This is a genomic window from Saccharopolyspora halophila (assembly GCF_039531955.1).
GTDB lineage: Bacteria > Actinomycetota > Actinomycetes > Mycobacteriales > Pseudonocardiaceae > Saccharopolyspora > Saccharopolyspora halophila.
In genome coordinates, this window is sequence record NZ_BAAARA010000015.1 from 227,869 (window position 1) to 285,539 (window position 57,671).

The 57,671-nt window shown below is 70.2% G+C and carries 54 protein-coding genes (2 of these 54 only partly in view); 11 read left to right on the plus strand and 43 right to left on the minus strand.

Translation table 11 applies throughout. The annotated features are described in order from the left end of the window. The 21 genes from dprA to ftsY form a co-directional block, all read right to left on the minus strand. Window positions 1–594, minus strand: the 5' portion of a protein-coding gene (gene dprA / locus ABD289_RS19500; protein ID WP_344134681.1) for a DNA-processing protein DprA. It extends 564 nt beyond the left edge of the window; the window shows 594 of its 1,158 coding nt (coding positions 1–594); it begins with the start codon at window positions 592–594; the stop codon falls past the left edge of the window. Beyond that, window positions 591–2,108 carry a YifB family Mg chelatase-like AAA ATPase gene (locus ABD289_RS19505; protein ID WP_344134684.1) on the minus strand — a complete coding sequence of 506 codons (1,518 nt, stop codon included), beginning with the start codon at window positions 2,106–2,108 and terminating at the stop codon, window positions 591–593. Before ABD289_RS19505 ends, dprA begins: the two co-directional genes overlap by 4 nt. A gap of 1 nt (window position 2,109) precedes the next feature. After that, window positions 2,110–2,511 carry a YraN family protein gene (locus ABD289_RS19510; RefSeq protein WP_344134687.1) on the minus strand — a complete coding sequence of 134 codons (402 nt, stop codon included), beginning with the start codon at window positions 2,509–2,511 and terminating at the stop codon, window positions 2,110–2,112. 321 nt (window positions 2,512–2,832) lie between these two features. Further along, complete coding sequence (locus ABD289_RS19515; RefSeq protein WP_344134690.1) at window positions 2,833–3,156, minus strand: DUF2469 domain-containing protein; 324 nt, start codon at window positions 3,154–3,156, stop codon at window positions 2,833–2,835. A 33-nt stretch (window positions 3,157–3,189) separates the two neighbouring features. Further along, window positions 3,190–3,942 (minus strand): ribonuclease HII, encoded by a 753-nt coding sequence (locus ABD289_RS19520; RefSeq protein WP_344134693.1) that lies wholly within the window; start codon window positions 3,940–3,942, stop codon window positions 3,190–3,192. 7 nt (window positions 3,943–3,949) lie between these two features. Further along, a complete protein-coding gene (gene lepB, locus ABD289_RS19525; RefSeq protein WP_344134697.1) occupies window positions 3,950–4,861 on the minus strand; it encodes a signal peptidase I in 912 nt (303 codons plus the stop codon). A 257-nt stretch (window positions 4,862–5,118) separates the two neighbouring features. Then, on the minus strand, window positions 5,119–5,475 hold the full coding sequence (gene rplS / locus ABD289_RS19530; RefSeq protein ID WP_344134700.1) for a 50S ribosomal protein L19: 357 nt from the start codon (window positions 5,473–5,475) through the stop codon (window positions 5,119–5,121). 192 nt (window positions 5,476–5,667) lie between these two features. Beyond that, window positions 5,668–6,474, minus strand: coding sequence for a tRNA (guanosine(37)-N1)-methyltransferase TrmD (trmD, locus tag ABD289_RS19535; RefSeq protein WP_344134703.1), 807 nt, complete (start codon window positions 6,472–6,474; stop codon window positions 5,668–5,670). Between the two features lie 63 nt (window positions 6,475–6,537). Beyond that, the gene (rimM, locus tag ABD289_RS19540) at window positions 6,538–7,080 is read right to left on the minus strand and encodes a ribosome maturation factor RimM (RefSeq protein WP_344134706.1); all 543 of its coding nucleotides are present in this window, start codon (window positions 7,078–7,080) and stop codon (window positions 6,538–6,540) included. Between the two features lie 7 nt (window positions 7,081–7,087). After that, window positions 7,088–7,327: an RNA-binding protein gene (locus ABD289_RS19545; protein ID WP_344134710.1), complete on the minus strand. Its 240-nt coding sequence runs from the start codon at window positions 7,325–7,327 to the stop codon at window positions 7,088–7,090. Further along, a complete protein-coding gene (rpsP, locus tag ABD289_RS19550) occupies window positions 7,324–7,770 on the minus strand; it encodes a 30S ribosomal protein S16 (protein ID WP_344134714.1) in 447 nt (148 codons plus the stop codon). Before rpsP ends, ABD289_RS19545 begins: the two co-directional genes overlap by 4 nt. Window positions 7,771–7,953: 183 nt before the next feature. After that, entirely contained in the window at window positions 7,954–8,709 is a 756-nt protein-coding gene (locus ABD289_RS19555) for a CPBP family intramembrane glutamic endopeptidase (protein ID WP_344134717.1), read from the minus strand. A 112-nt stretch (window positions 8,710–8,821) separates the two neighbouring features. Continuing rightward, complete coding sequence (locus ABD289_RS19560; RefSeq protein WP_344134720.1) at window positions 8,822–9,502, minus strand: CPBP family intramembrane glutamic endopeptidase; 681 nt, start codon at window positions 9,500–9,502, stop codon at window positions 8,822–8,824. 219 nt (window positions 9,503–9,721) lie between these two features. Beyond that, window positions 9,722–10,798, minus strand: coding sequence for a metal-dependent hydrolase family protein (locus ABD289_RS19565; protein ID WP_344134723.1), 1,077 nt, complete (start codon window positions 10,796–10,798; stop codon window positions 9,722–9,724). Continuing rightward, complete coding sequence (gene ffh, locus ABD289_RS19570; RefSeq protein ID WP_344134726.1) at window positions 10,795–12,351, minus strand: signal recognition particle protein; 1,557 nt, start codon at window positions 12,349–12,351, stop codon at window positions 10,795–10,797. Before ffh ends, ABD289_RS19565 begins: the two co-directional genes overlap by 4 nt. A 150-nt stretch (window positions 12,352–12,501) precedes the next feature. After that, a complete protein-coding gene (locus tag ABD289_RS19575) occupies window positions 12,502–14,241 on the minus strand; it encodes a DEAD/DEAH box helicase (RefSeq protein ID WP_344134729.1) in 1,740 nt (579 codons plus the stop codon). Between the two features lie 299 nt (window positions 14,242–14,540). After that, window positions 14,541–15,074 (minus strand): AAA family ATPase, encoded by a 534-nt coding sequence (locus ABD289_RS19580; protein ID WP_344134733.1) that lies wholly within the window; start codon window positions 15,072–15,074, stop codon window positions 14,541–14,543. A 463-nt stretch (window positions 15,075–15,537) separates the two neighbouring features. Beyond that, window positions 15,538–15,876 (minus strand): P-II family nitrogen regulator, encoded by a 339-nt coding sequence (locus ABD289_RS19585; protein ID WP_344134736.1) that lies wholly within the window; start codon window positions 15,874–15,876, stop codon window positions 15,538–15,540. Next, the gene (locus ABD289_RS19590; protein ID WP_344134739.1) at window positions 15,873–17,210 is read right to left on the minus strand and encodes an ammonium transporter; all 1,338 of its coding nucleotides are present in this window, start codon (window positions 17,208–17,210) and stop codon (window positions 15,873–15,875) included. The genes ABD289_RS19585 and ABD289_RS19590 overlap by 4 nt, the downstream gene beginning before the upstream one ends. Before the next feature lie 122 nt (window positions 17,211–17,332). Then, window positions 17,333–18,550, minus strand: a complete 1,218-nt coding sequence (locus tag ABD289_RS19595; RefSeq protein ID WP_344134742.1) for a CynX/NimT family MFS transporter — start codon at window positions 18,548–18,550, stop codon at window positions 17,333–17,335. A 323-nt stretch (window positions 18,551–18,873) separates the two neighbouring features. Further along, window positions 18,874–20,391, minus strand: coding sequence for a signal recognition particle-docking protein FtsY (ftsY, locus tag ABD289_RS19600; protein ID WP_344134745.1), 1,518 nt, complete (start codon window positions 20,389–20,391; stop codon window positions 18,874–18,876). Window positions 20,392–20,512: 121 nt separating this feature from the next. Between ftsY and ABD289_RS19605 the strand changes: the two genes are divergently transcribed. Both ABD289_RS19605 and ABD289_RS19610 read left to right on the plus strand, forming a co-directional pair. After that, complete coding sequence (locus ABD289_RS19605; protein ID WP_344134748.1) at window positions 20,513–21,688, plus strand: anhydro-N-acetylmuramic acid kinase; 1,176 nt, start codon at window positions 20,513–20,515, stop codon at window positions 21,686–21,688. Further along, on the plus strand, window positions 21,685–23,175 hold the full coding sequence (locus ABD289_RS19610) for a sodium:solute symporter (protein ID WP_344134752.1): 1,491 nt from the start codon (window positions 21,685–21,687) through the stop codon (window positions 23,173–23,175). The genes ABD289_RS19605 and ABD289_RS19610 overlap by 4 nt, the downstream gene beginning before the upstream one ends. Window positions 23,176–23,236: 61 nt before the next feature. On the opposite strand, the gene ABD289_RS19615 is transcribed toward ABD289_RS19610, so the two are convergent. Beyond that, window positions 23,237–23,878 carry a hypothetical protein gene (locus tag ABD289_RS19615; RefSeq protein ID WP_344134755.1) on the minus strand — a complete coding sequence of 214 codons (642 nt, stop codon included), beginning with the start codon at window positions 23,876–23,878 and terminating at the stop codon, window positions 23,237–23,239. Window positions 23,879–24,035: 157 nt separating this feature from the next. On the opposite strand from ABD289_RS19615, the gene ABD289_RS19620 reads away from it, so the two are divergent. Further along, window positions 24,036–24,326 carry a zf-HC2 domain-containing protein gene (locus tag ABD289_RS19620; protein WP_344134758.1) on the plus strand — a complete coding sequence of 97 codons (291 nt, stop codon included), beginning with the start codon at window positions 24,036–24,038 and terminating at the stop codon, window positions 24,324–24,326. Between the two features lie 145 nt (window positions 24,327–24,471). Here ABD289_RS19620 and smc read toward each other — a convergent pair whose 3' ends face one another. After that, entirely contained in the window at window positions 24,472–28,113 is a 3,642-nt protein-coding gene (gene smc, locus ABD289_RS19625; RefSeq protein ID WP_344134761.1) for a chromosome segregation protein SMC, read from the minus strand. A 169-nt stretch (window positions 28,114–28,282) separates the two neighbouring features. Continuing rightward, complete coding sequence (locus tag ABD289_RS19630; RefSeq protein WP_344134764.1) at window positions 28,283–28,567, minus strand: acylphosphatase; 285 nt, start codon at window positions 28,565–28,567, stop codon at window positions 28,283–28,285. 158 nt (window positions 28,568–28,725) lie between these two features. On the opposite strand from ABD289_RS19630, the gene ABD289_RS19635 reads away from it, so the two are divergent. Both ABD289_RS19635 and ABD289_RS19640 read left to right on the plus strand, forming a co-directional pair. Then, complete coding sequence (locus ABD289_RS19635; protein ID WP_344134767.1) at window positions 28,726–29,241, plus strand: hypothetical protein; 516 nt, start codon at window positions 28,726–28,728, stop codon at window positions 29,239–29,241. After that, window positions 29,241–29,429 (plus strand): hypothetical protein, encoded by a 189-nt coding sequence (locus ABD289_RS19640; protein WP_344134770.1) that lies wholly within the window; start codon window positions 29,241–29,243, stop codon window positions 29,427–29,429. The genes ABD289_RS19635 and ABD289_RS19640 overlap by 1 nt, the downstream gene beginning before the upstream one ends. 3 nt (window positions 29,430–29,432) lie before the next feature. Here the strand turns inward: ABD289_RS19640 and ABD289_RS19645 are convergent, their stop codons facing one another. The 4 genes from ABD289_RS19645 to ABD289_RS19660 are packed head-to-tail and all read right to left on the minus strand — an operon-like array spanning window position 29,433 to window position 32,574. Beyond that, the gene (locus ABD289_RS19645; protein WP_344134773.1) at window positions 29,433–30,233 is read right to left on the minus strand and encodes an ESX secretion-associated protein EspG; all 801 of its coding nucleotides are present in this window, start codon (window positions 30,231–30,233) and stop codon (window positions 29,433–29,435) included. Between the two features lies 1 nt (window position 30,234). Next, a complete protein-coding gene (locus tag ABD289_RS19650) occupies window positions 30,235–31,617 on the minus strand; it encodes a WXG100 family type VII secretion target (RefSeq protein ID WP_344134776.1) in 1,383 nt (460 codons plus the stop codon). 10 nt (window positions 31,618–31,627) lie between these two features. After that, complete coding sequence (locus ABD289_RS19655; protein ID WP_344134779.1) at window positions 31,628–32,224, minus strand: DUF3558 family protein; 597 nt, start codon at window positions 32,222–32,224, stop codon at window positions 31,628–31,630. Beyond that, the gene (locus ABD289_RS19660; protein WP_344134783.1) at window positions 32,221–32,574 is read right to left on the minus strand and encodes a hypothetical protein; all 354 of its coding nucleotides are present in this window, start codon (window positions 32,572–32,574) and stop codon (window positions 32,221–32,223) included. Before ABD289_RS19660 ends, ABD289_RS19655 begins: the two co-directional genes overlap by 4 nt. Before the next feature lie 301 nt (window positions 32,575–32,875). On the opposite strand from ABD289_RS19660, the gene asnB reads away from it, so the two are divergent. Then, entirely contained in the window at window positions 32,876–34,705 is a 1,830-nt protein-coding gene (gene asnB, locus ABD289_RS19665; protein WP_344134786.1) for an asparagine synthase (glutamine-hydrolyzing), read from the plus strand. 49 nt (window positions 34,706–34,754) lie between these two features. Here asnB and ABD289_RS19670 read toward each other — a convergent pair whose 3' ends face one another. From ABD289_RS19670 to ABD289_RS19685, 4 genes are all read right to left on the minus strand, one after another. After that, on the minus strand, window positions 34,755–36,188 hold the full coding sequence (locus tag ABD289_RS19670; protein ID WP_344134789.1) for a sensor histidine kinase: 1,434 nt from the start codon (window positions 36,186–36,188) through the stop codon (window positions 34,755–34,757). Continuing rightward, on the minus strand, window positions 36,185–36,889 hold the full coding sequence (locus tag ABD289_RS19675; protein ID WP_344134792.1) for a response regulator transcription factor: 705 nt from the start codon (window positions 36,887–36,889) through the stop codon (window positions 36,185–36,187). Before ABD289_RS19675 ends, ABD289_RS19670 begins: the two co-directional genes overlap by 4 nt. A 115-nt stretch (window positions 36,890–37,004) precedes the next feature. Further along, window positions 37,005–39,149: an ArnT family glycosyltransferase gene (locus ABD289_RS19680; protein WP_344134795.1), complete on the minus strand. Its 2,145-nt coding sequence runs from the start codon at window positions 39,147–39,149 to the stop codon at window positions 37,005–37,007. Beyond that, on the minus strand, window positions 39,143–40,387 hold the full coding sequence (locus tag ABD289_RS19685) for a bifunctional glycosyltransferase family 2/GtrA family protein (protein ID WP_344134798.1): 1,245 nt from the start codon (window positions 40,385–40,387) through the stop codon (window positions 39,143–39,145). Before ABD289_RS19685 ends, ABD289_RS19680 begins: the two co-directional genes overlap by 7 nt. Before the next feature lie 187 nt (window positions 40,388–40,574). Here ABD289_RS19685 and ABD289_RS19690 point away from each other — a divergent pair, with 187 nt between their 5' ends. Further along, on the plus strand, window positions 40,575–42,716 hold the full coding sequence (locus tag ABD289_RS19690; RefSeq protein WP_344134801.1) for an ArnT family glycosyltransferase: 2,142 nt from the start codon (window positions 40,575–40,577) through the stop codon (window positions 42,714–42,716). 7 nt (window positions 42,717–42,723) lie between these two features. Here the strand turns inward: ABD289_RS19690 and mutM are convergent, their stop codons facing one another. The 8 genes from mutM to rsmD all read right to left on the minus strand — a co-directional run bounded on the left by mutM (window position 42,724) and on the right by rsmD (window position 48,041). Continuing rightward, entirely contained in the window at window positions 42,724–43,605 is an 882-nt protein-coding gene (mutM, locus tag ABD289_RS19695) for a bifunctional DNA-formamidopyrimidine glycosylase/DNA-(apurinic or apyrimidinic site) lyase (protein WP_344134805.1), read from the minus strand. 42 nt (window positions 43,606–43,647) lie between these two features. Continuing rightward, a complete protein-coding gene (rnc, locus tag ABD289_RS19700; RefSeq protein ID WP_344134808.1) occupies window positions 43,648–44,394 on the minus strand; it encodes a ribonuclease III in 747 nt (248 codons plus the stop codon). Window positions 44,395–44,408: 14 nt separating this feature from the next. Next, on the minus strand, window positions 44,409–44,591 hold the full coding sequence (rpmF, locus tag ABD289_RS19705) for a 50S ribosomal protein L32 (RefSeq protein WP_344134811.1): 183 nt from the start codon (window positions 44,589–44,591) through the stop codon (window positions 44,409–44,411). A gap of 2 nt (window positions 44,592–44,593) precedes the next feature. Then, entirely contained in the window at window positions 44,594–45,166 is a 573-nt protein-coding gene (locus ABD289_RS19710) for a YceD family protein (RefSeq protein WP_344134814.1), read from the minus strand. Between the two features lie 214 nt (window positions 45,167–45,380). Beyond that, a complete protein-coding gene (locus tag ABD289_RS19715) occupies window positions 45,381–46,112 on the minus strand; it encodes a F0F1 ATP synthase subunit B family protein (RefSeq protein ID WP_344135064.1) in 732 nt (243 codons plus the stop codon). A 261-nt stretch (window positions 46,113–46,373) separates the two neighbouring features. After that, the gene (locus tag ABD289_RS19720) at window positions 46,374–46,802 is read right to left on the minus strand and encodes a guanyl-specific ribonuclease (protein WP_344134817.1); all 429 of its coding nucleotides are present in this window, start codon (window positions 46,800–46,802) and stop codon (window positions 46,374–46,376) included. 109 nt (window positions 46,803–46,911) lie between these two features. After that, on the minus strand, window positions 46,912–47,394 hold the full coding sequence (gene coaD, locus ABD289_RS19725) for a pantetheine-phosphate adenylyltransferase (protein WP_344134820.1): 483 nt from the start codon (window positions 47,392–47,394) through the stop codon (window positions 46,912–46,914). A 77-nt stretch (window positions 47,395–47,471) separates the two neighbouring features. After that, window positions 47,472–48,041, minus strand: a complete 570-nt coding sequence (gene rsmD / locus ABD289_RS19730) for a 16S rRNA (guanine(966)-N(2))-methyltransferase RsmD (protein ID WP_344134823.1) — start codon at window positions 48,039–48,041, stop codon at window positions 47,472–47,474. A gap of 168 nt (window positions 48,042–48,209) precedes the next feature. Here rsmD and ABD289_RS19735 point away from each other — a divergent pair, with 168 nt between their 5' ends. Together ABD289_RS19735 and ABD289_RS19740 are read left to right on the plus strand one after the other, a co-directional pair. Then, on the plus strand, window positions 48,210–50,264 hold the full coding sequence (locus ABD289_RS19735) for a HelD family protein (protein ID WP_344134827.1): 2,055 nt from the start codon (window positions 48,210–48,212) through the stop codon (window positions 50,262–50,264). Between the two features lie 107 nt (window positions 50,265–50,371). Beyond that, on the plus strand, window positions 50,372–51,733 hold the full coding sequence (locus tag ABD289_RS19740; RefSeq protein WP_344134830.1) for an MFS transporter: 1,362 nt from the start codon (window positions 50,372–50,374) through the stop codon (window positions 51,731–51,733). A gap of 66 nt (window positions 51,734–51,799) precedes the next feature. Here the strand turns inward: ABD289_RS19740 and ABD289_RS19745 are convergent, their stop codons facing one another. After that, window positions 51,800–52,501, minus strand: a complete 702-nt coding sequence (locus ABD289_RS19745) for a GntR family transcriptional regulator (RefSeq protein ID WP_344134833.1) — start codon at window positions 52,499–52,501, stop codon at window positions 51,800–51,802. A 115-nt stretch (window positions 52,502–52,616) separates the two neighbouring features. On the opposite strand from ABD289_RS19745, the gene ABD289_RS19750 reads away from it, so the two are divergent. Next, entirely contained in the window at window positions 52,617–54,179 is a 1,563-nt protein-coding gene (locus ABD289_RS19750; protein WP_344134836.1) for a thiamine pyrophosphate-binding protein, read from the plus strand. A gap of 74 nt (window positions 54,180–54,253) precedes the next feature. Here the strand turns inward: ABD289_RS19750 and ABD289_RS19755 are convergent, their stop codons facing one another. Further along, the gene (locus ABD289_RS19755; protein ID WP_344134839.1) at window positions 54,254–55,321 is read right to left on the minus strand and encodes an Ldh family oxidoreductase; all 1,068 of its coding nucleotides are present in this window, start codon (window positions 55,319–55,321) and stop codon (window positions 54,254–54,256) included. Between the two features lie 4 nt (window positions 55,322–55,325). Then, window positions 55,326–56,069 carry a ribonuclease activity regulator RraA gene (locus ABD289_RS19760; RefSeq protein ID WP_344134842.1) on the minus strand — a complete coding sequence of 248 codons (744 nt, stop codon included), beginning with the start codon at window positions 56,067–56,069 and terminating at the stop codon, window positions 55,326–55,328. A gap of 204 nt (window positions 56,070–56,273) precedes the next feature. Between ABD289_RS19760 and araD the strand changes: the two genes are divergently transcribed. After that, on the plus strand, window positions 56,274–57,671 hold the 5' portion of the coding sequence (gene araD, locus ABD289_RS19765; protein WP_344134845.1) for an L-arabinonate dehydratase. 333 nt of this gene lie beyond the right edge of the window; the window shows 1,398 of its 1,731 coding nt (coding positions 1–1,398); it begins with the start codon at window positions 56,274–56,276; its stop codon lies off the right edge, out of view.

Genomic DNA, 57,671 nt, shown 5'->3' on the forward strand with positions numbered 1-57,671 from the left:
GTCGCGATCCACTCCGCAGGCCAGGAAGGCCACCGTGCGGCCACCCGCGGCGAGCGCACCTCGGTGGCCCGCGCCGTCGACGCCGTAGGCGGCGCCGGAGACGACGGTGAACCCGGCAGCGGCCAGACCGTGCCCGAACTCCGCGGCCAGGTGCTCGCCGTAGCCCGAGGCCGCGCGAGTGCCCACCACGGAGACCGCCGGCTCGGCGGCCGAGCCCAGGTCGGCCGCGCCGCGCACCCACAGGGCGAGCGGTTCGGCCAGTCCGGGCAGCTCGACCGATCTCGCCCCGGCCAGGTCGGCGAACGCCTCCGCGGGCCATTCCGGTTGTTCCGGGATGACCAGTCGGGCACCGGCGGCGTCGGCGGCCCGCATCGCCGCTTCGCCGCAGGCTCCTTCCAACCGGGATTCCACTTCGGTCCGGACCTCGGGAGGTGCCTTGTCCCGCAGGATGGCCTCGACGGCCTGCACCGGACCGCGTTCGGCGACCAGGTGGGCCAGGGCCGGGGCCGGAGGTTCGGCCACTACCGAGAGGTAGGCCCGCGCCCGCAGAACGTCCCGCCTGGTCCTTTCGCCCAGCCGCGCCCAAGCCGTCATGCCGCCCTCCGATCCCGGAACTCCAGGGCCGCCGCCACGTGGTCGGCTTCGGGACGCTCGCGACCGTCGAGATCGGCCAGCGTCCAGGCCACCCGCAGGCAGCGATCCGCACCGCGGGCCGTGATCGCTCCGCTCTCCAGCCCCTTGTCGAGCAGTGCCGTGCTCCTGGCCGGTAGTGCGAACTCACGGCGCAGCACCGTCCCGGGAACCTCGGTGTTGGTCTGCCACCCGTGCACCGCCCACCGCTCGCTCGCGGCCGCCCGCGCCCGCCGCACCCGCGCGCGCACCACCTCGGTGTTCTCCGGCTCGGTGCCGCGCACCGTCATCGCGGTGATCGGCCGCATCCGCACCCGCAGGTCGACCCGGTCCAGCATCGGCCCGGACAGCTTGCCGAGGTAGCGCCTGCGGACCTGTGGCGGGCACTCGCAGTCGATCTCGCGGACGGGAGCGCACGGACACGGGTTCGTCGCCATGACGAGCTGGAACCGGGCCGGGTAGCGCAGCGTCCCGTCGCGGCGCGCCAGCCGGATCTCGCCCTCCTCCAAGGCGGTGCGGAGCGCCTCGAGCCGCTTGGGGCCCAGCTCGCAGGCTTCGTCCAGGAACAGCACTCCGCGGTGCGAGCGGGTGACCGCGCCGGGACGAGCCAGCCCGGAGCCGCCGCCGATGAGCGCGGCGATGGACAGGGACGGGTGCGGGGCCACGAACGGCGCGGTGCGCACCAGCCGCGCGCTCTCGCCGAGATCGCCGGCCACCGAGCTGATCGCGGTCACCTCCAGCGACTCACCGGGCGGGAGCTCGGGCAGCAATCCGGACAGCCGCTTGGCCAGCATGGTCTTGCCGGTGCCCGGTGGACCGGTCATCAGCAGGTGGTGCCCGCCCGCGGCAGCCACCTCCAGCGCCCAGCGGGCCTCCGGCTGGCCGAGGACGTCGGACAGGTCCGGAGGCGTCTCCTCCGGTGGTGGTTCCGGAACCTCCGGTGGATGGCAGGGCAGGTCGCCGAGCTCGCGCAACCAGGTCGCCACGTCCCGCAGGTGCTCGGCGCCGAGGATCTCGATGCCGTCGACGAGATGCGCCTCGGCGAGCCCGGATGCGGGCACGATCGCCCGCCGCATCCCGGACCGGCGGGCCGCCAGCAGCGCGGGCAGCAGCCCGCGCACCTGCCGGATCCGGCCGTCGAGCGCCAGCTCGCCGAAGAACACCGTGCCTACCAGCCGGTGCCCGGGCACGAGCTCGGCGGCCGAGAGCACCGCGCAGGCCAGCGCGAGGTCGTAGGAGGTCCCCGCCTTGGGCATGGCCGCCGGCGACAGCGCCAGCGTCACGCAGCAGTCCGGCCAGTCCTCCGGACAGTTCTGGATCGCCGAGCGCACCCGGTTCTTGGCCTCCTGCAGCGCGCTGTCCGGCAGCCCGAGCAGCGAAAGCGACGGAAGCCCGCCCTTGCGCACGTCGGCCTCGATCTCCACCAGGGCGCCGTCCACGCCGAACAACGCGACCGCCCAGGTTCGTCGCAGCACCACCTCAGAACACCCCCTCGAGATGCTCGACGCGGGCGTCCTCCCCCGGTGGCCACAGCACCGAGACCACGTCGAAGCGCACCGGGCACCCGGCCAGCTCCCGCTCGGCGAGCCAGGAGCGGGCGAGCAGCCGCACGCGCTTGATCTTCTCGGCGGTCATGGCGTGCAGCGGGCCGCCGTAGTCGGTACCGGAGCGCGCCTTGACCTCGCAGCACACGACGGTCTCGCCATCGGTGGCCACGATGTCCAGCTCGCCGTGCACGCATCGCCAGTTGCGATCCAGCACGATCAGCCCGCGGCTCTCCAGGAGGTCGGCTGCCATCCGTTCGCCGAGCCTGCCCAGCTCGCGGCCGCGGCCGCCCTCGTCGTGTTCGGTCAGCGGTCCGGGGGCTTGCTTCGAACGCACGGGTACCTCCTCGAGCAGCTGCGGAATCGCCCGTGCCGCGATCGCGAGCGCGGCGTCGGGATTTCCTCAAGCTGCCCGAGGCGAAACGAAAATCCAAGCATGTTCCGGAATCTGTGGATAGATAGATCCCTTGTGGACAACTAGCTGAACACCGATGAGTGATCGAATTCGTGAATCAGGGTGACTAGAGAACCGAATCCGCGCACGAAAAAGCTCGGGCGGCCGGATTCGGCCGCCCGAGCTCTTCATTTCGCTGCTGTCGCGCACCGGTGCTGCGGCGACCGGCCCGCCCGCGGCGAGCGGACCGCGCTCAGCCCGGGGTCACGAGTCGAAGGGACCGCCGTCCGGCAGGCGGAGATCGGGTTTGTCCAGCTCCTCGACGTTGACGTCCTTGAACGTGATGACGCGAACGTTCTTGACGAACCGGGCCGGGCGGTACATGTCCCAGACCCAGGCATCCGACATCGACACCTCGAAGTAGACCTCCGAGTCCGAGTTGCGCACCTGGACGTCCACTACGTTGGCCAGGTAAAAGCGCCGTTCGGTCTCCACGACATAGGTGAATTGACCGACGATGTCGCGATACTCCTTGTAGAGCTGCAGCTCCATCTCGGTCTCGTACTTCTCGAGATCCTCGGCGCTCATCGCAGTGCGAGCCCTTCTACGTTGCCATTCGGACTACAACCCCACATTGTCCCCCACTTTCCCGTCAGAAGCATCGAACAATCCGGGCTTACTCGTCACCGCGCGCGGCGACCGCATGCCGTGCCGCTGCGCGGCGGCCGCGACGTTGGCGTAGGACCACCGGTGCTGGGTGGTCGGGCCGTGCTCGGTCAGTCTGGCCGAGTGCAGCGGTGTGCTGTACCCCTTGTGCACGTCGAAGGCGTAATCCGGGAACCGCTCGTGCAGCTCACCGGCCATCATCCGGTCCCGGGTGACCTTGGCCAGCACCGACGCGGCGGCCACGCAGGCCGCCACCCGATCGCCCTTGACCACGGCCACGCTGGGCGTGCCCAGACCCTGCACCCGGAAACCATCGGTGAGCACGTAGCCGGGATGCTCGGACAGCCGTGCGACGGCCCGGCGCATCCCCTCCAGGTTGGCCACGTGAATCCCCAGGGCATCGACGTCCTCGGGCGGGATCACAACCGTCGACCAGCTCAGCGCGCGCTTGGTGATCCGCTCGTAGAGCCGGTCGCGGTCCGCCTCGGACAGCGCCTTGGAGTCGGTCAACCCGTCGAACCGGCGCCCGTCCCCGGACTTGAGCACGCAGGCGCCCACCACGAGCGGGCCGGCGCAGGCACCTCGCCCGGCCTCGTCCACGCCTGCCACCGGGCCGAGGCCGCGGCGGTCCAGCGCGCTCTGGAGCGCCCAGTTGCCACTGCTGCGCCGGATCACCGACCGGGGTGGCCGGAACTCCGTCACCGTCACGTCGAAGTCACTCCGCGGGCTGTCGCTTGCGCACTACACCCGCGAGCTTACGACCCGCCAAGACCACGGGGAACGCCGCCGCGAAGCCAGCACCCAGCGGCAGACCCTGCTGCCAGGACGGCGCACCCAGCGCGGTGACCTGCGGGTTATCCTCGTAGATCGACTGCCAGCGGGTCGGCGGCAGCACGATGACCTGCGCCTTGCCGATGACGTTGTCGACCGGAACCGCACCGTTGAGGCCGCCGCCGCCCTGCATGCGCGAGTCCTTGGAGTCGTTGCGGTTGTCCCCCATCACCCACAGGTGCCCCTCGGGGACGGTAACCGGCTCGAACGAGTCCTGCCCGACACCGCGGCCCGGCTCCCAGTAGATGTAGGGCTCCTCGAGCGGCTTGCCGTCGACCATCACCCGGTTCTGCGCGTCGCAGCACTCGACCGTCTGCCCGCCCACCGCGATCACGCGCTTGACGAAGTCCTTCTCGTCGGGGGCGCCGAAACCGAGCAGCGAGACGGCGTCCTGGAAGAACCCGGCAACCGGGTTGCTCGGCTCCTGGACCTCGAACTCGTTCTGCACCCACGGCTGCGGGCCGCGGAAGACCACGACATCACCGGGCTGCGGATCGGAGAAGCGGTAGCTGACCTTGTCGACCAGCACACGGTCGTTGTTGCAACCGGTGCAACCGTGCAGCGTCTGCTCCATCGACTGCGACGGGATCACGTACACCCTGGCGAGGAACGCCTGGATGAGCACCGTGAGCACCAGGGCGGTCACGATCAGGATGGGCAGTTCCTTCCAGAACGAGCCCTTCTTCTTTCCCTTGGACTTGGGAACCGCCTGCTCCTCCGGGGTTCCCGAGGAGCGTTCCCGGCCCTCGGGGTCTTGGGGGTCTTCGGCTGATCCGCTGCGCATGACGTCGGCCACTGCGCCAGGCTACTTCAACGAGTCACCGCGCAGTCGCGCCGCCCCGGGCGTTTTCGTCACGATCTCGAACCGGAATCACGTCGATGACGTGCTGTTTTCCGGTACACCCGATTCGGCGGCGATCGTTCGCCGCGGCATCCGCCGAGCGTGATCACCCGAACGTGCCTACGTGATCCCGTGCGCACGCGCATCGCACCCGGAAAAGCAAGAAGCCCGAGTGCCGAGCACCCGGGCTTCTCGAATCCACGTCGCGTCGATCAGGAGCGAGCGGTCTCGCGCTTCTCCTTGATCTTCGCGGCCTTGCCGCGCCGGTCGCGCAGGTAGTAAAGCTTCGCCCGCCGAACAGCGCCGCGGGTGACAACCTCGATCTTCGCGATGTTCGGGGTGTGCACGGGGAAGGTCCGCTCCACACCGATACCGAAGGAAACCTTGCGGACGGTGAAGGTCTCCCGGATGCCGTCGCCCTGGCGGCGGATGACAGCGCCCTGGAAAACCTGAGTCCGCTCGCGCGAACCCTCGATAACGCGGACGTGGACCTTCAGCGTGTCACCGGGCCGAAAGGCCGGGATGTCGGAACGCAGCGACTGGGCGTCCAACGCGTCCAGGGTGTTCATCGGTGGTCCGTCCTCATCCGTGTCGAAGGCACCCGTGTTCTCGCATGTCGATCACCCGACCTACCGCCGGGCACCGCTTGACACGGGGTGAACTTGCTTTGCGCACATCAAGCTGGATAGCTCGAGTACATCAACCTCTCCAGTGTGCCAGAGCCGCGTTCCGGTGAATGAACCGGCCCCTGCGCAGCAGGGTCAACGCGGTGGCTCTCCGGCATCCGGGGACTCGTCGGAAGCATCCGACGACATCAGTTTATCGAGCAGCTTCCGGTCGGCTTTATCCAGGTCCTCTTCCGGCAACCTGGCCAGCAGATCGGGGCGCCGGTGGTAGGTGCGCTCCAGCGCCCGGTCGCGGCGCCAGCGGTCGATCGCGGCGTGGTTGCCGGAGCGCAGGACGTCCGGCACCGGCTGGTCCCGCCAGACCTCCGGACGGGTGTAGCACGGCCCCTCGAGCAGGCCGTCGGAGAAGGAGTCCTGCTCCGCCGACATCGGATTGCCCAGCACCCCTGGCAGCAGCCGGACCACCGCCTCGATCATGGTCAGCGCGGCGACCTCTCCCCCGACGAGCACGTAGTCGCCGATGGAGACCTCCTCAACCGGCATCCGGGAGGCGGCGTCGTCGATGACCCGCTGATCGATCCCCTCGTAGCGGCCGCAGGCGAACACCAGCCACGGGTCCTGCGACCAGCGCACGGCGGTCTGCTGGTCGAAGGGCCTGCCCGCGGGCGTGGGCACGACCAGTCGCGGGACACCCTGCGCGGCGGGCTCCTCGGGAGTGCCGCAGACCGCGTCGAGCGCCTCGCCCCACACCTGGGGCTTCATCACCATGCCCGGGCCACCGCCATACGGGCTGTCGTCCACGGCGCGGTGCACGTCGTGGGTCCACTCCCGCAGGTCGTGCACCCCGACCGAGATCCGCTCCCGCTCGATCGCCTTGCCCAGCAACGCTTCCCGCAGCGGGTTGAGGTAGTCGGGGAAGATGGTGATGACGTCGATGCGCATGCGGCCCTCAGGATGAAGAAACGCCCGCGCCGGACGGCTGCGGGCGACGGTGCTCGGCGGTTCCTAGTCCAGCAAGCCCTCAGGCGGGTCGATCGTGAGGGTGCCCGCTTCCAGGTCGACCTCCGGGACGATCTCGGCCACGAAGGGGACGAGCGCCTCGCCCTCGTCGAGCGTGCGCACCGACAGCAGGTCACCACCGGGTCCGTGCAGCACGTCGCACACCTCGCCGACCGCCTCGCCGGTGACCCGCACCACGCGCAGGCCGGTGAGCTCGGTGTCGTGGAACTCGTCCTCGTCCTGCCCGGTCTCGGCCTCGTCGGCCGAGACGGTCAGCAGCGTGTCGCGGAGGTCCTCGGCGGCCTCCCGGCCGTTGACCCCCTCCGCGCGCAGCAGTAGCCGCCCGGCGTGCTGCCGGGCGGCTACCACGGTGAGCTCCTGCGTGCCCTGCACCCCGCTGCGCTGGCCCCGCCGCTTGGTCCCCAGTACCGAACCGGGCGCGAACCGCAGCTCCGGGCTGTCGGTGAGCACCTCGACGACGAGTTCGCCCCGCACGCCGTGCGGGCGCACCACGCGCCCCACAGCGAGGGCTTCGGACTTCGCGCTCATGGCCGCGTCAGCGGTCTGTGTCGACCACGTCGACCCGGATGCCGCGACCACCGATGCCGGTCATCACGGTGCGCAGCGCGGTCGCGGTACGTCCACCGCGACCGATCACCTTGCCCAGGTCGTCCGGGTTCACGTGCACCTCGAGGGTGCGACCGCGCCGGGTGGTGAGCAGCTGAACGCGGACATCGTCGGGGTTGTCGACGATGCCGCGCACCAGGTGCTCGAGCGAGTCCGCGAGGACGGTCACGCCTGTTCCTCGGTCTTCTCCTCGGCCTTGTCCTCAGCCTTCTCCTCGGCCTTCTTGCCACCCTTCTTCTTCGGGGTGGTGGCCTCGACGGTCGGCTCGGACTCGGCGGCCTGCAGGGCCTCCGCGAACAGCTCCTGCTTGGACTTCTTGGGCTCGGCGACCTGCAGCGTGCCCTCGGCGCCCGGCAGGCCCTTGTACTTCTGCCAGTCGCCGGTCACCTCGAGGATCGCCTGCACCGGCTCGGTCGGCTGCGCACCGACACCCAGCCAGTACTGCGCCCGCTCGGAGTCGAGCTTGATACCGCTCGGGTTCTCCTTCGGGTGGTACTGACCGATCGTCTCAATGAACCGGCCGTTGCGGCGGGTGCGGGCGTCGGCGACCACAATGCGGTAGTGCGCTTCGCGGACCTTACCGATCCGCGCGAGCTTGATCTTCACAGCCACGGGTGCTGGTGCTCCTCAGACTCTCGTTCGTGGGATGAGCATGCCCCGACCGCGTGGGGCAACGGCGTGGAATGCTCGTACGTCAATGGGCCACAAGCGGTGAGAGGGACCCCTCGCGGCGAACAGCCACTCATTCTGCCAGATACCACCCGAACAGCGGGTACGGGGTCGCGCTGGCCAGGGTCATGCGGGCATCCAGCCCATTGCGATCAGCAGCACGCCGACCGCGGGCAGGAAGTTGTTGACCTGGTGCGCGATCACGCTCGCGGTCAGGCGGCCGGTGACCATCCTGGCCAGCCCGATCGGGATCGCGATGATCAGCAGCAGCCAGGTGCGCGACGGTTCGAGGTGACCGATGGCGAACAGCGCGGTGCTGAGCACGAACACGTTGAGCTGGCTCCAGCGCATCCGCTCCATCGCGCCCCACAGCAGCCCGCGGTAGAGCAGTTCTTCGCACACCGGAGCGACCAGCCAGATGTGCAGGAACACCAGCACCGCCAGCGCGGGCGGCAGCCGCACACCGTCGAGCACGCTGCTGACCGTGGAGTTCGCTCCCGCGCCCTCCCACCGCATCCACAGCGTGGTCGCCACCATGGTGGTGACCAACCCGATGCCGCCGATGGCCAGGCCGGTGGTCACGTCCGACCGGCGCCACTGCAACCCGAAGTCCAGCCTCGGACCGTTGCCGCGAACCAGGGTGATCCCGACCGCGACCAGCCCCGCCAGCACAGTGGGCAACACCAGCATCAGCACCACCGCGGCGGTGCCCGGCGCGCTGAAGACGGCGGCCAGCACGACCGATGTGAGCACGAACACCGCTTCGGCGAACAGGAACGCGCCCAGCCCCCAGCGATGCGTGCGCACCGGAGCCGGCGCTGCCCAGGACGGACCGGACCTCACCGGCTCTGATTCGGTCTCGGATGCGTGCGGTGTGGACACGGGAGCCTCCGTGGTGCCGCTCGGCGGGCGGGAGCCACCGGCGGTGTCGGCTTGCGGGCACCGGGCGAAGCCGCCAGGTTACTCCTGCCCCGCCCGGGGCTGCGCCGGGTTTTCACTGCGCCACGGCGAACAGCAGCAGGGCGGGCAGGAAGTTGTTGGTCGCGTGGGCCACCATGCTGGCCGCGACGCGGCCGGTGATCATGCGAGCCGCGCCGATGGCCAGTCCGCCCACCAGCAGCACGGGCGTGCGCCAGACCTCCTGGTGGATCAGCGCGAAGATCAGCGTGGTCAGCACCAGGATCACGTAGCGCGGCACGCGGTAGTGCTCCAGCGCGCCCCACAGGGCGCCGCGCATCAGCAGCTCCTCGGTCAGCGGAGCCCCCAGGAAGGCGAACAGCGCGAACAGGAACAACCACACCGTCCGGTCGCCCTGCATCAGCCGCGTCAGGCCGGTCTCCGGTGGAGGCCCGGACAGGCTGATGACCACGAGCGTGACCGCGAGCGAGCCGAAGAGCGCGCAGAGCCCGCACGCGAAGCCGACCCGGAAGTCGCGGCGCTTGGGCAGGATGCCGAAGTCCGAGCGCAGTCCGTTGCCACGCCACCAGGACAACACCGCGGGCACCAGCCCCAGCAGGATGTTCGGCGCGAAGGCCAGCAGCAGCAACGGCCCGGTGTCGGGCGGCTCGGACGGGTCGAAACCACCGCTGTTGTCCGGCAGCAGTGCGCCCAGGAGCATCCCCACCAGGTAGTAGCCGCCGTAGCCGATGAAGAAGGCCGCGAAACCCCAGGCCAACGTGCCTCGCCTGGCAGCCTCCCAGTCGGCCTCCCAGAAAGCTGAATGCAGCTGCGGGGTTCCCGGACCCACGGGTCGGTACGGCCCCCGGTTCGGTTGCTCCCCCACAACACCCTCCCCTCGACACTTTCACCCTAAATGCTCGTCAGGGGTGGTGCCGATCCCGAGTGGAATGTGAGAACGGTTGTCAGAGCCGTTTTCACCGAGACCGAGGCGCGCTCAGCCGCCGAACACCGCGCCACGCAGCACGATCCGCTTCGGCTTGCCCAGCACACCCAGGTCCTCGCGCGGATCGGCCTCGTAGCAGACCAGGTCGGCCGGGGCGCCGTGCTCGAGCCCGGGCCAGCCGAGCCAGCTGCGAGCGCCCCAGGAAGCCGCTCCGAGCGCCTGCTCGGGGGACATGCCGACCCGGTGCAGCGCGCGCACCTCGTCGGCCAGCGCACCGTGCGGGATGCCGCCGCCCGCGTCCGTGCCCGCGTAGACCGGCACACCGGCCTCGATGGCCTTGGCCACCGTGGTGTCGGCGCGCTCGTAGAGCCCGGTCATGTTCGCCGCGTAGTCCGGGTACTTGGTGGCCGCGGCGGCGAACGAGGGGAAGTTCTCGATGTTGACCAGGGTCGGGACCAGCGCGGTCCCGCGAGCGGCCATCAGGTCGATGGTGTCATCGGTCAGGCCGGTGCCGTGCTCGATGCAGTCGATGCCCGCGTTGATCAGTCCGGGCAGCGCATCCGATCCGAACACGTGCGCGGTAACCCGGGCGCCGAGCTCGTGCGCGGTGCCGATGGCCTCGGACAGGACTTCCTCGCTCCACAGCGGGGCGAGGTCGCCCGCCGAGCGGTCGATCCAGTCGCCGACGAGCTTGATCCAGCCGTCGCCGTAGGCCGCCTGCTCGGCGACCGCGGCGGGCAGGTCCGTCTCGTCCTCGAGGTCGTCGGAGAGCTTCGGGATGTAGCGCTTGGGCCGGGCCAGGTGCTTACCCGCGCGGATGATCTGCGGCAGGTCCGCGCGCCGCTGCAGCGGCCGGGTGTCGATCGGCGCGCCGCAGTCGCGGATCAGCAGAGTGCCCGCATCCCGGTCGGTTTCGGCCTGCCGGGCGGCCTCGTCGAGCTCGACCGGGCCGTCCGGCCCGATGCCGACGTGGCAGTGCGCGTCGACGAGCCCGGGCAGCACGTACCCGCCGTCGAAGACGGTCTCCGCGTCGGCGACCGGCTCCAGGCTGATCCGGCCATCGGCGATCCACAGGTCCCGCTGCGCGCCGTCGGGCAGCACCGCGGCGCGCAGGTGCAGCGCCGTCACTTGTCCTTCTTGCCGAAGTTGAGCTTCGACGGGTCGAACCCGGGTGGCAGCTGGTTCATTCCACCCTCCAGCTTGGACAGATCGGGGCCCGCGCCGGGCGCGCCGCCCATGCCGCCGGGAGGCATCATGCCGGGCATACCTCCGGGCATGCCCTTCATACCCTTCGGCGGGGTCGGGCCACCCTTGCCCTTCTTGCCCTTCTTCCCCTTCTTGCCCTTGCGGCTCTTGGTGCCGCCACCACCACCGCCGCCGAACTGACCGGCCATCTTCTGCATCATCTTGCGCGCTTCGAAGAAGCGGTTGACCAGGTCGTTGATATCGCTGATGTTCACGCCGGAACCGCGCGCGATGCGCTGGCGGCGAGAGGCGTTGATGATCTTCGGGTCTTCCCGCTCGGCGGGCGTCATGCCGCGGATGATCGCCTGGATGCGGTCCAGCTGCTTCTCGTCGAAGTTGGCCAGCTGGTCCTTCATCTGACCGGCGCCCGGCAGCATGCCGAGCAGGTTCTGCAGCGGACCCATCCGCCGCACGGCCTGCATCTGCTCGAGGAAGTCCTCCAGCGTCAGCTGGCCGGTCCCCATCTTCTCGGCGGCCTTCTCGGCCTGGTCCTGGTCGAAGGCCTGCTCGGCCTGCTCGATGAGGGTGAGCATGTCACCCATGCCCAGGATCCGGTTGGCCATCCGGTCCGGGTGGAAGACGTCGAAGTCCTCCAGCTTCTCGCCGCTGGAGGCGAACATGATCGGCTGACCCGTGACCTCGCGGACCGAGAGCGCGGCACCACCGCGCGCGTCACCGTCGAGCTTGGTCAGCACCACGCCGGAGAAGCCGACGCCGTCGCGGAAGGCCTCGGCGGTGGTGACCGCGTCCTGACCGACCATGGCGTCGAGCACGAACAGGACCTCGTCCGGGCTGACGGCGTCCCGGATGTCGGCGGCCTGCTTCATCATCTCCTCGTCGACGCCCAGCCGGCCCGCGGTGTCGACGATGACGATGTCGTGCTGGGCGCGCTTGGCCTCGTCGATGCTGTCCCGGGAGACCTGCACCGGGTCGCCGACGCCGTTGCCCTCCTCGGGAGCGAACACCGGCACGCCGGCGCGCTCACCGACGACCTGCAGCTGGTTGACCGCGTTCGGGCGCTGCAGGTCGCAGGCCGCCAGCATCGGGGTGTGGCCCTGGCCGGAGAGCCACTTGGCGAGCTTGCCCGCCAGGGTCGTCTTACCGGAACCCTGCAGACCCGCCAGCATGATCACCGTCGGCGGGTTCTTGGCCAGCTCGAGCCTGCGCGTCTCCCCGCCGAGGATGCCGACCAGTTCCTCGTTGACGATCTTGACGACCTGCTGGGCCGGGTTCAGCGCCTGCGAGACCTCAGCGCCCTTGGCCCGCTCCTTGACACCCTTGATGAAGCTGCGCACCACGGGAAGCGCCACGTCGGCTTCGAGCAGGGCGATCCGGATCTCCCGCGCCGTGGCGTCGATATCGGCTTCGGACAGCCGTCCCTTGCCGCGCAGGTTCGTCAGGACCGAATTGAGCCGGTCGGAGAGAGTGTCGAACACGGGTTCACGGGCTCCAAGTCGATGGGGTACCTAAGCGAGGGTAACCGGCCGGGCCCAAGCCCCGGCGACGGCCGCGAAACGACCTCTCAGCTTACCCTGCTCGCAAGCGAAACCCGAGCCCCCTGAAAGGAGGCCCGGGTTTCGCGTTGATCAAGCTCCGGAGTGGCGGAACTCGCGGCGAGGACCGTCGGTGCGCCCCTGCGGAGCGCGGGTCTGACCGCCCTTGCGGTGCGGGCGCGGCTTGTTGTCTCGCTCGCCCCCGCTCCGGGCGGGACGGCGCGGGCGGCGGCTGATGATCTCGCCGTCGGCCCGGGTGATCTTCAGCCCGCGGCCGGCCACCTGGGTGTTGCGCAGCTTGCCGAGCAGGTCCTCCGGCAGGTCCGCGGGCAGCTCGATCAGGGTGTGCTCGTTGCGGATGTCGATGTGCCCGATGTGCTTGCTCGACACGCCGCCCTCGTTGGCCAGCGCACCGACCAGCGCGCGCGGCGTGACCCGGTTCCGCCTGCCGACCTCCACCCGGTAGGTCTCGGTGTCGGACCCGTTCGGCTGGAACGCCGCGTTGTCCCGGCGCTGCGGCTCCGGCTCGGCCTCCAGCAGCAGCGGACGGTCGCCCTGAGCCATCGAGGCCAGCGCCGCGGCGATCTCGGTGGCGGACACGTCGTTGTTCTGCTCGTACTCGCGCACCAGCTCCTGGAAGACCTCCAGGTTGCCCTTGGCCAGCGTCTCGGTGATGTTCTGCGCGAACTTGGCCAGCCTGCGCTCGTTGACCGCCTCGATGGTCGGCAGTTCCATCTGCTCGATGCTCTGCCTGGTGGCCTTCTCGATGGCCCGCAGCAGATGCCGCTCGCGCGGCGAGACGAACAGGATCGCCTCCCCGCTGCGCCCGGCCCGGCCGGTGCGGCCGACGCGGTGCACGTACGACTCGGTGTCGTGCGGGATGTCGTAGTTGAACACGTGCGAGATGCGCTCGACGTCGAGCCCGCGAGCGGCGACGTCGGTGGCGACCAGGATGTCGATCTTGCCGTCGCGCAGCTGCCCGATGGTGCGCTCGCGCTGGGCCTGCGCGATGTCGCCGTTGATCGCCGCCGCGGCCAGTCCCCTGGCCTTGAGCTTCTCCGCCAGCTCCTCGGTGAGCTGCTTGGTGCGCACGAACACGATCATCGCGTCGAACGGCTCGACCTCGAGGATCCGCGTCAGCGCATCCATCTTGTTGCCGCCGCGCACCGGCACGTAGCGCTGGTGGATGTTGGTGGCCGTGCTGGTCTTGGTCTTGACCGAGATCTCGGCCGGGTTGTTCAGGTAGTTCTGCGTGATCTTGCGGATGCCCTGCGGCATCGTCGCCGAGAACAGCGCGACCTGACGGCTGGAGGGCACCGACTGCAGGATCTTCTCGACGTCCTCGATGAAGCCCATGCGCAGCATCTCGTCGGCCTCGTCGAGCACCAGGTTGGTCAGGCCGCTGAGGTCCAGCGAGCCCTTCTCCAGGTGGTCGATGACCCGGCCCGGGGTACCGACCACGACGTGCGCGCCGCGGCGGAGGCCGGACAGCTGCGGGCCGTAGGAGGTGCCGCCGTAGATCGGCAGCACGTTGAAGCCGGGCAGGTTCGCGGCGTACTTGTGGAACGCCTCGGAGACCTGGATGGCCAGCTCACGGGTCGGTGCGAGGACCAGCGCCTGGGGCTTGGTGACCTTGAGGTCGATGTTCGACAGCACCGGCAGCGCGAACGCCGCCGTCTTGCCGGTGCCGGTCTGCGCCAGCCCCAGGACGTCGCGACCTTCCAGCAGCAGCGGGATGGTCTGCTCCTGGATCGGCGAGGGGGATTCGTAGCCGCTCTCGGTCAGCGCCTGCTGGACGCGCTGGTCGAGGTCGAGTTCGGCAAAGGTAGGCATGCGGTAAGCGGGTCTCCCTAGGTGGGTTCGGCAGTGGGGCTGATGACGCGGAAACGGCCCGGCACTACCGCGCCCCACACTGTGATCCGGGGCGATGCGTGGACTCGGTTGAATACCCGGCCATGGGCTCCGCTTGCGCTTCGAACCGCGCGCTCCACCCGACGCACACCCTGTTGCCAGTGACCCGCAGCTCGATGATTCTCAGCCTGGTGCAGCGGCCCCTTGCCGCAGCACCGGTTGTCCAGCCTAGCGATCGAGATCTCCGCGTGCGTCCCCGCCCCGGCCCAACGGGACGCACATCACGTGCCGACCTCCACTCGCAGGCCGGCGGCGACCTCCTCGCGAGTGAGCTGCCGCACCGCGGACCAGCCAGAAGGAGGGTTGCCCGCGAGCAGCTCGCGGTGCACGCGTCCGGCGCGCCTGGCGTGCCGCTCGAAGGAGCGCGAGCGGATCAAGCGGCCCCGCGAGCGCTGCCCGCGCAACGCCTCGCCCGCGTCGGCGTGCAACCACAGCAGCACGGCCTTCCGCCCGCTCAGCCGGGCCAGCAGCAGCAACAGCGCGCGCGTGCCCGCCCGGGTGGCGGGCTCGTGCGCGACCACTGGTCCGCGCGCCAGCACGCAGGCCAGCGCTATCCGGCCGCGGTGCAAGGCGTGCACCAGCGGACGGTAGTAGCGGTAGGGCACCGCGGGCAGCGCCGCGCGCAGCCGGGACCGGACCTGGTCGGAATCCAGCCGGAGCACGCCGGAATCGGTGCGCAGCTTGCCGAGCGCGGTGCTCTTGCCCGCGCCGGGCAGCCCGGCCAGCACCACCAGCGTTCGCCTGGTGATGCACACCGCGGGCAGCGGGTCCGCGTCCGCGTCCGCCTCTAAGGCATCCGATAAGTCCTCGATGATTCACAGATTACGCGGTCGGTGATCTTGGGTTGACCTTCTGCCGCGCGAAGAAAGCGGGAAGCGGCCCGCCCTGCGGACCGCTTCCCGCTCGTTCCCGGTGCGCTACGGGGTACCGCACCCGGTTCGCCACGTGGGCGGCACTGCCCCCGCCGCCCACGTCCCCCTGCACCACGCGCGATCCCGCGAATCCGCCCGACCCCCAGTACGGGCGGTGCTTCCCGGACCTCCCCATCACCGCGTCGCACCGAAGAGTCTGCCGGTCGCGGGGCCCGCGCGAGACCGTGAACCTGCCTGAGTGCGGATGCGTATTACTACGCATTCCCAGCCGGGAGGAATCGGCGAAAGCACGCAGAAAGGCGCCCCCGGCACTTCGACCGAGGACGCCTTCTCGCTGCTCAGCGGATCAGATCGCTTCCACTCCGGTCTCGCCGGTGCGGACGCGGGTCACGCTCTCCACGGAGGTGACCCAGACCTTGCCGTCGCCGACCTTGCCGGTGCGGACCGCGTTGACGATCCCGTCCACCACCTTGTCGACGTCGGTCTCGTCCACCAGCACCTCGACGCGCAGCTTCTCGATGAAGTCCACCGAGACCTGGGCACCCCGGTAGACCTCGGTGTGCCCCTTCTGCCTGCCGTAGCCCTGCACATCGCTCACGGTCATGCCCAGCACCCCGAGCCTGCCGAGCGCCTCCTTCAAGTCGTCCAACTTGGATGGTTGGACGATCGCGGTCACCAGCTTCATGCGCGGCTGCCCTCCAGCTTTCGGTCGTCGACACCGGCGGCGGCCGAGGCGCGGCGGGCGGACCGGTCGTCACCGAAGTGGTAAGCGGTCTCGGCGTGCTCGGCCTCGTCGATGCCGGCGGTCTCGTCGTCGGCGCTCGCCCGGAAGCCGACGATCGCCTTGACGACGTAGGCCAGCACCAGGCTGAGCACGAAGGAGTAAACCAGCACCGCGATCGCGCCGACGGCCTGTCGCCACAACTGGTCGACGCCGCCGCCGTAGAGCAGGCCGTTGACGCCCTCCGGAGCCACGTCGGAGGCGAAGAAACCGACCAGCAGCGTGCCGAGCAGGCCACCGACCAGGTGCACGCCGACCACGTCGAGCGAGTCGTCGACGGCGAACTTGAACTTCATGCTCACGGCCAGCGCGCAGATCGCGCCGGAGATCGCGCCGATGGCGATGGCCCCCACCGGGGTCACCGACGAGCAGGCCGGCGTGATCGCGACCAGACCGGCCACGATGCCCGAGGCGGCGCCCAGAGTGGTCGCGTGCCCGTCGCGGATGCGCTCAATCAGCAGCCAGCCCAGCATCGCGGCCGACGTCGCCACCAGCGTGTTGACCAGCACGAAGGCCGCAGTACCGTCGGCGGCCAGCGCCGAACCGGCGTTGAACCCGAACCAGCCGAACCACAGCAGGCCCGCGCCCAGCACCACGAACGGCAGGTTGTGCGGCTTGCCCGGGTCCTTCGGCCAGCCCTTGCGCTTGCCCAGCACGAGGGCCAGCGCCAGCGCGGCGGCACCCGCGTTGATGTGCACCGCGGTGCCACCAGCGAAGTCGATGGCGCCCAGGCGGTTGGCGATCCAGCCTCCGACCGCCGTCACGTTGCCCGCGTCGTCGGTTTCGTCGAACGCGAAGACCCAGTGCGCGACCGGGAAGTACACGATGGTCGCCCACAGGGCCGCGAACAGCAGCCACGGGCCGAACTTGGCGCGGTCGGCGATGGCACCGGAGATCAGCGCGACCGTGAGGATCGCGAACATCGCCTGGAAGCCGACGAAGGCCAGGGATGGGATCGTGCCGGACAGCGAGTCCTCGCCGAGCAGGCCTGCGAGGCCGAAGTTCTCAAAGGGGTTGGCCAGCAGGCCCAACCCGCCGACGTCGGTGGCGAAGGCCATCGAGTAGCCGAACAGCACCCACAGCACACCGACGACGCCGATCGAGCCGAGGCTCATCATCAGCATGTTCAGCACGCCGCGCGAGCGGACCATGCCGCCGTAGAAGAACGCCAGCCCTGGCGTCATGAGCAGGACCAGAGCGGCGCATACCAGCACCCATGCGGTGTCGCCTGAATTCACATTGCCTCCCCGTGCGGACCGAGTTGCGCCGTATCCTGGGGAGTACGTGTTTCAAGCGCGCCGTTCTGCCGTTACGCGGGCATGAAGAGTGCTCCGCGGACGGTTACGCGCGGATTGCCATGTCAATTCCGCGTTACGCCACTCACCACCGAGGGCACCTGCACCGGCCTCCCGACGGAGAGCCCGAACAGCAACCATCCCGCTGCGCAGGCGAGAACCAGCCCGGCGGGCGCCGTCCAGCCACCGGTCACGTCGTGCAGCAGCCCGATCAGCAACGGACCCGCCGCGGCGATGAGATAACCCCCACCTTGAGCCATCCCGGACAGCGCCGTCGTGGTGTCGCTGTCCGGCGCGCGCAGCCCGAGCAGGGTCAGCGCCAGCCCGAACGCGGCGCCCTGCGCGAAGCCCAGCACCGCCACCGCGGGCCAGAGCCCGGCGGCCGGGCCGAGCAGGATGCCGCTGAAGCCGAGCATCAGCAGCAGCGACAGCACCACGATCATCGGCCGCTGGTCGCGCATCCTCCGGCACAGCACCGGGATGCTCAGCGATCCGGTGGCCTGGATCGCGGCCTGGACGCCCAGCGCGAGCCCGGCCAGTTCCGGGCTCATGCCGCGGCTCTGCAGCATCGTGGGCAGCCAGCCGAACACGACGTAGGCCAGCGAGGACTGCAGGCCCATGAAGAACGTGAGCTGCCAGGCCAGCGGACTGCGCCAGAGCCTGCCAGGACTGGCGGGCAGCGGCGGGGCGCCGGAGCTGTGGCGCACGGCGACCAGGCTGATCACCAAAGCGATCAGCACCGGCACCGCGAGCAGGCCGAGCGGTGCCTGCCACGAGGAGCCGAGGGCGGCGCCGATCGGCACCACGACGCTGGCAGCGATCGCGCCGCCGAGCGTCAGGCACATGGTGTAGGCGGCGGTGATCGCCGGGACGTTGTGCGGGAAGTCGCGCTTGATCAGTCCGGGGACGGCCACGTTGGCCACCGCGATCCCCGCGCCGACGATCACGGTGCCCGCGAGCAGCGAGGCCATGTCGCCCAGCGCGCGCAGCGAGTTGCCGACGAGCAGCACCACCAGGCAGCCGAGCAGCACGCGCTCATCGCCGAAGCGCTGCCGCAGCCGGGGCGCGACGAAGGCGAACGCTCCCAGGCACACCACCGGCAGCGTGGTCAGCACGCCACCGAAGGTCTCGGACACCCCGAGATCGCGCTGAATCCGCTCCAGCAGCGGCGCCACCGCCGTGAACGGCGGGCGAAGCGCCAGCGCCACCAGCACGACCACGACCAAGGTCATCGCGGCGGCGAGCCTGGTGGTCGGCCGCACACCCTGGACATCGGTGCCCACAGAAAAGTTCCCTTCGGAGTTCGGACGTCCCCGGACCACACCAGTGCGAACACCATCGGTCCAGACCAGGCCGGGGCACCACCACTCAACTACAGGCCGGCCCTCCACAACACCACCCCCACCCGTAACTTTCCCCACAAAACAATCAACCCAGCCCCGGCGATCGGGCGAATCTCCGCATCAGGGACAGAATTCGACCCCGTATGCGCGGGAATCTGGAGATTCTCGGGTTGGGGTGACCGGGTTTCGGCGCGTTGGGCTGAACGCAGAGCAGCCCCCGGGTCCGGGACCTGGGGGCTGCTGCGTGCGGGTGCTCTGGTCGGTTACTTGAGCAGGGCGTCGACGAAGGCGCCGGGCTCGAAGGGAGCCAGATCGTCCGGGCCCTCGCCCAGGCCGACGAGCTTGACCGGGACGCCGAGCTCGCGCTGGACCTGGAAGACGATGCCGCCCTTCGCGGTGCCGTCGAGCTTGGTCAGCACGATGCCGGTGACGTCGACGACCTCGGAGAACACGCGGGCCTGCATGAGTCCGTTCTGCCCGGTGGTGGCGTCGAGGACGAGCAGGACCTCGTCCACCTGCGCCTTCTTCTCCACGACCCGCTTGACCTTGCCGAGCTCGTCCATCAGGCCGGTCTTGGTGTGCAGCCTGCCCGCGGTGTCGACCAGGACGGCGTCCACCGCGGTCTCGCTGCCCCGGCTGACCGCCTCGAAGGCCACGCTCGCCGGATCCGCGCCCTCCTTGCCGCGCACCACCTCGGCGCCGACCCGGCCGCCCCAGGTCGCCAACTGCTCCACCGCGGCGGCGCGGAAGGTGTCGGCCGCGCCGAGCAGCACGTTGCGGCCGTCGGCGACCAGCACGCGCGCGAGCTTGCCGGTCGTGGTCGTCTTGCCGGTGCCGTTGACGCCGACCACGAGCACGACGGCCGGCTTCCCGCCGTCGGCCGGGTCGCCGTGCGGCAGCGCCCGGACCGAACGCTCCATGCCCGTGCCGAGAGCGTCGACGAGCACCTCGCGCAGCAGGGCGCCGGCCTCCTCCGGGCTGCGGATCGCCCGGGAAGCCACCTCGCTGCGCAGGCGCTCGGTGATCTCGGTGGTGGTGGCCGCGCCCAGGTCGGCCATCAGCAGGGTGTCCTCGATCTCCTCCCAGGAGTCCTCGTCGAGGTCACCGGCACCGAGCAGGCCGAGCAGGCTCTGCCCGAACGTCGAGCGGGAGCGGGACAGCCTTCCGCGCAGCCGCTCCAAGCGACCGGCGGTGGGCTCGATCTCCTCGACCTGCTCCGGCGCGGCCGGCTCGGGTTCCGGCGCAGCCGGCTTCTCCGGGACCTCGGGTTTCTCCGGGGCCTCGGGCTCAGCCGGGGCTTCCGGCACGGGAGGAGCCTCGGGCGTGGCCGGCGCCTCGGGAGCCGCGGGCGCTTCCGGCGCGGCCGGAGCCTCCGGCCGCGCCGGAGCCTCCGGTTCGGCGGCGGACTGCTCGGGCACCTCCGGGGATTCCGGAGCCTCCGGGGCTTCGGTGGCCTGGCCGTTGGGCAGCTCCACGTCGACGATGCCGCGCTTCGCGCTGTCGCGGGGCACCGCGGCGTCATCGCCGATCCCGGGCTGGCCCTCCACCTCGGTGCGGTCGTCCACGGGGTGTTCGGGCGGGGTCGCCGTGGTGGCGCCGCCGCCGCTGGCCAGGCTGATGCCGCTGCCCGCCTGGTACCCGCCGCCCTTGGCGGTGGGGGTCTCGTCCTTCTCGCGCAGGCTGATCCGCCGACGGCGGTTCAGCACCACACCGGCGACCACGGCGACCGCCAGCACCACCGCGACGACGACGATGATCGAAATCAGGGTTGAGGTGGTCACCGATCCATCCTCCCACCTGGCCTGATCACCGCAGGAAGCACCTGCCACCGCCGGTCAGCAATTCACCAACAAAGGCGCAAAGTGCTTGCTTTTCCCTGTCGATGTGGAATAGACCACAGGTATGCAGTGGGCGCGCGTGGTGGGGCTGCTCTCCGGCACGTCGATGGACGGCATCGACGTCGCCGTCGCCGAGCTACGTCTGGACGGGGATGCGATCGAGCTGCGGTCGCTCGGTTCCACCTCGCTGGACTATCCCGAGGAGCTGCGCGGGGAGCTGCTGGCCGCGCTGCCACCCGGCGAGTGCGACGCCGCGACGCTGTGCAGGTTGGACACCCTGGTGGGGCAGCGGTTCGCCGAGGCCGCACGGCTGGGCGTCGAACTCGCCGGCGGCGCCGAACTGATCGCCTCGCTCGGGCAGACGATCTTCCACTGGGTCTCCGGCGACCGGGCGCTGGGAACCCTGCAGATCGGCCAACCCGCGTGGATCGCCGAAGCCACCGGGCTGCCGGTGATCTCCGACCTGCGCACTCGGGACGTCGCCGCAGGTGGGCACGGCGCCCCGCTGGCCGGAGTCCTCGACGCGCTGTGGCTGGCCGAGGAGCCGGGGGTGCCGGTGGCCGTGAACATCGGCGGGATCGCCAACCTCACCGTCGTCGGCGGACCGCGCCCGCTGGCCTACGACACCGGGCCGGGCAACGCGCTGCTCGACGCCGCCGCGCGGCGGCGCACCGGCAGGCAGCAGGACACCGGTGGCGCGCTGGCCGCCACGGGAACGGTCGACGAAGAACTGCTCGCCGAACTGCTCGCCGACGACTACTACGCACGGCCCGCCCCGAAGTCCACCGGCAAGGAGCACTTCAACGCCGAGTACCTGGCCCGCGTGCTCGACTCGCCGATCACCGACGCCGATCTGCTGGCCACGCTCACCGAGCTGACCGCGCGCACCATCGCCGACGCCTGCCGCGCGGAGGGCGGGAGCAAGGTCGTGATCTCCGGCGGCGGCGTGCACAACCCGGTGCTGCTGGCCGCCCTGCGCCGCGAGCTGGAAGTACCGGTGCTGATCAGCGACGAGCTCGGGCTGCCCGCCCAGGACAAGGAAGCGATCCTGACCGCGCTGCTGGGGTTTCTCACCTGGCACTCCATTCCCGGGAACACACCGGGCACCACCGGTGCCGCCGGGCCGCGCGCGCTCGGCTCGATCACGCCCGGGGCCGGCCCGTTGCGCATGCCCGAGCCCGCCACCCGCCGACCGACTCGGCTGCGCGTGCTGACCACCACACAGGAAGGGAAACGATGAGAGCGCTCGACCTGGTCGTGATCGGGATGTACCTGGTCGCGATGCCCGTAGTGGGTATCCTGCTCAGCGGCAAGCAGAAGAGTTCGCGGGACTACTTCCTCGGCGGCAGGCGGTTGCCGTGGTGGGCGGTGTGCTTCTCGGTGGTGGCCACCGAGACCTCGACGCTGACGGTCATCAGCGTGCCGACGGTCGCCTACCTGGGCAGCTTCACCTATCTGCAGCTGGCCATCGGCTACCTGATCGGCCGCATCGTGGTCGCCTTCGTGCTGCTGCCCCGCTACTTCGCGGGGAACCTGGTCAGCGCCTACGCGTTCCTCGGCCAGCGGTTCGGCTCGGCTCTGCAGGGCACCGCCTCGGTGACCTTCCTGATCACCCGGTTGCTGGCCGACGGGCTGCGGCTGTTCGCCACCGCGATCCCGGTGAAGGTGATGCTGCTGGCCTTCGGCGTCGACCTGGCCTACTGGCAGATCGTGTTCCTGCTGGCGTTGCTGACGGTGATCTACACCTACGTCGGCGGGATCCGAGCCGTGGTGTGGGTCGACGCGATCCAGCTGATCGTCTACGTCGGCGGTGCGATCCTGGCGGGCATCGTGCTCGCCGGCAGGCTTCCGGCCGACTGGTTCTCCAACGCGCTCGCCGAGGGCAAGTTCCAGGTGCTGGACTTCGGCTCCTCGATCGTCACCGACCAGTACGCGTTCTTCACCGCGGTCATCGGTGGTGCCGTCTTCGCGATGGCCTCGCACGGCGCCGACCAGCTGATGGTGCAGCGGCTGCTGGCCTGCAAGACCCTGCGCGACGGCCAGAAGGCGCTGATCACCAGCGGCCTCGTGGTGGCCCTGCAGTTCGGGCTGTTCCTGTTCATCGGCACCATGCTGTGGTCGTTCTTCGGCGGCGCCGCCCCGGCCGAGATGGGCATGGCGAACTCGGACGAGCTGTTCCCGCGGTTCATCGTCAACGACCTGCCGCCGGGCCTGTCCGGGCTGTTCATCGCGGGCATCCTGGCCGCCGCGATGTCCACCCTGGGTTCCTCGCTGAACTCGCTGTCGACCTCGACGGTCAGCGACCTCTACCAGCGGCTGACCAAGCGCGGCGACGACTCCGCGGTCCTGCGGATGGGCAAGATCTGGACCCTGGTGTGGGCGCTGGTGTTCGTGGTCTTCGCGTCGATGTTCACCAGCACCGAGAACCCGGTCGTCGAGGTCGGCCTGAGCATCGCCAGCTACACCTACGGCGCCCTGCTCGGCGCGTTCCTGCTCGGTCTGCTGATCAAGCGGGCCCGGCAGGTCGACGCGATCATCGCGTTCGCGGCGACGCTCGTGGTCGTCCTGTTCTTCGCCTTCGGCGTCACCTTCCCGGACGGCGAAGGCGGGCGGACCAGTCTCGCGTTCCCCTGGTACGCGCCGCTTGGCGTGATCGTCACCCTGGTGGTCGGCGGGCTGCTCTCGTTGCGCCACAGCACCGAACCGGAGAGCGATCCGGTGTCCTAGCCCGGAGAAGGATCGGGCCCGGCGGAGCGTCCGCCGGGCCCGATCTCTTCGCCTGGTGGAATCACCCCAGCAGGAGCGGCAGCACCAGCGCCAAGAAGACGAACAGCGCCGTGCCCGCGGACACCGCGATCGCCGCCACCTTGCCCGGGGTCTCCTGCGGAGTCGGCCCCATCGCGCCCGGCAGGAACACCAGCGACGGCGCCGCGTAGAAGACGTCCTGGGTCTGGCCCTGGTTGACCGGGATCACCGCGGTGGTGTGCCCGACCTTCCACAGGTAGTTCACGTGGACCTGGATCTGGTGCTGCCCGGGCGGCAGGTCGATCGGGTTCTTGCCCCACTCCAGCTTCGGACCCGGCTGGCCGTTGATCGTGACCTGCGGCTTGAACAGCACCAAGAGGAACGCCAGCCAGTGGTACGAGCAGTCGATGAGCAGGCGGCCCATCCCGGGCGGCGGCGGAGCCATCGGCGGCTGGGGAGGCATCTGCTGCTGCGGCATGCCCTGCGGGTGCACCTGCTGCTGCGGCATCGGCCCGGACGGGGGCCCCTGCGGGGGCATGCCGCCCTGCGGTGGGTATCCCTGCTGAGCGGGCATCGGACCGGATTGCGGATAACCGGCCGGGGGTCCTGCCTGGGGGTGACCGGGCGCCATCGGCTGCTGCGGATATGGCTGCTGCCCTGGCGGCGGGCCGTACGGGTTGGTCATCGAGCTCTCCTATGCCTGCCTGGACTCAGCACATCCTCGCGCATCCGCTCCTCGCTCCCGACACCGGACTTGCGAGTCCCACGATCGAGCGGAGGATCCTTCAGCACGAGGCTCCCACGGCCGATCCTGATCACATCGGGCGTTCGAGGACGGGGTCATGCACGACACGGATCACGCGGAATTCCAGGACCTGCTTCCGGACTTCAAGTCCGGCGCGCTGGCCGACGTCGACTGGCTGATGATGCGGACGCACTTGGCCGAGTGCGCCCAGTGCCGTGCCGAGCTGCGCAGGCCGGAACTGCACAACCGCGCCGCCCCGAGGCTCATCAGCCCCGGACAGCGCGATCACCGGTCTCGCCAAACCGCACCCACCTGGCTGATCGCCCTGGGCACGACGCTGGTAGCCGGCCTGGTCGCCTTCGCCATCGCCTACGCCCTGACCCCGTAGCCCCGACGAACCGGCACCTCGGGCACGACTCACTCGCCGACGTGACAGTTTTGCCTAAAACTGTGCGGACGTTTCGGGCGCGAAGGCCTGACAGTTATAGGCAAAACTGTCACAGCCGCCGGGCTCAGCGGCTCCCGCGGAAGTCCTAGTCGAGCACCGAGGCCACGTCGCCTTCCTCGGGGGCGCCCTCGACCTCCTCGCCGGGCTTGGACTCGGCGCGCAACCGCTGCGAGATGACCTGCGTGATGCCATCGCCGCGCATGGTCACGCCGTAGAGCGCGTCGGCGATCTCCATGGTCGGCTTCTGGTGCGTGATGATGATCAGCTGCGAGGCGCTGCGCAGCTGATCGAGCAGCGTGATCAGCCTGCGCAGGTTGGTGTCGTCCAGCGCGGCCTCGACCTCGTCCATCACGTAGAACGGCGACGGCCGGGCGCGGAAGATCGACACCAGCATGGCCACCGCGGTCAGCGACTTCTCACCACCGGAGAGCAGCGAGAGCCGCTTGACCTTCTTGCCCGGTGGCCTGGCCTCGACCTCGACACCGGTGGTGAGCAGGTCGGACGGATCGGTGAGCGTGAGGCGACCTTCCCCGCCGGGGAAGAGCACCTTGAAGACGGTCTCGAACTCCTTGGCCACGTCCTCGAAGGCCGAGCTGAAGACCTCGAGGATCTTCTCGTCGACCTCCTTGACCACGCTGAGCAGGTCGCGGCGGCTGTCCTTGAGGTCTTCGAGCTGGGTGGACAGGAACTTGTAGCGCTCCTCCAGCGCCGCGTACTCCTCCAGCGCCAGCGGGTTGACCTTGCCCAGCAACGACAGGTCCTTCTCCGCCCGCTTGGCCCGGCGCTCCTGAGCCTCGCGGTCGTAGGGCACCGGCTGCGGAGCGCTGACGTCCTCGCCGCGTTCCTTGGCCGCCTCGTACTCGGCCATCTCGGCGGCTCCCGGTGGCACCGACACGGTCGGCCCGTACTCCTCCACCAGGTCGTCCAGGCCGATCCCGAACTCCTCGATGATCTTGGTCTCGAGCTGTTCGATCCGCAACCGCTGCTCCGCGCGCACCACCTCGTCGCGGTGCACCGCGTCGACGAGCTTCTCCAGCTCACCGGAGAGCTCGCGCACCCGCGCGCGGATGTTGCTCAGCGCCTGCTCGTGCTCGGCCTGCTGGGCCTGCGCGCTGTCGCGCTCCTCGGTGGCCGCCCGCAGCGAGACGGTGACCCGGCCGAGCGCGGACTCGGCGCCGTCGATCACCGCGCGCGTGACGCGAGCCGCGCGCTCACGCGCCTGCCGGGCCGCCTCGACTCGCGCCCTGGTCTCGCGCTCGTGCCGAGCCGCGCGGCGCAACTGGTCGGCGCGCCCCTGCACGGACCTGGCCCGCTCCTCGGAGGTGCGCTGCGCGAGCCGCGCGTCCATCTCCTGCTGGCGAACGGTGGTCAGTTCAGCGGACAACCGGTCGCGCTCTTCGGTGTCCGGCTCGTCGGCCTGCTCCTGCTCGCTGTTGACCACCGCGAGGCGCTCTTCCAGCTCCGCGAGCTTGGCCAGGGACTCCTCGCGGGTCTGCTCGGCCTTGGCCCGCTGCTCGCGAATCCGCTCGGCCTCGGAACGCGCGCTGCGCGCGGCCTTCTGCATGCTGGAGAGGCGCTCGGTGCTGCGCGCGCGGGCGACCTTGGCCTCGTTGATCTGTTCCTCGGCCGCGCGGACCTCGTCGCGACGCGCCTCCTCCTCGGCGCGAGCACCTTCCAGCGCCGCGGAGTGCTGCTCGAGGCGACGCTCGGCAGCGGCCAGCTCGCGTTCCGCCTCGTCGACGGCGGCGCGCACCTCGATGACGCTCTGCTGGTCGTCCGACCCGCCGGCGGCCCAGTGCGCGCCCAGCACGTCACCGGCCGAGGTCACCGCGCGCACGTCCGGGCGGTTCTGCACGAGGTCCCGCGCGTCGTCGAGGGTTTCGACGACGGCGACCTTGTCGAGCGCGGACAGCACCGCGCCGCGCATCTCGTCGGGAGCCGTGACCAGGTCGACGGCCCAGCGGGCGGAGCCGGTCAGGGCGGGCCAGGACGAGCGGTCGACATCGGCGTCGGAGCCGATCACCACGCCGGACCGGCCGGCATCGTCGGCCTTGAGCAGTTCCAGCGCGGTGACGGCATCGGTGACACCGCCGACGACGACCGCGTCGGCGACCGCGCCGAGCGCTGCGGCCAGCGCCGCCTCGGCACCCTGCTCGACGCTGAGCAGCGCGGCGACCGAACCGAGCAACCCGGGAACCCGATCTCCTGCCGACATCAGCGCACCGGCGCCGTCCTTGCGCTGCAAGCCCATCGACAGCGCCTCGACGCGGGCCTTCCAGGAGGCGATCTCGCGTTCCGCGGCGCGCTCCTCCTTGACCAGCTCCTCGACCCGGGCGCGAGCGGCCTTGCGGGCCTCGGCGGCGTTGTCGCGGCGTTCCTGCAAGCCGGCGTCGTCGGAGTCCTGGCCGCCGGACTCCTCTTCGGCATCGGCCAGCTGGCGCTCGGCCTCCTCGGCCGTGGTGGTGGCCTCGACCAGTGCCTCGTCGAGGCGTTCGATCTCGTTGGCGCTGTCGCTGACCGTGCCGCGCAACGACTCCACCTGGCCGGACAACCGGGCGGCGCCCTCCCGGCGGTCGGCGATGGCGCGCACGGCCGCGAGGTGGGCCTGCTCGGCCTGCTTGAGCCGGTTCTCCAGCTCGGAACGTCGCTGCACGACCTCGTTGAGCGCTTCGCGGGCCTGCTCGACCTGCTCGCGCAGCTCGACTTCTTCCTCGGCGGCCTCCTCGGCCTCGGCCTCGAGCTGGTCGGGGTCCTTGCCGGGCCGGTGCTCCTCGGTCTCGGCGGTCAGGTGCCGGTGGCGCTCGTTGGCCAGCCGCAGCGTGCCGTTGAACCGCTCTTCCAACGCGGAGAGGCGGTACCAGGTGTCCTGCGCCTTGTTCAGCCGCGGCGCGTCGGCCGAGACCTTCTCCTCGAGCGCCTTCTCCTCCGACTGGGCGTGTTGCAGCGCCCGCTCGACCTCGGTGCGCTTGGCGCGAGCGGCTTCCTGGTCGGCCTCGTCGCGGGCCAGATCGGCGCGAGCGGTGACCAGTTCGTCGGCGATCAGGCGCAGCCGCGCGTCGCGCAGGTCGGCCTGCACGGTCTGCGCCTTGCGCGCGATCTCGGCCTGCTTGCCCAGCGGTTTGAGTTGCCTGCGGAGCTCGCTGGTGAGGTCGGTGAGCCGGGTGAGGTTGGCCTGCATCGCGTCGAGCTTGCGCAGCGCCTTTTCCTTGCGCTTGCGATGCTTGAGCACACCCGCGGCCTCTTCGATGAGCCTGCGGTTCTCGTCCGGCTTGGCCTGCAGGATCGACGATAGCTGCCCCTGGCCGACGATGACGTGCATCTCGCGGCCGATGCCCGAGTCCGACAACAGTTCCTGCACGTCCATCAGCCGGCAGGTGTTGCCGTTGATCTCGTATTCGCTGGCCCCGTCGCGGAACATCCGGCGGGTGATGGAGACCTCGGTGTACTCGATGGCCAGCGCGCCATCGGCGTTGTCGATGGTCAGGGTGACCTCGGCGCGGCCAAGCGGGGCTCGTCCCGCGGTGCCCGCGAAGATCACGTCCTCCATCTTGCCGCCGCGCAGGTCCTTGGCGCCCTGCTCGCCCATCACCCAGCGGAGCGCGTCGAGCACGTTGGACTTGCCGGATCCGTTCGGGCCGACCACGCAGGTGATACCGGGTTCAAAGCGCAGCGTGGTGGCCGAGGCGAAGGACTTGAACCCCTTCAGCGTCAGGCTCTTGAGATGCACGGCTGCGATCGACCTTCCCGCGGATTGTCCGGATCTTCGACTGCTTCGTCCGCCAAACCCTACCGGTCGGACTCGCCACACCAACGCAGAACCGCAGGTTGCGACAGTTTTGCCTAAAACTGCCCGGACATTTCGGGCGCTGGGGGTCTGACAGTTTTAGGCAAAACTGTCAGCGCTCCACGAAGGTGGTGAGGCCGCCCTTGGGGGTGCTCCAGAGTTCGGCTACGTGGTCGACCTGGCCGGGGGTGTCGCCGGAGCGCAGGACTTCCAGGAAGCGCTCGCAGGAGTCGCGGGGGCCTTCGGCGACGACCTCGACGCGTCGCCCCGGGAGGTTGGTGGCGCTGCCGACCAGGCCCAGCTCGAGAGCCCGGGACCTGGTCCACCAGCGAAAGCCCACGCCTTGCACGTGGCCGTGCACCCATGCGGTCAGTCGTGCCTGCTCCGATTCCGTCACGTGCGAAATGATGCCGCTCCATTCGCGGAATGGCACATCCCCCTGGCGGAGGATGGCGGATCGGTGTCCGCCCGGTATGATCCGCCCAGCTCGGCGCATGCCGGATGATCCGGGGACATCCGACACGGCCGCCCGACCGTCCAACCAGTGGGGCACCGATGGATCCGAACTTCGACGACGACCCGGACGCTCGGCCGAAACGCTTAGTCGTGCTGGCCACGTCCGGAATCGCCGCGGCGACCGTGTTCGCGACGACGGCCGCCGTGGTCGCGGGCGCGTCCAAGCAGGACGTGGCCACACCCGACTTCAGCCTGAAGCCGACCACCACGTCCCAGTCGCAGCAAACCTCGTGGACCACGCCGCCGCCGATGCCACCTCCCCCTCCGATGAGCAGCGCCGAGGGGACGTCCACGGTGGACTCGACGAGTTCTCGGACGCGGCATTCCACCGAGGACTCCGACAGGCCCTCGCGCACCGAGGCTCCCGCTCCCCCGCCGGACCAGCCGCGACCGCCGCGACCGACGGGCAGTCCGGAACCCACGAGCACGGATCCGGAACCGACCGAGTCTCCCGAGCCGACAACGACGACTCCCTCTGAGCCGACCGAATCGCCGACCACTTCGCCGACCAGCAGCGAGTCGTCCTCGAAGAGCAGCACGACCGGGTCGAACTGATGGAGCTGGCCGCGCACGCGTGCCGGTCGCTGTGCTCCTGGCACCGCACGCCCAAGCTGCTCGACGGGCTTCCGCTGCTGGCTTGCCGCGGTTGCGGTTCGCAGTGGGTGCGCAGCGAACCGTGGACGCCGATCGATCACACCGGCAGGATTCCGGAGGACGTCCGCGCGCAGCTGCGCGAGCGCTGACGGTCAGTCGCGCCGGACCTCGGCGAGCAGATCCCCGGCGTACTCCGCGAGGCGGGCGTTGCTCGCCGGGGCGATGGTGCTCCAGCCGCGCCCGTCCCCGGTGTGGCGCACCACGTGGAGGTAGCGGCCCTGCTCGGTGTCGTGGAAGGCGACGACCCGCTCCGCCCGCTCGGGCCTGCCGCGGTCCGGGTTCGCCTCGGCGCCCAGCTGACCGCGCACGGTCATGCCCGCCGACATGGCGGCGACATCGGCGGCGTCGGAGTGCGGGATGCCCGCGGCGCGGAGTTCGTCGGTGAAGGCGAGCCGGTCGGTGGTGCCCGCGATGCTCGCCGCCTGACGCAGCGTGTCGTTGGGCAGGCTGACCGCCCTCCCGGGGCCGGGCGGGGTGTCCCCGGCGACCGAGACCGCTGCGTCCGCGAGCGCCCCGCTTCGGATGGGCGTGATCTCGACGACGTCGCCGTCGACGATCACCAGCACGCCCGCATCCGCGCTGGCGCAGGCGAGGGCCCGAATCGAGCGGTCCGCCCAGATGCGCAGGTCGATGCCGCGCTGCGGTCGGTCCAGCAACGCCAGCACGTCGGCGAACTCGACGTCGAGCCGATCGCGGCCGGTTTCGGCGAGCCCGCGCTGCCGCAGCTCGTCCCACACCCCGGCGACCAGGCGCGCGCGCTCGGCGTAGGTGGCACCGGGACTGGGCACGTCGAGCACGATGTGCCGCCGGTCGGTCAATCGCTCGGACTCGCAGGCCACATCGAATTCCAACGCGGACAGGTAGATCGGGTCCGCTTCGGCTCCGGGGCGCACGTCAGTCCCGGTTCTTGGTCTCGTCACCGGCCTCGCCCGGGGAGTCCTCGCCCGCGGATTCCCCGGCACCGGCCTCCGGCTCGGACTCCGACCGATCGTCCTCGGTCTGGTCGCCCAGCACGGCGGGCGCGACGAGCCGCTCGTCGTCGAACGGCGTTTCCTCGGCCGCGTAGGCGTTCTCGTGCTCGCCGTCACCGGATCCGCCCTCGCGCTTGGTCGCGGGCGACAGCACACCTCCGCCTGCCTTGCCCCCGGATGCCGCGGCAGCGGTGCCACCGGTCTTGGCCGCCTTGGCCTCACCACCGGGTGCCGCACCTCCCGCGCGGCCGTCCATCACGCGCTTGGCCGCGTAGGCACCGCCACCCAGCAGCGCGGCCCCGCCCGCGGCGATGCCGAGCATGGTGCCGGTTCCGATGCCGTCCTCGCCCGCGGCACGACCGTCCGCGCCGAGCTCAGCAGCGTGCTCCTCGGGCGCACCGGGATCCTTCGGTTCCTCCGACCCCCCCGGCTCCTCGGGCTGCTCCGGCGCATCGGGCTCGCCGGGCTCCGCGCGACCGTCACCGTCGACGCGGCCACCGTCGACCCAACCCCCGCCGGGCCGGTCCGCACCGGGCTCGGACACCTGGTCTCCGGGCCGCGCGCCCGGAACCGGGTCGCCCGCACCCGGTCGCGCACCGGGAACCGGTGCGCTGCCGGTGGTTCCGTCGCCAACAGTTCCGCGCCCGGCGGTCGCCCCACCGACGACCGCGGATCCGCTCGAATCCCCCGCGGACGGCATCGCACCGACCCCCGCACCGGGAACCGATCCCGAGGGCTGACTCGCCTGCACCGCCCCGGCGGGCACCACGGGTAGTGGCCGGTGCCCGTCGGCGTGGTCGACGGAGGTGTCGCGGTACTCGGCCAACGCGGCCTGCGCGGCCTTCTTCTGCGCGTCGATGCGCTTGGCCTCGGCGTCGTAGTCGGACTCGTAGCCGAATCCGCCGCCGGCCCATTCGAGGACGTTCTCCGATTCCTGGTGCCGCAACTCGTCGCAGTTGGGCAGCTTGTGCCGCGCCGACTCGTAGCCCTGGCCCTGCCCCTCGACGCTGCTCGCCGACCGCGCGAGCGGGTCGGGCGCCTCGGACATCATCGCCTGCTGCCGCCGGGTCGTCTCGGCGGCCAGGTCGCCCGCGCTGCCTTCCCAGGCGATCTGCAGCTTGCCGAGCTCGCGTCGCAGCGTGTCGTCGAGATCGGTGACCACCTGCACGCAGCTGTCCAGAGCCCGCACCGCGCTCTGCATCGACTCGGTGCCGGCGCCCTGCTTGATCCGGCTGATCCACTCCCGCAGTTGCGAGATGTCCATCCCTTCGAACCGGATGTCGCGGATGGGCTCGATATCGGCCATGTTGTCCCCCTTAGCGCTGCGACTGCAGGGTCGACACGACCGCCTCGGCGGCCAGCTGAGCCTTGCCGCACATCTGGTCGGTGTCGAGCCCTCCGGGCGTGAACAGCATCAGGTTGATCCACAGCGTCTGCCCCTCGGCCGCGTCGACGAAGGCGTCGCAGCCGAGGTTCTCGGCTCCCCACACCTGGCTCTGCACCGCCCCGTGACCGTTGAGCCGATAGGTCCGGCGGCTATCCGGATTCGAGTTGATCTGCTGGAGGAACCGCTCGATGGGCTCGGGCACGACCCGGATTCCGATGCCGTAGTCGGCGTTTCCGTCGTGGCCGAGAAAGCCGCAGCCCGCGTAGTTCGCCCCATCGCTGTCCAGCGGCCGCCCGGAGATCTCCCCGACGGGGATCGATGCCTTGTCGGCGGCGGTCAGCCAGCCGCAGATGTCGGCTCGCCGCTTGCCCGCCACCGGTAGCTCTCCGGGCCGCTGCGGCAGATCCGGCCCGGCCTGCCGCTCCCGCTCGGTCCGTTCCGGGTCGGGGCCGTTGACGGTGCATCCGGAAAGCGCCGCGACCAGCCCGAGCGCGGCGAGGACCGCGCCTGCTGCGGAGACCTTCATGCCTGCCGCCGCAGCTGGAACGACTCCTGGATCTGCTCGTCGGTGTAGCCGTACTCCCTCGCGGCCTCGCCGACCTGCTCACCCAGCTCGATGACGTTGTTGACGTACTGCAGCAACCGCTGGAAGTGCGCGTCCTCGGCACCGACGAGCCGATGGGTCCAGTACGCGGCCGCGGACCTGCTGACCTCATCGGTCGCGGGCGGCGTGACCTGCAGGTTCGGCGCGATGCTCTGCAACCGGTGCAACGCCTCCTCGGCGGCGGCCAGGATGGTCCTGCGCACCTCGAGCACGTTGTCCTCGGTGACCGTGATGGCCTGCCCACCGGCGGGCTGCTCCACAGGTGCTGTCACAGCGAAACCCCCAGGTCACAGTGGCTGCTCACAGACTCGCGACCAGCCTAGCAGCGAGCCGATCTCCGCATCACCGCTTTCCGGGAGCTCGTCTTCGCACCACCGGATCCGGTTTCCGCTTTGACCGGATTCCCCCTCGTTTTAACCGTTTTCGCCGCTCGCGCACGCTTCGTGGGTGGTCGAGTTCACTCGGTTAGTTGGTTTCAACGATGAAACAATCTCGTTAACCTTGCTAACCAGTGGGGTTCTCGCAACCCTCGAAACAACAGCGCAGAAACCGAGGAACTGGAGCGCACCCGGTATGTGCGGAATCTCCGGCTGGATCGACTTCCAGCGAGACCTGACCGAGCACCGGTCAACGATCGACGCCATGTGCGAGACGATGACCTGCCGCGGGCCGGATGCCGGCGGCACCTGGGTCACGCCGCACGCCGCGCTGGCGCACCGTCGTCTGGCCATCATCGACCTGCCCGGCGGAACGCAGCCCATGACCGACGCCGAAGGCCGAGTCGCCATCGTTTACAGCGGTGAGGCCTACAACTTCACCGAGCTGCGCGACGAACTCCGCCGCCGCGGCCACCGGTTCGACACCGACAGCGACACCGAGGTCGTGCTGCACGGCTACCTCGAGTGGGGCGCGCAGGTCGCCGAGCACCTCAACGGCATGTTCGCCTTCGCCGTCTACGACACCCGCAGCGACCAGCTGCTGCTCGTCCGCGACCGGATGGGCATCAAGCCGTTGTACTACTACCCCACCGAGCACGGCGTGCTCTTCGGCTCCGAGCCCAAGGCGATCCTGGCCAACCCGCAGGCCGAGAAGGTCGTGGACGCCGACGGGATGCGCGAGCTGTTCGGCATGGTCAAGACCCCGGGCCAGGCCGTCTGGGCGGGCATGCGCGAGGTCGAACCGGGCACCGTGGTCTCCCTCGACCGCAAGGGCCTGCACGAGCACACCTACTGGAAGCTGCAGGCCGTCGAGCACACCGACGACCAGCAGACCTCGGTCGGGCACGTGCGCGAGCTGCTGGACGACATCGTGTCCCGCCAGCTGATCTCGGACGTGCCGCGCTGCGTGCTGCTCTCCGGCGGACTGGATTCCAGCGCGATCACCGCGCTGGCCGGGCAGCAGCTCAAGGACTCCGGCGAGCAGGTGCGCAGCTTCGCCGTCGACTTCCTCGGCCAGACCGAGAACTTCGTGCCCGACCCGATGCGCGCCACCCCGGACGGGCCCTACGTTCGCGACGTCGCGGATCACGTCGGCACGCAGCACCAGAACATCGTGCTCGACCCGCAGACGCTCGCCGACCCGGACGTGCGCCGGGCCGCGGTGCAGGCGCGGGACTTCCCGATGGGCCTCGGCGACCTGGACCAGTCGCTGTACTTGCTGTTCAAGTCGATCCGGCAGCACTCCACGGTGGCGCTGTCCGGCGAGTCGGCCGACGAGGTCTTCGGCGGTTACAAGTGGTTCCACGACCCCGCCGTGCGCGACGCCGACGCCTTCCCGTGGCTGGCGGCGGTGCAGGACCAGAGCGGCGGCCAGTTCGACGTGCTCGCCCCCGAGGTCTCCAAGGCCCTGGACCTGCCCTCGTTCGTGGACGACTCCTACCGCACCGCGCTCGGCGAAGTGCCGCGACTCGACGGCGAGGACGCCCTGGAGCGCCGGATGCGGGAGATCTGCTACCTGCACCTGACCCGGTTCGTGCGAATCCTGCTGGACCGCAAGGACCGGATGAGCATGGCCGTCGGTCTCGAGGTCCGGGTCCCGTTCTGCGACCACCGCCTGGTGGAGTACGTGTTCAACACCCCGTGGTCGCTGAAGACCTTCGACGGCAGGGAGAAGAGCCTGCTGCGCCACGCCACGGCCGACACGCTGCCGAGGTCGGTGGTCGATCGGGTCAAGAGCCCCTACCCGTCCACTCAGGACCCGAACTACGCGAAGGAACTGCAGCGCCAGGTCCGCGACCTGGTCAAGGCCGACAACCCGGCCCTGGACCTGCTCAACCGGGACTGGCTCGACCAGGCCCTCGCGCAGGAACCCGGCAAGGTGGACCCGGCGGCGCGCCTCACCTTCGAGCGCGCCCTCGACATGGCGATGTGGTTCGACATCCACAACCCGACGATCAAGCTCTGATCGGTGCTGCCGCCGCTCGGGTGGACTCCCCGAGTCCACCCGAGCGCGCTCACAGCAGCGGCAGCAGGAGCCGGAACGTGCTGCCGCCGTGGGAGTTCCGGTGCAGTTCCAAGCGCCCGTTGTGGGCTTGCGCCAGGGCCGCCGTGATGGCGAGGCCCAGGCCGGTGCCTCCTGAGGTGCGCGCGTCATCCACCCGGTAGAACCGGTCGAAGATCCTGCTCGCGTGCTCCTCCGCGATGCCGGGGCCGGTGTCGGTGACCGAAACGGCGGCCACCGGTGCTCCCGGGGCGAGCTCGGCACCGCTAGCCGCGGTCGCGGGCTCGCCGGCGGCCGATCGGTCGACATCGACCGTGATCGACGTGCCCGGCGGGGTGTGCACCAGGGCGTTGTTGACCAGGTTCGTCAGGACCTGGCTCAGCCGAGCGCCGTCGCCGAGGACGCGCAGACCCTCCACACCGCCGAGGGTGATCTCGCGCTCCGGAGCGCGGGCGCGGGCGTCCTGGACCACGTCGCGAGCCACCGGCAACAGATCGAGGTCGACGAGATCGATGCTGCGTTCCCGATCCAACCGCGCCAGCAGCAGCATGTCCTCGACCATGCCGCCCATCCGCACCGCCTCGGATTCGATGCGCTGCATCATCATCCGCACGTCCTTCGGAGCTGGTGATTCGCTGCGCCGGTAGAGCTCGGCGAAACCGCGGATCGAGGTCAACGGCGTGCGCAGCTCGTGCGAGGCATCGGCGACGAAGCGGCGCAGCCGCTGCTCGGACTGCTCCCGCTCGCCCAGCGCGTCGGTGAGCCTGCCCAGCATGGTGTTCAGCGCCTTGCCCAGGCGGCCGGTCTCGGTGCGCGGATCCGAATCCGGTACCCGCCGATCCATCTGCCCCGCGGCGATGGCGTCCGCGGTGTTCTCGATGCGGGCCAGCGGCCGCAAGCTCAGCCGGACCGTGCCCGCGGCCGCGAAGGCCAGCACCAGCAGGACCACACCGCCCACGACGAGCTCGATGATGATCAGCTGCTGAACGGTGGCCCGAGCGTCGTCCAACGACAACGCCAGCACCACGGTCCGCCCGTCGGACATCGACACCCGGCGCACCCGCCAGTCCGTGCCGTCTCTGCGGTCCGGAACGGTCCCGACCCGCGGGCCGCGCTCCGGGTCGTGCACCAGCGGTCCACCCGGCTCGTCCCCGGTGGACCCGATGACGTCGCCGACCTGCTCCCCGGACGGCGTGAAGATCAGCACCCGGAAATCGGTGGGCAGCTGGGTTCGATCGGACGTGGGCGGGTGGTGCCGCGGCTCCGGCGGTGGCCGCCGGCCTTCCTCCCACGGCATCGACATCTCGGCGAGCCGCTGATCGGTGCGCTCGATCAGCGACCGGTTCAGCAGCGCGACGCTGGTGAAACCCATCAGCAGCAGTCCCACCACCAGGGCCGACAGCAGTGTCAGGACGAGCCGCCCCCGCAGCGTGCGCAGGGCCTTCATCGCTTCTCCGGCGGCAGCCGCAGCACGTACCCGACGCCGCGGATGGTGTGGATCAGCGGGACGTCCTCCGCGAAGTCGATCTTGCGGCGCAGGTAGCTGATGTAGGACTCGACGATCCGGCTGTCGCCGCCGAAGTCGTAGTTCCACACCCGATCGAGGATCTGCACCTTGCTGACCACCCTCTCGGCGTTGATCATCAGGTAGCGCAGCAGCTTGAACTCCGTTGGCGACAGGTTCACCAGCCGCCCGGCGCGGCGGAACTCGTAGGTGTCCTCGTCGAGTTCCAGGTCCTGGTAGCGCAGCGTCGAGTCGCTGGTCTGGTCGGGAAGCACCCGCCGCAGGATCGCCCGCAGCCGCAGCACCACCTCGTCCAGGCTGAACGGTTTGGTGACGTAGTCGTCTCCCCCGGCGGTGAGCCCGGCGATGCGGTCCTGCACGGCATCGCGCGCGGTCAGGAACAGCACCGGCACGTCGTCGCCCGCCCGCCGCAGCTGGCCGGCGACGGTGAAGCCGTCCTGATCGGGCAGCATCACGTCGAGCACGACGATGTCGGGTTTGAACGCCCCCGCCTCCCGCAACGCCTCGGCCCCGGTTCCGGCGCTGCGCACCTCGAACCCGCTCAGCCGCAGCGCCGCGCTCAGCAGCTCCAGAATGTTCGGCTCGTCATCGACGACGAGAACTCGACCAGCAGTTTCCGCCACGCCGTCCACTCTCGCTCACCTCCCTGGGAATTCGCTGGACGCGCCCTGAACGCGGCACGTCACGCCGAGAACGGGGTGCGCGACCACCCCGCTGGTCGCGCACCCCCGGCCCGGATCAGGTGCAGCTGTAGAGCTCGAGATCGGAGTCGGACGAGGCACCGTAGGCGGCCGGATCGACCTTGGTGCAGTTGTCCTCGACCCACTGCTCGCGCTCGTTGCTCACCTGTCCACCCCGCATGCCCCCCGGCATGCGGTCTCCGGAGGAGGAGGTCGTCCCCTCCGGCGTCTGGCCCCGACCCTGCTGAGCTTGGTCCTGCTGATCGGGTCCGCCCCGTTGACCGCCGGGACCACCCATGCGGCCGCCGAGCATCACGAACCCGAGCTCGCCGTCGCGCTTCCACTCGGTCAGCTGCTCCGTGGAGGGGGCGTCGTCGGAGCCGGTGAACCCGCCCATGCCGATCACGGTCATGTCCGAGTTGATGATGTAGCTCGCCGAGCCCATCGAGCCGCCCTCGACCGCGAGGGGAACCCTCTTGTCACCGGCGATCGACCGCACGTACTCGAGCATCTGGCGCTGGTCGGAGCTGAGCGTCTCACCACCCATGCCACCGGGCGATCCGCCGGAATCATCCTGGCCACGCTGCGGCACGCCTCCGGGCATCTGCCCACCGCCGGGCAGTTGCCCCTGGGCTGAGTCGCTCCCACCGGGAACGCCGCCGCCGAATCCGCCGCCAGGGCCGCCACCCGGGCCACCGCCCATCCCGGTCGAGGGGCCTGCGGTCGGGTTGGCTCCGCCCATGCCGGCGCCACCGGTGGAAGCCCCGATCGCGGACCAGGTGGTTGGCACCGCGAGCATCGCGACCATCCCGAGCACCAGCCCGGCACGGGCCACCCCGCCCCGGAACCGGCCGAGCACGAGCGCCCCGAGCGCGAGCACACCCAGTCCGACCGCGAGGTATCCGGCCCACGGATGCCAGCTCAGGTCCCTGGCCACCACGACCATCGCCCACGCGACCGTCCCCACGACCCCGATGGGCAGCAGCAGCCACGCCTTGCCCGGCTGCCGGTACCAACTCCACAGGCGGACCAGCCCGGCTCCGGTGATCGCGCCGACCGCGGGAGCCATCATCGTCGTGTAGTAGGGGTGCATGGTGCCCTGGGCGAAGCTGAACATCACCCACAGCACGCCGAGCCACCCACCCCACAGCAGCCAGCCCGCGGTCTCCCGCGGCAGCAGCGGCAGCTCGGAACGCCAGTGCCGCACACCCACGACCAGCATCGTGACCAGCAGCAACGCGCACAGGGGCAGCAACCAGCTGATCTGACCGGCCAGCTGATCGTTGAACATGCGCAGGATCCCGGACGAACCGGAGAACCCACCGCCCCCACCGCCGGGGCCGCCACCGCCGCCGGGTCCACCACCGGCACCGTTTCCTTCGCCACCGAGGATCCGGCCGAAACCGTTGTAGCCGAAGATCAGATCCAGCGCGGACCCGTCGGTGCTGCCACCGATGTAGGGCTTGGGGGAAGGCCACATCTCCGTCGCCGCCACCCACCAGAACGAGCTGGCCAGCAGCACCGCGGCGGCCACGCCGAGATCGGCGAACCGCTTGCCCCACCCGTTGCGCGAGCACACCAGGTAGGCGAGCACGAACGCGGGCAGCACCATCCAGGCCTGCAGCATCTTGGTCAGGAATCCGCAGCCGATCAGGAACGCCGCCAGCGCGATCCACCCGGTCGACCGGCGCGCCTCGACGGCCCGCGTCATCGCGTAGGTGGCCAGCAGCACCAGCAGCACCAGCAGCGTGTCCGGGTTGTTGTACCGGTTGATCATCACGGTGATCGGCGTGACCGCCAGCACCAGCGCGGCGATCAGCGCGGCGTGCTCACCGGCCCACCGGCGCACCGTCCGGTGCAGCACGAACACGCTCAGCACACCGCACACGGCCTGCGGGAACAGCACGGAGAACTTGCCGTACCCGAAGATCTTCGCCGAGACCACCTGCAACCACAGCGCCATCGGCGGCTTGTCCACGGTGACCACACCGGCCGGATCGAAGGACCCGAAGAAGAAGTTCTCGAAGCTCTGCGACATCGACTTCACGGCCGCGGAGTAGTAGCTGTTCCCCCAGGAATCCCCGATCCCCCAGAGGTAGAGGGCGGCGGCGAGCACGCAGATGCCGGCCAGGGCCAACCGCCTCAGCAGTGCAGAACGGGTCCCCTCATCCGGCGGCGCCTCGGCCTTCTCGACGGTCAGCATGAAGGTTCCCTTTCTTCGGCGGCCCGGAACACCCAGGACCGCAGCAGCACGAATCGAAGAGCGGTGCCGATCACCGAGGACACCACCAGAACCAGCACCTCGAGCCAGCGCGACGGGTTCTCCGCCCACTGCTGCAGCCCGAGCAGCGCACCGGAGGTCACGACGTAGTACAGCGCGAAGACGATCAACCCCTGCAGCTGCACCCGGCCCGAAGTGCCGCGTTGCAGGAACGTGTAGCGGCGGTTGGCCTCGGTGTTCCACACCGTCGTGCCGATCAGCGCCACGAGGTTCGCCAGCAGCGGTGGCCACCACGTGCGCAGCAGCGCGTAGAGCACCGAGGTGAGCACGGTGGACACGACGCCGATCGCGCCGAACGAGACCAGCTGCCACAGCAGCCCGTTTTCCCGCTTGGCCAGCACGGCCTGCGGGTGCGCGGGGCGGGGATCCGGCCGCTGCGGCAGTCCCTCCACGCGAGCGGTTCCCCTGATCTTGGCGCGGGCCACCCGCACCAGCCCGGCGATGTCGTCGCTCGCCGTCCGGATCACGTTGACCCGGGTGTCGACGTCCTCGACCCAGTCCACCGGGACCTCGTGCACCCGCAGCCCGTTGTGCTCGGCCAGCAGCAGCAGCTCGGTGTCGAAGAACCACGAGTCGTCCCGCACCTGCTCCAGCAGCGGGCGGATGACATCGGTGCGCGCGGCCTTGAACCCGCACTGCGCGTCGGAGAACCGGGCGCCGTGCGTCCACCGGATCATCGCGTTGTAGCAGCGCGAGATCATCTCGCGCTGGCCGCCGCGCACGGTCCGCGATCCGGATGCCAGCCGGGAGCCGATCGCCAGGTCGGAATGCCCGTTGACCAGCGGCGCGACCAGCGGCAGCAGCGCGTCCAGCCCGGTCGACAGATCCACGTCCATGTAGGCCACGACGTCCGCGTCGCTCTGCCCCCACGCGGTGCGCAGCGCGAGACCCCGACCCTTGCGGTCCAGGTGCAGCACCCGCAGGTTCGGCATCGACTCGGCCAGCTGCTGGGCGACCTGCAGGGTCGCGTCGGTGCTGGCGTTGTCGACCACGGTGATCGTCCAGTTGAACGGCCAATCGGCGCCGAGGTGCTCGCCGAGCACCTCGATGCAGCCGGGAAGGGCGCGCTCCTCGTTGTGGACCGGTACCACGACGTCGATGCTCGCCGTCCGTTGCGGGACCCGACGCTGCGATTCCGCGCCGAGCTGCACGGCACTCATCTCCCACCACCTCTCATTCGGCTTCGGAATCCATGAAGCCGGACCGAGGTGCAAAGGCCGTTGATGCTTCCTGGGAATTGACTGGGAACGGCATTTCCCGGCCGACGTGCAGCTCGAGCACACATTTCTCCCAGCGAACCCCGCCACGGTGAGGGCCGGAATCGACGCGACGAGGAAGGGAACCTTCATGGCAGTCGAACGCCTGCGCCGGATGCTCGGGTGGCGGGAAGATCCGGGATGGGCGGTCTTCGCGCGGTGGGCGGTACTGGCGCTGGCGGCGGTGCTCAACACCTGGGCGCTGTCGATCAACGAGTGGGCCAACACCTACTACTCGGCCGCCGTGCTGGGGATGACGCAGAGCTGGGAGGCCTTCTTCTACGGCGCCCTGGACGCGGGTTCCTTCATCACCGTGGACAAGCCGCCGCTCGCCCTGTGGGTGCAGGCGCTTTCGGCGCGGGCCTTCGGGTTCAACACCTGGAGCCTGCTGTTGCCGCAAGCCATCGCAGGTGTCGCCGCGGTGTGGGTGGTGCAGCACGTGACGCGCCGGAGCTTCGGTCCAGCGGCGGGCGTGCTGGCCGGGCTCGCGCTGGCGGTGACGCCGATCGCGGTGGTCATGGCCAGGCACAACAACCCGGACATGCTGCTGGCGCTGCTGCTCGCTCTGTCACTGTGGGCGGCCTCGAACGCGATCCGCTCGGGACGGCTGATGCCGCTGGTGTGGTCGGCGGTCGCGGTGGGACTGGCCTTCAACACGAAGATGCTGCAGGCGTTGTTCGTGGTGCCGGTGATCTTCCTCGTCTACCTGCTCGCCGCCCGGGCGCGCTGGCCGCGCAAACTGCTCAACCTCGGCGTCGCGGGGGCGGTGCTGTCGGCGGTGAGCCTGTCCTGGTTGGCCATCGTGGACCTGATCCCCGCGTCCGCGCGACCGTACGTGGGCGGCAGCACCGACAACACCGTGCTCGACCTGCTGCTGGGCTACAACGGACTGGGTCGCGTCGAAGGACAGGCTCAGATCATGTCGCCCGGGATGATGGGCGGCGGCGGAGGCATGCCCGGGGGCGGAGGAAGCAGGCCTTCACCCGGTCGCATGCCCGGTGCAGGGAACATGCCTCCCGGCGGTGGTGGCATGCCCGGCGGCGGACCGGGCGGGATGGACGACTCGAGCTGGACGCGCCTGTTCAGCGGTGAAGTCGCCCCGCAGATCTCCTGGCTGTTCCCGCTGGCGTTGTTCGGCGCGGTAGCCGTGCTGGTGCACCTGTGGCGTCGTCCTCGGCAGGACGCCCAGCGCGCCGACTTCCTGCTGTGGTTCGGAACGCTGCTGGTCACCGCTTTGGTGTTCACCTTCGCAGCGGGGATCTGGCACACCTACTACGCGGTCGCGCTCGCGGCTCCGCTCGCCGTGGTGGTCGGTACGGGCGTGGTCGCGATGCTGCGCCTGGGTCACGAGACCGAATGGTGGGGCCTGCTGCTTCCCGCGTCGATCGCCGTCACCGGGTTCTGGTGCGCCCACCTGCTCGGCCAGTCGGAAGCCTTCGGGAGCTGGTTCGGCCCCGCGATCGCGGCGCTTTGCCTGATCACCGCGGTGGCGATGACCGTTCCCCTGCTCCTGCCCGCGCACCGTCGTGCGCAGCGCCATCGGTTCGTGGCCATCGTCGCGGCCGTCGGCGTGCTGACGACCCTGGCCGGCCCGACCGCCTACGCGTTGACGCCGCTGTCCACCGAGGTCTCGGCGACGTTCCCCTCCGCCGGTCCGAGCGGTTCGGGCGATCCCGGTGGAACGGGCGGCGGTCGAGGCGGCGGTCCGGGCGGCGGAGCACCTCCGGACGGTGCGACCGGGCAGCGCGGCGCTGCTCCTTCCCGCGGCGGCGCGCAACAGCCCGCAGCCGACGACCGGCGGTCCGCGTTCGGCGAACGCGGCGGTGAAGGCGCTGGTGATCAGGGCGGTGAACAGGTCGATCAGCAGCTGATGAACTACCTCACCGCGCACCACGGGAACGAGACCTGGCTGGTCGCGGTGGTCGGATCGATGGTGGCCGCACCGGTGATCCTGGAAACCGGTCAGCCGGTGATGGCGGTCGGCGGTTACAACGGCAACGATCCCGCTCCGACCGTCGACCAGCTCGAGCAGCACGTCGCCGACGGCGAGCTCCGCTACGTCTGGACCAGCGGTTCCTCGGGCGTGCGCAGCACCGGGGATGAGGTCGACACCGAGGTCGTGGACGACTCGATGGCCTGGGTCGCCGACAACTGCCAGGCGGTCGACCCCGCCGACTACGGCGGCGACGACTCGGACAGCACCCGCCTCTACGACTGCCGGGGCGCCGCGTGAGGACCGGCTACAGGTGCGCGTTGCGGGGCTTCGGCTGGCAGACCGGGCAGGTGTAGGACGACCGGTTCATGAACAGGTCCCGCTTGATCGGGGCCCCGCAGCGCGAGCAGGGCTCGCCCTCCTGGCCGTAGACGTCGAGGGAACGTTCGAAGTACCCGGACTCGCCGTTGACGTTGACGTAGAGCGCGTCGAAGGAGGTGCCGCCCGCGTCCAGGGCGGCACCCATGACGTCGGTGACCGCCGCCATCAGTTCGCGCACCTTGGGCCGGGTCATCGTCCCGGTGGGCCGCGCCCAGTGCAGCTTGGCCCGCCACAACGCCTCGTCGGCGTAGATGTTGCCGATGCCCGAGACCAGGCTCTGGTCCAGCAGCGCGCGTTTGATCCCGGTGCGCCGGGAGCGCAGCCGCTCGGTGAGCCCGCCGAGGTCGAAGACGGGTTCCAGCGGGTCCGGCGCGATGTGCTCGACCGGTTTGGGCAGCGAGACGCCGTCGACCACGACCAGCTCGTCCAGGTGGACACCACCGAAGGTGCGCTGATCGACGAAGCGCAGCTCAGAGCCGCCGTCGGCGAAACGCATCCGCACGCGCAGATGTTTCTCGTCGGCGGCGGCTTCGGGCTGCACCAGCAGTTGCCCGCTCATGCCCAGGTGCACCACGAGCGCCTCGCCACCGGCTTCCGGCAGCCCGTCGAGCTCCAGCCACAGGTACTTGCCGCGGCGCCGCGCTGCCCGGATCGTCTGACCGGACAATCGGCCCGCGAGATCATCGGCACCGGGAACGTGCCTGCGCACGGCACGCGGGTGCAGGACTTCCACGCTCGACAACCGGCGGCCCACCGCGTGTTCTGCGACACCGCGGCGGACGACCTCGACCTCGGGCAACTCGGGCACGGATCAATCCTGCCCCAAGTCCGACCGGACCGGATGACCGGGTCAGGACGCCGGCGTCTCGCCGGTGGTCTGCTGCTGCTCGTCGAGGTATCGCCAAGCGGCCTCCGCGGCCTTCTGCTCGGCTTCCTTCTTGGTACTGCCGTCGCCGCGACCGTAGATCGTGCCACCCACCGAGACTCCGGCGCGGAATTCCTTGCGGTGGTCGGGCCCCTCTTCCTCGACGCGGTACTCGGGAACGCCGATGCCCGCCGAGGCGGTCAGTTCCTGCAGACTGGTCTTCCAGTCCAGGCCCGCACCACGCCGCGGTGCTTCGGCCAGCAGCGGCTGGAACAGCTTGTGCACCACGCTGCGCGCGACGTCGATGCCCTTTTCCAGGTAGACGGCGCCGAGGACGGCTTCGAGGCCGTCGGCGAGGATGCTCGCCTTGTCCCGACCTCCTGTGAGTTCTTCACCGCGGCCGAGCAGCAGGTACTCACCCAGACCGCCCTCACCGAGCCCGCGCGCCACACCGGCCAGCGCGTGCATGTTGACCACGCTGGCCCGCAACTTCGCGAGCTGCCCCTCGGGGAGATCCGGGTGCTCGTTGTACAGGTGATCGGTGATCACCAGCCCGAGCACGGCGTCGCCGAGGAACTCAAGCCGCTCGTTGGGCGGCAGGCCACCGTTCTCGTAGGCGAACGAACGGTGGGTGAGAGCGAGGGTGAGCAGCTCGGCGTCGAGTTCGACGCCGAGCGCTGCCAACAGCGGTGCCCGGTCGATCTTCCGGGCCCGTGCCTGCTTTCCCCCCACTATGCGACCGCCACTCAGGCGGGCTGAACGACCTGGCGGCCGTCGTACTGGCCGCAGGCGGGGCAGACAACGTGCGGCAGCTTCTGCTCACGGCAGGAGCGGTTCGAGCACTGCACCAGCGTCGGCGCCGAAGCCTTCCAGGCGGAACGGCGAGTGCGGGTGTTGGCCCGGGACATCTTGCGCTTCGGGACGGCCACGACTACTTCTCCTCTTCGCTACCGCCGAACCGCTCTTGCAGCGCGGCCCAGCGAGGATCAATGGTCTCATGCGTGTGCTCAGGGGCGAGTTCGGCCCACTTCACGCCGCACCCGGAGCACAGCCCCTGGCAGTCCGGCGAGCACACCGGCGCCGTGGGAAGCGACAGCAACATCGCGTCCCGCACCACCGGCTCGAGGTCGATCAGGTCGTCGACGACCCGTTCCACCTCGTCGTCATCAGTACTGGCATCGGTCGCGCTGTCCGGGTAGGCGAACAGCTCCCGCACCTCGACCTCGATCTCCTCGGAGATCGGCTCCAGGCAGCGAACGCAGTCACCGGCCAACCGGGCGGACGCGGTGCCGGACACCAGAACGCCCTCCACGACCGACTCGGCCAGCAGGTCGAGCACGACGGGCTCGCCCTCCGGCACCTTGATCATGTCCAGGCCGAACCCGGCGGGCGCCGAGGCGTTGCGCTGGTAGGAGCGGCTGGCTCCGGCTCGCTGACCGATCTCCCGGGTATCGATGACCCAGGGGCCGGCCTGCGCGTGGCGCGTTTCGTGGCTCGCAGACATCACAGGTTTCAGTCGTCATGGATGAATGGTTGGACCCGGGTTTCGGCAAACGGCCTCACCGCGTGAACGGCGGCCGCACCGACCCAGCTGTCCCAGGGTACGTGACGCCTCACCGGCAACGACACCAGGCCCTGCTCATCGCGGCATCGCCGCGCAGTGACCTTCCGCCCGCCCGCGGTTGGACGCGTCCGGGATTCGGTTCCGGCGAGACGGTCTAGTTGGTGCCCGCGTTGCCGGGGTGCCATTCCTCGTAGTCGAAGGGCGCGCCCATCGGGCTGCGGAGCTGCTGGCGCCCCTTGCCCACGGTGCGCAGCGTGCGACCCAGGAGATCCTCGAAATCGGCCAGCCGGGAGTCGACGTAGGCATCGCACTCGCTGCGCAGCCGTTCGGCGTCCTCGTTGGCCTCCTCGACGATGCGCTTGGCCTCGGCGTTGGCCTCCTGGACCACCTCGGTGTCGGTGACCAGGCGCGCCTGCTCGGACTTGCCCTCGTGGATCGACTGCTCGTAGGCGGCGCGGCCCGCCTGAACCATCCGGTCGGCCTCGGACTGCGCGCTGCTGATGTAGTCCTCGTACTCGCGCTTGCCCGCGGTGACCGTCTGCTCGGCCTGGCCACGAGCGTCCGAGATCATCTGATCGGCCTGCTCGCGAGCCTCCGAGAGCATCCGCTCGGCTTCGGCGCGGGCCTCCGAGAGCGTGCGCTCGGCCTCGGTCTGCGCCTCGCCGCGCGACTTCTCGGCCTCGGTCTGCGCCTTGTTGACCACCTGATCGCGGTGGTCCAGCACGTCCTGGGCGTCGTCGAGCTCGTTCGGGATCGACTCCCGGACGTCGTCGAGCAGCTCCAGCACGTCGCCGCGCGGCACCACGCAGCCCGATGTCATGGGAACGCCACGCGCCTCTTCGACGATCGTGACCAGTTCATCGAGGGCCTCGAAAACCCGGTACACCATGGCCTCCCCTGCAGTCGAAAACGGCCGCGCCGCCTAAAGCATCTCAGAACCCCCGAGCCATCCGATCACGGGCTGTTCGAGTACCAGTCTGCCTGCAGCGAGGCCAGGACCGGGGGAAATCGGCGCTCCGCGTGTCAAGCCGCCGATCGGTTCCCACCACCCGGCGAGCAGGGGAACCTTCCCGCCATCTCGCGCGAGGAGGGAACCTTCCCGTCATCGAAGTGACAGGAAGGTTCCCCTGCTCGGGACCGCGACGGGTCAGGAGTTGACGTCGGTGAGCGAGAAGCTCTCGTAGTGGTCGTCGGTGTAGAAGTACTCGCCGCCGTCGCCCACGACGAAGCGACGGGCACCGCGATCGTCGCTGCCCGGGGTCTCGACGGTGTACTCCTCGTAGTACCCGGTCTCGCAGTCGGGCAGGATCCCTTCGCGGTTCTCGAAGGTCTGACCGTCCTCGGGGTAGGGGTACGGGCCGCCCTGCTGGATGAGGTCGACGGTGTCGGCGGCCTCCGGCGGCAGCGCGGACAGGGCGACCTGCTCGAAGCCGGAGGTGTCGCCGCACGGCGCCTGGGCGATGGCGGCCGGGGCCGGGGCGGCGGAGAAGGCGGTGGACTGGAAGCCGACCAGGCCCGCCGCGGCGAGCAGGGAGGCCAGCAGAATCTGCACTGACTTGGTGGTGATCCGCTTCATGGCCGAAACGCTAGCGAGCTTCACCGAGCGTGCGGAGGAACTGGCGGGAACCCGAAGGAATCCGCTGTCGAGCTGCGGAAACTTCGGTTGCCCCGAGGTATGAGCCGGGTTAACTCCGCTCGGCGATGCGCGCGCGCACGCGCTCCTCGATCGTGGGCGGCAGCAGGCTGGAGACATCGCCGCCGTAGGTGGCTACCTCCTTGACCAGCGAACTCGCCAGGAAGCTGTAGAGCGGGTTGGTCGACATGAACATCGTCTCGACCCCGGAGAGCTGCTGGTTCATCTGCGCCATCTGCAGCTCGTAGTCGAAGTCGCTCACCGCGCGCAGGCCCTTGACGATCGCGCCGATCTCGTTGGCCTTGCAGTAGTCGACCAGCAGGCCGTGCCAGGAATCGATGCGGACGTTGGGCCACTGGGCGGTGACCTCGCGCAGCATGTCGATGCGCTCGTCGACGTCGAACAGGCTCTTCTTGCTCTTGTTGATCAGAACCGCGACGACGACCTCGTCGAACAGCTTCGACGCTCGCTCGATGATGTCCAGATGACCGTTCGTCACCGGATCATAAGAACCTGGACACACCGCACGCCTCATGAGGCGGGACGTTAGCAGGCGGGTTAACGGCGGCTCAGTGCGACGTGTCCCGAGTCACCAGGCGTCACTCAGGCCTCTTAGTCCTCTTCGGTCTCCTCGTGCGCGGCCCAGTGCACCGCGGTGCCGCCGTAGCGCTTGACGCGGAACTCGTGCAGCGGCGGCGGCCAGTCCGGCTCCCCGCCCCGGACCGCGCGTTCGACGATCAGCACGCTGCCGGGCGCGGTCCAGCCGCCCGCGACCAGGCCGTCGAGCACGCGCTGCAGCGCCTCCTGGGAGAGGTCGTAGGGCGGGTCGGCGAGCACCACGTCGAACGGCTCCGGGGCGGGCGCGGACACGGCGGTCTCCGCCTTGGCCTGCTCCACCCGCAGCTGGCGAAAGCCCAGCGAAGCGGCGTTGCGGCGCAGCACCCCGACCGCGCGCTTGTCGGACTCCACGAACGTCACGTGCCCGGCCCCGCGCGACAGCGCCTCCAGCCCGAGCGCGCCGGAACCGCCGTAGAGATCCAGCACGCGCGCGCCGTCGAGGTCGGTCAGCGACTCGAGCGCGTTGAACACCGCCTCGCGCACCTTCTCCGAAGTGGGCCGCGTTCCCCTCGGTGGTACGTCGATGCGCCGGCCACCCACAGTTCCCGCCACGATCCGTGTCACGCCGACCATCGTCGCGCACCCGTGCCCACTGGCGCCTCGGCGGTCCGCCGGTTCGGATTCTAAGACCCGCGCAGAACCCCTCCCACCTGGACCGGATCCCGAGGTAATCGCCGCCACGCGGGTATTCTTCTTGGCCTGCCCACCGCGAAGACCGGGAGTACGTCACAGGTGTCAGAAGCGTCCGAAACGCAGGCCGAGATCGCGATCGAGCAGCGGCACGTCGATCTCGTCTACGCCCGTCTCGACGAGTTGCGCGCCGAAGCCGCGGCGATGCGCGACAAGAGCTACGAGTACGGCCGCGAAGCCACTCCGGAGGCGCTCAACGAGCGGGACGTGATGCTCAATCACGCCAACCGGACGCTGCAGTCGCTCAACGCCGAGTCCGAGGGCCTGGTGTTCGGCAGGCTGGACCTGGCGAGCGGCGACACCGTGCACATCGGCAGGCTCGGCATCCGCGACCAGCGCTTCGACAACCTCCTCGTCGACTGGCGCGCCCCGCTGGCGGCGCCGTTCTACCAGGCCACGCCCGAGCAGCCGCAGGGCGTGGTGCGGCGCCGGGTGATCCGCTCCTCGCGGGAGCGGGTGGTCGACGTCTCCGACGACCTGCTCGACCCCGACCGCGCGCCCTCGGACATGCGGGTGATCGGGGACGGCGCGCTGATGGCGGCGCTGAGCCGCTCGCGCGGCGAGACGATGCGCAACATCGTGGCCACGATCCAGAAGGAGCAGGACGAGGCGATCCGGGCTCCCGAGGGCGGCGTCACCGAGATCACGGGCGGCCCGGGAACCGGCAAGACAGCGGTCGCCCTGCACCGCGCCGCTTACCTGCTCTACCGCGACCAGCGCCGGCTCGGCGGCCCCGGCGTGCTGGTCATCGGCCCGTCGCCGGTGTTCATGTCCTACATCTCCCGGGTGCTGCCCTCGATGGGCGAGCACAACGTGGAGCTGCGCGCCCTCGGTGAGGTGCTGGACGGGATCTCGACCGGCGCGATCGACGATCCGCGCACCGCCGAGATCAAGGGCTCCTCCCGCATGGTCAAGGTGCTGCGCCGCGCGCTGCGCCTGCCGCCCCCGGAAGAGCCCGGAGAGCTGCGCATCTTCTACCGCGGCACGGTCCTCAAGCTCGAGTCCGACGAGCTCGCGCGCATCCGGCGCAAGTTGAACAACAAGGGCGTGCCGCCGAACAAGAACCGGATGAAGGCCGCCGACGCGCTGCTGGAAGCGCTCTGGCAGCAGGCATCCGAGCTGGCCGGCGAGAACTTCCATCCCGACCGCGAGAAGCTGATCACCGAGATCGGCGAGCGCATCGAGTTCCACCGCTTCCTGGTGGCCTGGTGGCCCGCGCTGTACCCGCTGCAGGTGCTGCGCTGGCTGTCCGACCCGGCTCGGCTGGCGAAGGCCGCTCGGCGGCTGCTCTCCGCCGAGGAGGTCGACCTGCTCGCCAAGGCCTGGACGGACCCCACCGAGTGGACGGTCGCCGACATCGCGCTCATCGACGAGCTGCGCGTGCTGACCGGACCGCCGCCCAAGCGGCGCGAGCAGCCCGAACCCGACCCCGCCGCCGAACAGCCGCGACGCCCGTTCAACTACGACGAGTACGCCCACGTCGTCGTCGACGAGGCGCAGGACCTCTCCCCGATGCAGTGGCGGATGGTCGGCAGGCGCGGCAAGCACGCCAGCTGGACTCTCGTCGGGGACCCGGTGCAGTCGTCCTGGCCGGACCCGGCCGAGGCCGACACCGCGCGCGACGAGGCGCTCAGCGGTCAGCACGCGCACCGCCGGTTCACGCTGCGCACCAACTACCGCAACTCGGCGGAGATCTTCGAGGTCGCCGCGGGCGCGGTGCGCGATCTGGTGGCCGCCGAGGAGCTGCCGACCGCGGTGCGCTCCACCGGATTCGAGCCGGTGCGGCGCCAGGTTCCCGAACCCGACCTGGTGACCGCGACCGGCGAGGCCGCCCGCGAGCTGCTCGAGGCCGCCGAGGGCACGGTCGGCGTGATCACCACGATGGCCCGCCGCGACGAGGTGCGGTCCTGGCTGTCGGCGATCGAGGATCCGCGGCTGCGCGTGGTCGGCAGCCTCGACGCGAAGGGCATGGAGTACGACGCGGTCGCGGTCGTCGACCCGGAGGGGCTGGCCGCCGAGTCCAGCACCGGGTCCCGGGCGCTCTACGTCGCGCTCAGCCGCGCGACCCACCTCCTGACCGTGCTCAAGCCGAGCTGACCTGGGGCGCGGCGCCCGAGCTGGAGGTCGCCGCGCCTATTGACCGCGGTGATCGCCGTCACTTACGTTGGTGTCTGATATATCATGCGTCACGACGGGGTGGTGGCATGCAAGACCCTTCGCCCGCTGCACCGACCGGCACCGCCGCGGATACCGGCACGCAGCGGAAGTCCAAGCGCAGTCAGGTCCGCTGGCTGATGGTCATCCTGGTCGCGGTGGCCACCGCGATCGCCTACATCGACCGCGCGAACCTCAGCGTCGCAAGCGATTTCATGCAGGACGACCTCCAGTTCTCGAACGAGCTCAAGGGCGTCATGCTCTCGTCGTTCTTCTGGACCTACGCGATCTTCCAGCTGCCCGGCGGGTGGCTGGTGGACCGCTTCGGGCCGCGCGCCCTGTACGCGATCGCCGTGGTGTGGTGGTCGATCGGCACCGCGGCGACCGCGCTGACCCGCGGCATCGGTGGCGTCATCGGGTGCAGGCTCGGCTTGGGCATCGGTGAGGCCCCGGTGCAATCGGCGAACGCGCGGGTGGTCTCGGAGTGGTTCCCGCGCAGGGAGCGGGCGTTCGCGTCGTCCATCTTCGACACCGGTTCGGAGTTCGGCAGCGCGCTGTCGGTGCCGCTGGTGACCGCGCTGATCGCACTGGTCGGCTGGCGCGGCTCGTTCGTGGCCACCGGTGCGCTCGGCCTCGTGTGGGTGGTCGTCTGGCTGCTGGTCTACCGCTCGCCGCGCAAGCACAAGTGGGCCAACCAGTCCGAAGTGGACTACATCGAGCAGGGCGGTGGGCGCACCGAGGAGAAGGAGCTCGAGGACGGCGGCAAGCAACCGATGAAGTGGCGCGACCTGTTCCGCTACTCCACCACCTGGGCGCTGGTGGCCGGATACACCTGCCGCGGCGTGATCATCTACTTCTTCATCACCTGGTACCCGGACTTCCTGATCAACCAGCAGGGCTTCTCGATGCTGCAACTCGGGTTGTTCGGCGCGATCCCGGGCCTGGCCGCGATGGTCGCGAACTGGCTGGGCGGCCTGTTCTCCGACTGGCTGGTGCGCCGGGGCACGCGGATCGAGCTGGCGCGCAAGATCCCGCTGGTGGTCGGCATGCTCGGTGCCTCGACCATCGCGCTGGCCTCGGTGGCGCAGAGCCCGCTCGTGGCGATGACCTGCCTGACGGTGTCCTACTGCAGCGCGGCCGTCGCCACCGGTGCGCTGCTGTCGCTGCCCGCCGACGTGGCGCCGACGCCGCGCAACGTGGCGTCGCTGACCGGCGTGCAGAACTTCGGTTCCCAGCTCGGCGGCATCATCGGCCCGATCGCGATCGGTTTCCTGCTCGGAACCGGCCAGTTCGCCTACGTGTGGCCACTGGTCTTCGCGGGTGCGATGTGCGTGCTCGGCGCCCTGACCTACGCGTTCCTGGTCCAGGTCAAGCCACTGGACGAGCAGAAACCGATGTTCAGCAGGGCCTAGGGATTCCCAGCACGACGATCGAGCCGGGTCCCGCTCCGCTTCGCCGGGGCGGGACCGCTCTCGCGGTCAGGAAGTGGCTTCGGCGTTCTCCGCCTCGGCAAGGTTGGTCAGCGACTGCTGGATGTGCTTGCGCACCAGGGTCTCGGCCTCCTCGGCGTTGCCGTCGTTGGCCGCGGCGAGGATCTCGGCGTGCTCGACGAACTCCTCGCGCCAGGTGGGCCAGCGATCCCAGAGCAGGTTCACCACGCCCAGGGCCGTGAGGTCCTGCAGGTCGTCGAGCTGGTCGATAACGAGCCGGTTTCCGCAGCCCGAGTACAGAGCCCGGTGGAAGCGCCGGTTGGCCATGCTCAGCTCGTTGTTGTTGCCCGCGCTGAGCAACCCGGCCGCCTCGTTGAGCGCGTCCTGGGCCTGCTGCAGGCAGTCCGCCGCGGCGGCGCTACCGGCGGTGGTGCGCGCGGCCCACGGTTCCAGCAGCATCCGCACCTCGTAGACCTTGCGGATGTCCTCCAGGGTCAGGCTGCGCACGGTGATGCCCTTGTTCGGCACCACCGTGACCAGGCCGGTGTGCGCCATCCCGATCAGCGCTTCCCGCACCGGCGTCTTGGACACGCCGAGCAGCTCGGACAGGCGGCGTTCGACCAGCGTCTCCCCGGGCTGCAGCTCTCCTGCCAGGATCGCGGTGCGGATCGAGTCCGCGACCAGGTCGGTGCGGCTGGAGGGCCCGCCGAGGGGACGCAGACGGGAGGTTTCGCCGGCAAGCTCGGTCACGACGACATGATATATCACCGATGCGCCGCCCGGGCGGTCCACCTGCGCGTTCACCCCGGCGCCCGGCTCCCGGTGTATGATATACCAACACCGTCGCATCCCAGGAGGTGCAACCATGCGCACCGTCGCTCAAGCCGTGACCCGGGTGCTGGCCGACGCCGGGGTCCAATTCGGCTTCACCGTGCCCGGCGAGTCCTTCCTCGGCCTGCTCGACGCCTTCGAGCGGGCATCCGAGCTGACGCTGGTGTCCACCCGGCACGAAAGCGGCGCGGCCTTCATGGCCGAGGCGCACGGCAAGCTGCGCGGGGTTCCGGCCGTGGCGATGGCCAGCCGCGGACCCGGCGCCACCAACCTCTCCATCGGCGTGCACACCGCCCGCCAGGACCACACCCCGATGGTGGTCCTGCTCGGACAGGTTCCCTCGACCAAGCTCGGCAAGGACAGCTTTCAGGAAGTCGACCTCGCCGCGATGTTTCGCCCGCTGGCGAGCTGGGCGGAGCAGCCCACCACGGCCGCCGAGGTCCCGGCAGCGGTCGCCGAGGCCGTCGCGCAGGCCACCGGACCGCGCCCCGGCCCGGCCGTGGTCGCCGTGCCCAGCGATCTGTGGGACGAGCCGTTCGACGGCGAACTTCCCCGCCCGATGCCGCAGCAGGCCCCACCGACGCCCGTCGCGGACCTCGCCGAGCGGGTGCGCGCCGCTCAGCGCCCGGTGGTCATCGCGGGAGCGCGCGATGCCGGGACGCAGCAGGAGCTGGTGGCCACCGCGGAGGCGCTGGGTCTGGGCGTCTACACCGGTTTCCGCCGCCAGGACTCCTTCCCCGAGGACCACCCGCAGTACGCGGGCCACCTCGGGCTCACCGTGCCGGACCCCCAGCGCAAGGCGCTCGAGGACGCCGATCTGGTGGTGACCGCGGGTATGCGCCTGGACGAGGTGACCAGCCAGGGCTTCCGGTTCCCGCTCCCCGACCAGCAGCACGTGGCGATCACCGCGAACGTCGCCGAGACGCTGCGCGAACTCCGCGGATCCGCGCCCGCGCGCGAGCGCGACTGGTCCGCTGCGCACGAAGCGGTCCGCGAGTACATGACTCCGCCGGACACCGGTACCGGCCCGGCGGTGCACCCGACCGAGGTCGTGCGCACGATCCGCGAGCTGGCACCGCGCGACGCGCTGGTGACCAACGACGCCGGGAACTTCTCCGGGTTCCTGCACCGGTACTGGTGCTTCACCGAGCCGGGCACGCAGCTCGGCCCGTGCAACGGGGCGATGGGATACGCGGTGCCCTCGGCGGTCTCGGCCAAGCTCACCGAGCCCGGCCGGACGGTGATCGCCATGGTCGGCGACGGCGGGGTGCTGATGACCGGCCAGGAGATCGAAACCGCGGTGCGGCACCGCGCTCCGATCGTGGTGGTGGTGTTCCAGAACCGGCTCTACGGCACGATCGCGCTGCACCAGGTGAAGAGCGACCGGCAGATGTCGGCGGTGGACATCGGTGCGATCGACTTCGCGAGCTGGGCGCGCGGACTCGGCGCCGAGGGCCGCACGGTCAACACCCGCGATGAGCTGGAACCGGCGGTGCGGGCCGCGCTCTCGGCCGACCGCCCGTGCGTGCTGGACGTGCGCACCGACCCGGACGTGCTCACCGCCGACGCGCGGCTGGCCGATTTCCTGGAGGAGTGACGGACGGCTGAAACGCGGTGCGGTGGCCGCACCGCGTTTCAGCCGGTCGTGGGCTCCCCGCCCGGGCACGGGCGTCAGAACCCGCAGGTGACCCCGGCGCGGTCGGCGACGCCGCGCAGCTGCTCGGCGAGAGCTTCCGGCATCGGAACGCCTTCCCGAGCGCGCTCGCGACGCGCCTCGTCTTGCGGATCTCCCGCGACCTGAACGGGTTTCGCCGGGTCCAGCGGTGGTGTCCGGTGCAGGACGTCGATCGCGTCGTCGAGGTCGTCCTCGAACTCACCCGGCGGGCGGAACACCGCCGGGTCCACGGCCAGGAAGAAGTGCCCGATGTTCTGCGGTTCGCCCGGCTCGCGGCTCGCCGGGAACGTCCCGCCGCACAGGGTCGCGGCCAGGATGTGGGCCATCATGCTCAACCCGTATCCCTTGTGCGAGCTCATCTCCGCCGAGCCACCGAGCGGGGTCACGCCACCGGCGTCCTCGTGGCGCAGCACGTGCAGCCCCTTTGCCGCATCGGTCACCGGCTGCCCGCGGTCGTCGACCACCCAGCCCTCGGGAAGCGATCTGCCCTGGTAGCCGTAGACCTTGACCTTGTTCACCGCCACCGTCGTGGTGGCCATGTCCAGCAGGAAGTCCGGGTTCCGGCGGGCGGGCGCGGCGAAGGCGATCGGGTTGGTCGCCAGCTGCGGCACCACCGATCCGGTCGGTGGTGAGCACGGCAGGTTCGCCGAACTGGTGACCAGCCCGACGAGGCCCTGCTCGGCGGCCATCTCGGCGTAGTGCCCGGCGGCACCGAAATGATGCGAGTTGACCACCGACACCACCCCGACACCACCGGCGCGAGCCTTGTCGATGGCCATCCGCATCGCCAGGGCGCTGGCCGGATGACCGATACCCCGGTTGGCGTCCACCAGTGCCGTCGCCGCGTTCTCCCGGCGCACCACCGGGCGCTCGGCCACCAGCAGGGTGCCCTCGGCCAGGAAGTTCTCGTAGGTCATCAGCATCGACACGCCGTGCGAATCGATGCCGGCCAGATCGGTCTGGGCCATCACGTCCGCGGTGACCTCCGCGTCCGCACCGTCCATGCCCCAGGCGGTGAGGACGTCGACGATCAGCCGCCGCAGCTGCGGCACGGCAACGCGCACGCCCTCACCTCCAGGGATAGGGGTTGTCCCGCAACCACTTCTCGTACTCCGCGCGGGTGCTCTCGTCCGGCGGGTAGACCCCGCGCAGCGACTCGCCCGACTCGATCTTGATGAGCACGAAGACCTCGAGGTGCTCCTGCCGCGCAGCGGCCTCGGCGACCTCGTCGGCCAGGTGCCGCGGGATGACGACCACGCCGTCGACGTCGCCGACCAGCACGTCGCCCGGGTAGACCGCGACCTCGCCGCACCCGATCGGCACCTGCATGTCCGCGGCGTGGTGCTGGATCAGGTTGGTGTTCGCCGACGGGTTCGCCGCGAACGTCGGCAGGTCCAGCACCGAGAAGCCGTCGGAGTCGCGCACCGAGCCGTCGGTGACCACGCCGGTGCACCCGCGCTGCAGTAGCCGAGTGGCCAGGATGTGGCCGAGCGAGGCGGCGCGCTGCTGCCCGCGGGAGTCGATGACCAGGACCTGGCTCGGTTGCACCGATTCCACGGCCTTGCGCTGCGGGTGGTCGTAGTCCTGGAACACCGACGGCTCGTCGAGGTCCTCGCGCGCCGGGATGTAGCGCAGCGTGAAGGCCGTCCCCACCAGCTTCTCCCGCGTGGGATTGAGCGGTTTGAGGCCCTGCATCAGCTGGTTGCGCAGCCCGCGGGAGAGCAGCTGCGTGGTGATCGTGGCCGTGCTCGCGTAGTGCAGCGCCTTGAGCGTGCCCTCGGACAGCGGTTCGGTTTCTGACGTCTCGGCCATGAGCAGCCCTTCGCATCGGCGGACGGGTGGCGGCGCGGCGGGTCGTGCGGCGGGAAGCCCTGGCGGCCGCCTGAGATATCATATACCATGGCGGTGATCGCTCCAGGCGCTTCGCGAGATCCGGCCGTGACGTTGCTCGTTCGTGCGATGCGGCGCAAGACCTCTCACCCGCGAAGACCCGCAACCGGAAAGGAGCTGGCCGGCATGTCCCGTCCCAGGCTCACCGCCGAGCAGTTGCGCAGCCATCGCTGGTTCGGCGTGGACACCCTGCGTTCCTTCGGACACAAGTCCCGCACCAAGCAGATGGGGTTCGACGCCGAGGACTACGCCGGGAAACCGGTGATCGGCATCGTCAACACCTGGAGCGACATCAACCCTTGCCACACGCACTTCCGCGAGCGCGCCGAGGACATCAAGCGCGGCGTCTACCAGGCGGGGGGCTTCCCGCTGGAGCTGCCAGCGATGTCGCTGTCCGAGCCGTTCCAGAAGCCGACCACCATGCTCTACCGGAACATGCTGGCGATGGAGACCGAGGAGCTGCTGCGCTCCTACCCCATCGACGGCTGCGTGCTGATGGGCGGCTGCGACAAGACCACGCCGGGCCTGATCATGGGCGCTTCCAGCGTCGATCTGCCGTCGATGTTCCTGCCCGCCGGACCGATGCTCAAGGGCCGCTGGAAGGGCGCCACGCTGGGCAGCGGTTCGGACACCTGGAAGTACTGGGCCCAGCGCCGGGCCGGAATCATCGGCGAGAAGGAATGGGGCGAGATCGAGGACGGCATCGCCCGCTCCCCCGGGCACTGCATGACGATGGGCACCGCCTCCACGATGACGGCCGCGGCCGAGGCCATGGGCCTCACGCTGACCGGCGGGTCATCGGTTCCCGCGGCCTTCTCCAACCACCCGCAGCTGGCGGTGGCCACCGGGCGCCGGATCGTCGACCTGGTCTGGGAGGACGTCAAGCCGAGCGAACTGCTCACCCGCGAGGCGTTCGAGAACGCCGTCGCCGTGGTGATGGCCATGGGCGGTTCGACGAACGCGGTGATCCACCTGGTCGCGATGGCCGGGCGCGCCGATGTCGACCTGCCGCTGGAGACCTTCGACGAGCTGGCGCGCAAGGTCCCGGCGCTGGCCAACATCCGCCCCTCCGGCGAGCACCTGATGGAGGACTTCCACGACGCGGGCGGGCTGCGCGCGCTGATGGCCGAGCTCGGTGACCTGCTGCACCGCGACACGATCACCGTCAACGGCCGCACCCTCGGCGCGAACCTCGAAGGCGCGGAGATCTACGACGACGACGTGATCCGCCGCCGGGACAACCCGCTGTCGGCCGAGGGCGGGCTGGCCGTGCTGCGCGGCTCGCTGGCCCCGGACAGCTGCGTGATCAAGACGACCGCGGCCAACCCGGACCTGCTGCAGCACAAGGGCAAAGCGGTCGTGTTCGACGACTACGACGACATGGACGCCCGGATCGACGCCGAAGACCTCGACGTCGACGAGAACAGCGTGCTGATCCTGCGCGGCGCGGGCCCGCTCGGCGGTCCCGGCATGCCGGAGTGGGGCATGCTGCCGATCCCGAAGAAGCTGCTGCAGCAGGGCGTC

Excerpts from the sequence above, each read along its gene's own strand:
- ABD289_RS19515 (WP_344134690.1), bottom strand. The coding sequence starts at position 3,156 with ATGAGCGCCGAGGATCTCGAGAAGTACGAGACCGAGATGGAGCTGCAG.
- rplS (WP_344134700.1), bottom strand. The coding sequence starts at position 5,475 with ATGAACACCCTGGACGCGTTGGACGCCCAGTCGCTGCGTTCCGACATC.
- trmD (WP_344134703.1), bottom strand. The coding sequence starts at position 6,474 with ATGCGCATCGACGTCATCACCATCTTCCCCGACTACCTCAACCCGCTG.
- rimM (WP_344134706.1), bottom strand. The coding sequence starts at position 7,080 with ATGAGCGCGAAGTCCGAAGCCCTCGCTGTGGGGCGCGTGGTGCGCCCG.
- ABD289_RS19575 (WP_344134729.1), bottom strand. The coding sequence starts at position 14,241 with ATGCCTACCTTTGCCGAACTCGACCTCGACCAGCGCGTCCAGCAGGCG.
- ABD289_RS19585 (WP_344134736.1), bottom strand. The coding sequence starts at position 15,876 with ATGAAGCTGGTGACCGCGATCGTCCAACCATCCAAGTTGGACGACTTG.
- ABD289_RS19605 (WP_344134748.1), top strand. The coding sequence starts at position 20,513 with ATGCAGTGGGCGCGCGTGGTGGGGCTGCTCTCCGGCACGTCGATGGAC.
- ABD289_RS19610 (WP_344134752.1), top strand. The coding sequence starts at position 21,685 with ATGAGAGCGCTCGACCTGGTCGTGATCGGGATGTACCTGGTCGCGATG.
- ABD289_RS19615 (WP_344134755.1), bottom strand. The coding sequence starts at position 23,878 with ATGACCAACCCGTACGGCCCGCCGCCAGGGCAGCAGCCATATCCGCAG.
- ABD289_RS19620 (WP_344134758.1), top strand. The coding sequence starts at position 24,036 with ATGCACGACACGGATCACGCGGAATTCCAGGACCTGCTTCCGGACTTC.
- ABD289_RS19635 (WP_344134767.1), top strand. The coding sequence starts at position 28,726 with ATGGATCCGAACTTCGACGACGACCCGGACGCTCGGCCGAAACGCTTA.
- ABD289_RS19640 (WP_344134770.1), top strand. The coding sequence starts at position 29,241 with ATGGAGCTGGCCGCGCACGCGTGCCGGTCGCTGTGCTCCTGGCACCGC.
- ABD289_RS19650 (WP_344134776.1), bottom strand. The coding sequence starts at position 31,617 with ATGGCCGATATCGAGCCCATCCGCGACATCCGGTTCGAAGGGATGGAC.
- ABD289_RS19655 (WP_344134779.1), bottom strand. The coding sequence starts at position 32,224 with ATGAAGGTCTCCGCAGCAGGCGCGGTCCTCGCCGCGCTCGGGCTGGTC.
- asnB (WP_344134786.1), top strand. The coding sequence starts at position 32,876 with ATGTGCGGAATCTCCGGCTGGATCGACTTCCAGCGAGACCTGACCGAG.
- ABD289_RS19670 (WP_344134789.1), bottom strand. The coding sequence starts at position 36,188 with ATGAAGGCCCTGCGCACGCTGCGGGGGCGGCTCGTCCTGACACTGCTG.
- ABD289_RS19680 (WP_344134795.1), bottom strand. The coding sequence starts at position 39,149 with ATGCTGACCGTCGAGAAGGCCGAGGCGCCGCCGGATGAGGGGACCCGT.
- ABD289_RS19685 (WP_344134798.1), bottom strand. The coding sequence starts at position 40,387 with ATGAGTGCCGTGCAGCTCGGCGCGGAATCGCAGCGTCGGGTCCCGCAA.
- ABD289_RS19690 (WP_344134801.1), top strand. The coding sequence starts at position 40,575 with ATGGCAGTCGAACGCCTGCGCCGGATGCTCGGGTGGCGGGAAGATCCG.
- ABD289_RS19710 (WP_344134814.1), bottom strand. The coding sequence starts at position 45,166 with ATGTCTGCGAGCCACGAAACGCGCCACGCGCAGGCCGGCCCCTGGGTC.
- ABD289_RS19720 (WP_344134817.1), bottom strand. The coding sequence starts at position 46,802 with ATGAAGCGGATCACCACCAAGTCAGTGCAGATTCTGCTGGCCTCCCTG.
- coaD (WP_344134820.1), bottom strand. The coding sequence starts at position 47,394 with ATGAGGCGTGCGGTGTGTCCAGGTTCTTATGATCCGGTGACGAACGGT.
- ABD289_RS19740 (WP_344134830.1), top strand. The coding sequence starts at position 50,372 with ATGCAAGACCCTTCGCCCGCTGCACCGACCGGCACCGCCGCGGATACC.
- ABD289_RS19750 (WP_344134836.1), top strand. The coding sequence starts at position 52,617 with ATGCGCACCGTCGCTCAAGCCGTGACCCGGGTGCTGGCCGACGCCGGG.
- ABD289_RS19760 (WP_344134842.1), bottom strand. The coding sequence starts at position 56,069 with ATGGCCGAGACGTCAGAAACCGAACCGCTGTCCGAGGGCACGCTCAAG.